Genomic DNA, 54,320 nt, shown 5'->3' with positions numbered 1-54,320 from the left:
CGTACTCGGCGCCGGCATGCCCGAGGGCCAGCAGCTCTTCGAGGAGGATGGTGACCTTGACGCCATTGGGCGTGGCCAGGGAGTACAGTTGCAGCGGCTGCTTGCCCAGCGGCAGGGCCTTGTCGTGGGTCGGGCCGGCCACCGGGCGGTTGATGTTGGCGAACTCGCCGCCCGACGGCGCGTCGTGCTGCCAGACCCGAGGCGGGACGTAGGGTGCCTTGCTCATGCGATGAACCTCCTGGTGTGCTCGAGGGGCTCATGTTCGGGCTTGGCGCAAACGCTTGTCAAACCCGGCGGCGGTTCATGCCGGCATGTTCTTGCTGATGCAATGTATGCCGCCGCCGCCCGCAGCGATCGGGTCGATGTTGACCTGCTCGATGGTCCGCCCCGGGTACAACTTGGCCAGCAGCTGCTTGCAGTACTGGTCAGCTTTCGGGTCGCCAAACTGCGGGGCAATCACCGCGCCATTGATCGGCAGGTAGTTGATGTAGCCGGCGGCAAACTCCGGGTTGTCGCGGGTAAAGCGGTTGCTGCGCAATTTGCCCGGTGGCGGCAGCAGGTGCACGGTCAAGCGGCGGCCATCGGCGTCGGTGGCCTGCTTGAGGATTTCCAGGTGCTTGCGGGTGACCCGGTAATCGTAGGAGTCCGGGTCGTTGTCGAGGTTGGCGATCACCACCCCCGGCTCGACGAAGCGCGCGTAGAAGTCAACGTGGGCATCGGTGATGTCCTGGTCCTTGATGCCCGGCAGCCAGATGATCTTGCGCAGGCCAAGGTTGGCTTTAAGCTCGGCCTCGACATCGCTGCGGCTCCAGTCGGGGTTGCGGTTGGCATTGACCCAGCAGCTTTCGGTGATGATCGCCGTGCCGTGGCCGTCCACTTCGATGCCGCCGCCTTCGCCAGTCAGCTCGCTTTGCAGGTAGGGCACGTTCAGGGTTTCGCTCAGCGTTGCCGCCACGCGGCTGTCGTTGCGGTGGCGTTGCTTGTTGCCCCAGCCGTTGAAGTTGAAGTCCATCAGCGCGCTGTTGCCGTCGTCGTCGATGACGAAGCAGCCGCCGTAATCGCGGATCCAGATGTCGTCCAGCGCCATGGGCAGGAACTCGATGTTGTCGCTGCCACATTGCTCGCGTGCATCGGCCAGGTCTTCGGGGCGGCAGAGTACGCTGACCGGCTGGTAGCGGGCGATGGTCCGGGCCAGTTGTGCGATGCAGCTGTTGACCGCGTCCGCCTGGTCTTCCCAGACATTTTCGGCGGCGGCAAACGCCAGGAAGATCCGCCGCTGGGCCTGGTCTTCTTCGGGCATGAACCAGCGCTGGTCAGCGGCCATGGCCAGGCGCAACGGGCCCAGGCCCAGGCCGGCAATGCCGGCGGCGACTGACAGATGCTTGAGAAAGGTACGACGGGGTGTCATCGGTGTGGCTCTCGTAGTGACGGCTCAATGGGCCGAGGAAGTCTTGAGGGTGGTCCAGGTACGCATGCGCGCGCGCATGTCTTTCTGGGTAATGTCCTTGCCCGGGATCAGCCGCGCGTAGGTTTCGTCGCTGACGTAAATGTCCGGGTTGTCACGCATCTGCGGCTCGACCAGCGGCCGTGCCTTGGCGCTGGAGGTGGGGTAGCCGGTGAACGAACTGATGGCGGCCATCTGCTGCGGCTGCATGACGAAGTTGATAAAAGCGTAGGCGTATTCCGGGTGGGCGGCATCGGCGGGAATGGCCATGCTGTCCATCCAGATGGTCGTGCCTTCCACCGGGATGTGGTAGCGGAACTCGACCTTTTTACCGGCGGCATCGGCGGTGCGCTGGGCCTGGATCATGTCGCCGCTGTAACCGAGGGAAATGCAGGTGTCACCATTGACCAGCTGGGTCACCGGCTGCGACTGGAACTTGCGGATGTACGGCTTGATCGCCCCGAGCATCTGCCGGGCGGCGAGCAAATCATCGGCCTTGCCGCTGCGTGGGTCCTTGCCCAGGTAGTGCAGCACCACCGCTAGCACTTCGTCGGGCGAGTCGATCATCGAGATGCCGCAGTCGGCCAGCAGCGCGGCGTTTTCTGGCTTGAACAGCAGGTCGAGGCTGTTGACCGGGGCATTGGCGATGCGCTGCTCGATGGCCGCGCGGTTGTAGGTCAGGCCGATGCTGCCCCAGGTGTAGGGCACGGTGCTCTCGCGCGAGTTGGGGTAGCGCTGGTGCAGGCGCTGCAGGCCGGGCTCGATGTCTGCCAGGTGTTCGAGTTTGGCCGGGTCGAGCTTTTGCAGGGCGCCGGCGCGGGCCAGGCGTTCGGCCACGGTGTCGCCGGGGAAAATCAGGTCGTAGCCGCTGTTGCCCGAGAGCAGCTTGGCCTCCAGGGTTTCGCTGCTGTCCATGACGTCATAAATGACCTTGATGCCGGTCTGGGCGGTGAAATCCTTGAGGGTGTCTTCGGCAAAGTAATCGGCCCAGTTGTACAGGCGCAGCACTTTGTCTTCGGCGTTGGCCAGGCTGCAGCCCAGGGCCAGGGAAAGGGCGATCAGGGTTTTCAGGCTGTTCATGCGCCATGCCTCCAGGTGCTGTGTGGGTGACGGCCGTCCAGGCTCAACAGGGTGGCGTACATTTCCGGGCGGCGGTCGCGGTAGATGCCCCAGGTCAGGCGCTCTTCGCGCATGTGCGCCAGGTCCAGCTCGGCCAGCAGCATGCAAGGGCTGTCGCGATCGGCTTCGGCCAGCAGGCGGCCCTTGTGGTCGGTGATGAACGACGATCCATAAAAACGCATGTGCAGCTCGGCATCGCTGCGCGCCACTTCAACGCCGGTGCGGTTGGCGGTGATCACCGGGAGGATGTTGGCGGCGGCGTGGCCGCGCTGGGTCAGTTGCCAATGGTCGCGCGAATCCAGCGCCGCAGCGCCGGGCTCGGAGCCGATGGCGGTGGGGAACAAGAGGATTTCTGCACCTTGCAAGGCCAGGCAGCGGGCGGTCTCGGGGAACCACTGGTCCCAGCAGATGCCCACGCCCAGGCGCCCGACGGCGGTGTCCCAGACCTTGAAACCGGTATCGCCGGGGCTGAAGTATTCCTTTTCCTGGTAGCCGATGGCGTTGGGGATGTGGGTCTTGCGGTAGACGCCGAGCAAGCGCCCGTCGGCATCGGCGACGGTCAGCGAATTGAAGTAGGCATTGCCGGCCTGCTCGAACCAGCTCAGCGGCAATACCACGTTCAGTTCCGCCGCCAGGGCGGCAAAGCGCTGCAACAGCGGGCTGTTTTCATAGGGTTGCGCCAGAGCCAGGTGCTCGTGGCATTGCTCGATGCAGAAGTAGGGCGTGGCGAACAGCTCGGGCAGCAGGATCAGCCTGGCCCCGGCCGCCGCCGCCTCGCGCACCAGCCGCTCGGCGTTATCGAGGTTGTCTTCAAGGTTCCAGCTGCAGGCCAGCTGCAGGCTGGCGACGCTCAGCGCGCTCATGGCTTGGCTCCTTTCAGGGGCCAGGCCGGTTGCTGCTGGGTGATGCAATGCACGCCGCCACCGCCATGGGCCAGCTGGTTGATTTGCACCGGTACCACGCTGCGGCCGGGGAAGGCCTGCTGCAGGGTGGCGGCGGCCTGCTGGTCGGCGTCGATACCGTAGGCGGGCATGATCACCGCGTCGTTGCACAGGTAGAAGTTGGTGTAGGAGGCGCAGAACACTTCGGCATCGGTGTCGACCGCAGCGGAAGCTTCGTACAGGTCGATCAGCTCGAAACTGCGGCCACGGGCGTCGGTCGCCAGTTCCAGGGCGCGGCGGTTCTCCTTCGCCACCTGGGCGTAGACCGAGGTTTGATCTTCGGTGGCATCGACCAGCAGCACGCCCGGCCGGGCAAACGCGCAGACGCCGTCGACGTGGCCATCGGTCATGTCGCCAGTGACGTAGTCCGGGTCGCCCGGCAGCCAGATGACCTTGTTCACCCCCAGCAGGCGGACGAAGATTTCTTCCATGTCTTGCTTGCCCAGGCCCGGGTTGCGGTTGGGGTTGAGCAGGACCGATTCGGTGGTGATCAGCGTGCCGTCGCCATCGACATGAATGGCGCCGCCTTCGTTGGCCAGAAAACTGCCGAAGCACGGCAGGCCCAGGCCATTGAGCACGCGCCGGGCCAGGCCTTCATCGAGGTCGTGGGCCGACTTGCCGCCCCAGGCGTTGAAGCGCCAGCTGACTCCGGCCAGGCCTTGCTGCGGGTGGCAGATGAAGCTTGGGCCGGAGTCGCGGCACCAGCTGTCGTTGACGGCGATTTCGATCAGCTCGATGTTGGCCCCGCACAGCGCCCGGGCCTGGCTGACGGCGCTGGGGTCGACGACCATTTTCACCGGCTCGAAGCGGGCGATGGCGTTGGCGACCCGGGCGAAATCCACCTGCACAGCCGCCAGGGTGACGCCCCAGGTCGACTCCCACAGGGCCTGGTTGTGCGGCCAGACCATCCAGGTGGCAGCGTGGCGAGCCCATTCGGCGGGCATGAACCAGCCGTTGTTGTTGGCGCTGTCGTTGTGCATTGCAATACCCTTCAGTTAAGTAATTGTTTTCAGCAAGGTTGCCGGGATGTCCATGCTATAACTGGGGTCTGCACCTGAACAAACGATGGATTTTGCCGATATATGATTAGCTGGGCTTATCAATCATGCTGAAACACTGGCCACCTCTGAACACCCTGCGCGGTTTTGAAGCGGCGGCGCGCCTGGGCAGTTTTCACAAGGCTGCCGAAGAGCTGCACCTGACCCAATCGGCGATCAGCCAGCAGATCCGCAGCCTGGAAAACTACCTGGAGCAACCGCTGTTCTTTCGCGAAGGGCGCAGCGTGTCGCTTACCGATGCCGGCCACGACCTGCTCAGCACCACCCAGGTGATGCTGCAGCAACTGACCGTTGGCATCCGTCGCCTGGAGCAGTACCGCAAGCCCAACCAACTGGTGGTCAACACCACGCCGGCGTTTGCCCGGCACTGGCTGGTGCCGCACCTGGGCGACTTTCATCGGCTGCACCCGGAGGTGGACCTGTGGCTCTTCACCAGCGATGAAATCCCCGACATGACCACCCAGACCATCGACATTGCCGTGCGCGACGACATCAGTGCCCAGGCCGATTGCAGCTTTCACGTGTTGTTGCAGGATCGGCTGTACCCGGCCTGTCACCCGCGCCTGCTGGAGCTCGACGTGGCGCAGCGGACCACCCTGCATGGCGAGCGGGAAATGGACTGGAGCTACTGGCACACCCAGGGTGGCGAGGCTGTGGGGCAGAAGCTGCAGGGTCTGAATTTTTCCGACCCCGGGCAGTTGCTTGACGCTGCCAGCCAGGGCTTGGGCATTGCCCTGGTGAGTGGCTTGCTGGCCGGGCAGGCGCGTGCGCAAGGCAACCTGGTGGCGCTGACCGAGCAGACCGTGCGCGGGCCCAAGTGGGCGTGGCTGGTGCACCGTAACAGTGAAGGGGAGGCCTTGACTGTGAGCTTTTGCCAGTGGCTTGAGCAGTGCCTGGCAGAGGGCTCAGGGCTTAATGGTGACCCAGCGCCAGCGCGCTGATGATGCAGACCGAGCCGTCGCTGGCCGGCGTGTTGTCGCTGTAATCAACCTGGTTGTAGACGCCGCCGTGGAAGTTGAAGGTGCGGCTGTTCCAGCTGGCATCCATCTGCAATGGTCCGCTGCTGGCGGTGCTGCCCTTGCAGGTGGCAGCGAGGGTCACCACGCCCTTGGCGGTGACATCGAGAATGATCTCGAACGCGGTGCCCAGCGGCACATTGGCCAGCAGGGTGACGCTGGCCGGGGCGCTCTGGTTGTAGCTTCGGCGAAAGCCGTAAGTGAGCTTGCCCTTGTTCCAGAACACCTTGACCACCGGGCTGTCGTCGTCTTTGACGTGCAGCTGCGAGATCACCACCTTCTGCGCCGCGTTGACCTTGCTCAGGGTCATGCTCTGGTGGTTGTGGTGTTTGCTGGCGCTGGCGAGCGACCAGTAGGTTGGTTCTTTCCATTCGCAGCGGGTGCGGTGGGTGCTCTTGCTTGAAGCGCCCTTGGTTGGGGCGGTGAAGCGGACCGAGCCGTCGTCGAGCCTGGCGATGATTTTCGGCAGTTGCGCCAGGGCCTGGGCGCCGGTCAGTTCCAGGGCGGTGGGGTCGCTGGTGGACTTGGGTACCGGGGTGGTGATTGTTAGGCGGTCAATGTTGACGCTCATGGGTTTCTCCTTCGGTTTTCGGTGTGGGCCCTCTCTTAAATAATTGTGGGCTTCAGCTAATAATTAGCTGCAAGCTAAAATTTCGTCAATAGCTAAACTGCGCTCGGCTTCGAGCCCTATCGCGGATCAAGTCGAGACCCGCGATGAGGCCGGCGCAGTCTAGAGAAACCAGCGATACTCCCGCGCATTTACTTCATGCATGAACGCCAGGTGGTCCTGCCTCTTGTTCTCGCAATAGACCATGACGAACTCACTGCCCAACCGCTCATTGACCACCGGGTGATGACGCATGGCCGCCACCGCCGCGAGCATGTCCTTGGGAAAGTCGATGCCGCTGCTGCGGTCTTCGTTGAGCGGCGCTATCGGCTCTTTGCCAGCCTCCAAACCGTGTTCCATGCCACTTAAAATCGCTGCCAGCACCAGGTATGGGTTGGCGTCGGCGCCGGCCAGACGGTGTTCGATGCGCAGGTTGCGTGGGTCCGATTCGGGGATGCGGATGCACGCGTCGCGGTCTTCAAAGCCCCAGCTGGCGCGGCTGGCAGCGTTGACCATGGCGCCGTAGCGGCGCATCGCGTTGTGGTTGGCGGCAAAGATCGGCATGCACTGCGCCAGCAACTCCAGGCAGCCAGCCACGGCATGGCGCAGCGGGCGCTGGTTGTCGGCAGCCAGCAGGTTGTTGCCCTGCTGGTCGTAGAGGCTGACATGCACGTGCATGCCGCTGCCCGGCGCGTCGAGGTAGGGCTTGCTCATGAAGCTGGCGCGCATGCCGTGCTTGAGCGCCACGCCACGGGTGCTGCGGGCGAACAGGGCGGCCCAGTCGGCGGCGCGCAGGCCGTCGTCGCAGTGGCCGAAGTTGATCTCGAACTGTCCGGGGCCCAGTTCTGCGGTAATGACGTTGGCGTCCACGCCTTGCTCGTTGGCGGTCTCGACCATGTCCCGCAGCACGTCGGAGTAGCGCGACAGGCGCTCGATGTGCATGTTCGGCTGGTCATCGGCATCGCCGCTGAACGGGTCGCGGGGGAACTGCGGCAGGCCGTCTTTGAGCGCGCTGTCGAACAGATAGAACTCAAGCTCAAAGGCCACCACCGGGCGAATGCCGCGCCGTTCCAGGCGTTGCAGCACCCGCGCCAGCACTTCTCGGGGCTCGAACTCAATGGGCGCGGCGGTGCCGTCAGAGCTGATCAGCATCTGCCCCAGCGGCTGGTTCTCCCAGCGCACCGGCTTGAGGGTGCCGGGGATCAGCCGCCGTGGCGCGTCCGGGTCGCCGTCGTTGAAGCAGTAGTCGCCGATCGGGTGCAGGCCGCCCTGAACACCGAGCAGCACGCAGTTCTGCGGCAGTTTCAGGGCGCTGCCGGCGGCGACTTTTTCGAGCATGTCGATCGGGTAGCGCTTGCCATAAAAGTGCCCGGGGATGTCCAGGCTGATCAGGTCGACATAACGCACCTGAGGATGCTCGGCGCGAAATGCGCGTACTTCACTAAGCAGATCAGGGCAGTCTTTTATTGTTGTCATCACGTGCGATCCTGCGCTTGGTTTCAACGGAATACCCAGAGCACCCGGGTACTGTGTTCGGTCAGGTTGGCGTAGCGGAACTGGCTGTGCGCCGGCAACTGGAAGCTGTCGTTGGCCTGCAGGGTGACCGGCTCTGGGGCGTCATCGAGCCACAGGCTCAACTCGCCTTCGAGGACAAACCCGCCTTGCTCGGAGCTGTCGTCCAGGTGCCCGTCACCGCTGCTGGCGCCGGGCGCCAAGTGGCTTTCAAGCATCGAGAAACCGCCGTTGAGCTTGGGCGAGACCAGCACGTCGGTGACCCCGGCGGCGTAATACAGGGTGCGCCGTTCGCCGGGGCGGGTGACCCAGTCGACTTGCCGAGGCTTGCTCAGGTTGTAGAAGTAGGTGGTCGGCACGCACAGGGTTTCGCTGATGGCGGTGAGGTCGGCCACGGTCGGGCGCGACAGGCCGCGCTCGACCTGGGACAGAAAGCCCACCGAGCGGTCGATGCGTTCGGCCAGCTCGCCGAGGGTCAGGTTGCGGTGCTTGCGCAGGTCGCGAATAAGGATCGCCAGGCTTTCGATTTCTTCCTGCATGTCCATAAAGGGGCTCTCTCAAATAGTGTCGCGCAGGCGGTACCAGGCTTTGCCGGCAGCTTCCAGCGGCGCGGCGAGCAGGTCGCCACCGGGGAAACGGCCGTTGTCGATGGCCTGGTACAACGCCAGCAAATCGTGGTTGCCAAGGATCGCATCACTCACCGCGCGGGCGCCGGCCAGGGTCGGCAGCACGCCATGCCCGGAGAAACCCTGCAGCCAGTAGCGCTGGCCCTGGCGGCCGATGTCCGGGGTGCGGCGCAGGCTGCAATCGATATGCCCGCCCCAGGCGTAGTCGATCGCCACGCCCTGTAGCTGCGGGAAGGCCCGTTCCAGCACCGGGCGGGTGGCGGCGGCAACGTCCTTGGGGATACCGCCCAGGTAGGTACAGCCGCCGCCGAACAGCAGGCGCTGGTCCGGGGTCAGGCGGAAGTAGTCGGGGACGAACTGGTTGTCGATCACGCAGCTGTTGCGCGGCAGCAGCGAACGGGCCAGGGCCGGGTCCAGGGGCGCGGTGGCCACCTGATAGGAGCCCACCGGCAGCAGGCGCTGCGACAGCGGTCGGTCGAGCTGGTCGATGTAGGCGTTGCAGGCCAGCACCAGCACGTCGCTGCGGATTTCGCCTTTTTCAGTGCGGGCGACAAAGCCTGCCGGGGTATCGCGGTAGCTGAGCACCCGGCTTTGCTCGAAGATCCGCCCGCCGGCCGCTTCGATGGCGCTGGCCAGGCCCTGGGCCAGTTTCAGCGGGTTGAGGTGGGCGCCTTCGGCATCGTACAGCGCGGCCTGGTAGCGCGGGCTGCCGATCCATTCGGGCAATTCGTCGCGCTCGATCACCCGCAACTGGTCATAGCCCCATTTAGTTTCGGCTTCGTGCCTGGCCTCGTGGAGCATGGCCACCCGTCGCGGTAGCACCGCCGCCCACAGGCTGCCACGCTGGTAATCGACGGTAAAACCGTGGCGCTCGGGCAATTCACGCAGCTCGCCGGCGGCCCAGCGCATGCTGTCCCACAGGCGCCGTGCGCGTTCCTGGCCAAGGGCCTTTTCCAGCGGCGGCATGTCGCACGACCACCCCAGCAACGCCTGCCCGCCGTTGCGCCCGGACGCCGCCCAGGCCACCCGGCTGGCTTCCACCAGGGTCACCCGCTTGCCGGCGAGCGCAAGGCGCAGGGCGGTGTGCAGGCCGCTGAAGCCGGCGCCAATGATCAGCACCTCGGTGTCCAGGCGTTCCTGCAGGGTAGGGCGCAGAGGGATGGCGGTGGGGTAGGTCTGGGCGTAATAGCTGGCGACATGCTGGGCAGATTGCTTGAACACGACGGACCTCATGAATTTTTATTGGTATTTTTTCATGAAAAACTACCAGATAAATTTCACGAGGCCAAGCGAGGCTCAGCGTTCAATGGCGCGCAGGCTCTAGACCGCAGGTTTGTGATGGTGCCGGTGGCTTGCGATCTCGTCAGCCAGGCGCGGGCTGTAGCTGCGCGTGGGGATACCGGTGAGGCGTTCGAACATCAGCGCGAACTTGACGTCCAGCGCCCGCTTGCCGGTCATATAGGCATTCAGGGTGGTGACGCTGACGCCCATCTCGGCGGCCATGCGCCGCTGCGACACCCGCTCTGCCTGGGGTTGCCCGGCCTTGAGTGCGGCAAATGCCCTGCGCATTGCCAGCAGCTCTTCTTCTTCCCACACCCACAGATTACCGCTCATGATTCGATCTCAGTCACACGGATTCGGTCGAGCAATCCGTTGCTGGAATCGCTACATCCTACTGCTGTTGTCTAGTGTCCATTAACCGACCAGGGCGGTCGGTTGTTTTGCCATCATACTCTTCGCGCGTTCCAAACTAGTAGCACCCGGCCATGAATGTGCAGTTTTTCCAGCGCCGCGCCTTCGATCAATACCGGCGGGTACAGCGGATTGTCGGCAATCATCCGCAAGGCGCCATCGGTCAGGCGTTGCAGGCGTTTGACGAACAAGTCGCCGTCGAGGCTGAACACGTAGATGGCGTCGCTGCGCACCTCGTGAATGCCACGGTCGACCAGCAGCGGGTCGCCGTCGTTGAAGGTGCCGGCCATGCTGTCGCCATCGCCGCTGATGATTGCCAGGTTGTGCGCGGCAGAAAAACTGATGCCCTGGCCGCGCAGCCAGTCCAGGTGCACGGTCAGGTCGCGGATTACTTCGACATGGGCCGGCGGCGTGTTGCCGTTGCCCATCGAGCCGCGGATGTCGAAGTGGGCGATGCTGACGAACTCGCCGCTGGCCGGTACACCAGCCTCGCCCTGTAGCACATCCATCCAGCCGGCAGGCAGGCGCTCGGCCTGCTCGATGCGCCGGGCCACTTCATCGCCGAGGTTTTTTTCTGTGCGCAGCGACAGGATCTGGCTCAGGTGCGCCGGGCTCATGCCCCAGCGCTCGGCACAGCTGGCCTTGCGCTGGGTGCCGAGCAACTGCAGCAGGTTGTGCTTGCGAATCGCGTAGATATCCATGGGGTGCAGAATGCCACTATTTAGCTCGATGCTAAAGAGGGGCCCGGCGTTACTCACGCGATTATTGCACCCGCACTACGCTTGCCGGTGCGCTCAGCAGGCGCTGGCGCAGCAGGTCATAGCCCCAGTTGTAGGCCATGGTGTAAGGCAGCATGAAGGCGAAGAAACCGATCTCCAGCAAGAACGCCTGCACCAGCGACACGTCGAGCATCAGCGCCGCGATCGGCACGCCGATCAGCACAAAGCCGGTTTCAAAGCCGCCGGCGTGCAGGGCACGGAGCTTGACCGTACGCGCGACCCGGCTGACCGGCCAGAGGCGGTCGAACGCCGCGTTGTAGAGCATGTTCCAGATCATCGCCACGGTCGACAGCATCACCGCCAGCGCGCCCATTTCCAGCATCGAGCGGTTCAGCAGCCAGGCGCCGATCGGCGCGCAGATCAGCACGGCGATCAGTTCGAAGCCGACGGCGTGGACGATGCGTTCAGCAAAGGATTTCTGGGAGGCTTGCAGTTTCATGACGTCACCTGAAGGTGTGTTTCGGTGAGGCCATTCTCATCGGTTTTTTGCTTAATTAAAAAATAGGTTCCATCGCTAAAAGCGATGGATTGATGGGGTTGCCTGGCTCAAGTGCTGATATCAGTACAATTGATATCAGATTTAAGTTTTGACGGATTGCTCGATATCAACGCCCAGAGGAGCATGCACACACCATCCATCACCCAAGAATAACGACCCATGACCCTCTCTACTGTGGCAGCACTGCAACTGGGTTCGCACCCCGACGGCAAACAACCAACCCTGGAGGCGATTCTTGCCTACGAGGCTGAAATAAAGGCCGCTGGCGCCCAGCTGGTGGTCATGCCCGAAGCCCTGTTGGGCGGCTATCCGAAAGGCGAAATCTTCGGCACCTACATGGGCTATCGCCTGCCGGAAGGCCGCCAGGCCTTTGAGCGCTATTTCGCCAATGCCATCGATGTGCCGGGCGCCGAAACCGCCGAACTCGCAGCCCTGGCGCAACGTACCGGCGCGCACCTGGTGGTCGGTGTCATCGAGCGCAGTGGCAGCTCGTTGTTCTGTTCGGCGCTGTTCTTCTCGCCGGAGCAGGGCCTGGTGGCCAACCACCGCAAACTCATGCCGACCGGCAGCGAACGGCTGATCTGGGGCCAGGGCGACGGCTCGACCTTGCCGGTGATCGATACCCCGGTGGGCAAGATCGGTGCGGCAATCTGCTGGGAAAACCACATGCCGCTGCTGCGCACGGCGATGTACGCCAAAGGCATCGAGGTGTGGTGCGCGCCGACGGTGGACGAGCGCGACAACTGGCAAATCTCCATGCGCCATATCGCCCACGAAGGGCGCTGTTTTCTGGTCAGCGCCTGCCAGTACCAGCCGTCGCCACGCGACCTGGGCACCAGCCTGCCGCACTGGGATGACGACCGACCGCTGATGCAGGGCAACAGCGTGATCATCGGCCCCATGGGCGAGGTGATTGCCGGGCCATTGAAGCACGGCCCCGGTTTGCTGGTGGCGCAGATCGACTCGGCCGAGCTGGTCAAGGCGCGGTATGACTTTGATGTGGTCGGCCACTATTCGCGCCCGGATGTCTTCACCTTGCTGGTTGATGAACGGGCGAAAAGCTCGGTGAAGTTCCAGCGCTAACGAGTGCCCTGTATGCCCGGCCTCAGGACAGGCAGAAGGTGTTGTCCACCAGTTGAATGATCAGCGACTTGACCGTTTGCAGCGTGCTGTCGTGCTTGCTGCCCACCCGCGTGCCGATTTCCAGGTCGTAGGAGGGCAGCGGCACCGGGCAGGGAAAGGTCTGCAGGGTGCTGACCCGTTCCATGGCCCGGGCGGCGTGGGTGGGCACCGTGGTGATCAGCTTCGAGCCCACCAGCAGAAACGGCACTGCGGCAAAGTGCGAGGTCGAGGCGCGGATGCTGCGCTTGTAGCCGGCCGCATTCAGCCCCTCGTCGACGATGCCGACGAAACCGCCCGACGACACCAGCAGGTGCGGTCGCTGGGCGTAGTCCTCGGCGCTGCTGGGAATGCTGTTGTTAGCGTCGGCGATGCACAGGTAGTTGCCGCGGCCCAGGCGGTGGCGGGCAATCAGCGGCGACGACAGCCCGCCGGCAGACACGGCGATATCGATCTGATGATGCATGAGCATGTCCTGCACCAGGCCGCTGTGGGTCTGGCGGAACAGAATGCGCAAGCCATGCAGTTGCTCATCGATCAGCGCCACCAGGCTTTGCCCCAGGGCGATTTCGCTGTCGTCGGAGAGGCCGATGGTGATGGTCCGGCCCTTGATGTCTTTGCCGGCGACCGACAACGCAAAGGCTTGCCGGCAGCGATTAAGGGCCTCGCCAATCAGCGGCGCCAGCTCGTTGGCGCGCAGGGTCGGGCGCAGGCCACGGCCGGTGCGTTCGAACAACGGGTCGGCGTAAATTTCCCGCAGCCGCGCAAGGGCCGCACTGACCGCAGGCTGGGTCACCCCCAGGCGCAGCGCAGCGCGGCTGGCACCGCCTTCTTCGATCAGGGCGACAAACACTCGCAGTAAGTTCAAGTCGACAGAGTCGATATCAATGCTATGCATATCAGATATCTTGATAGTTGATTGATTTATAGTATAGGCGTACGCACAATCCGCGGACAAATACTTCATCAGCGTATTTGCAGTGGCTGATGAGTTGGGCAGTCGAGTTTGGGAGCGTATGAAAGGTTCAGCAGTAGTTAAGGGGTTGTTGTGTGTATTACTTGCACCGTGGTTAGTGGCCAGTGGGTCTTTTACGGTAAGTGCTGCAGACCTTGTCGCGGCACCGGGCGTCGCCGCCGAATCGTGGATGTTGATGGACTATGAAAGTGGCGAAGTCCTGGCCCAGGGCAATGCCGATGCGCGCATCGACCCTGCCAGCCTGGTGAAGATCATGAGCAGTTATGTGATCGGCGAGGCTCTGCAGTCCGGCGCACTCAGCGCCAGTGACCGGGTGACCATCGAGCACGATGCCTGGGCCGCAGGCAATCCGCACTTGCAGGGTTCTTCGTTGATGTTTCTCAAGCCCGGCGACCGGGTCTCGGTACAAGACCTCAATGCCGGGGTTGTGGTGCAGTCTGGCAATGACGCCTGCATTGCCCTGGCCACTTACATTGCCGGCAGCGAAAACGCCTTTATCGACCTGATGAATGAACAGGCCGGCAAACTTGGCCTGACCAATACCCAGTTCAAGACCGTCCATGGCCTGGCCGCCGAAGGGCAATACAGCAGTGCCCGCGACATGGCGATACTCAGCCGTGCGCTGATTGCCGAGTTGCCGGCGGAGTACGCCTTGTACAAACAAAGGGCCTTCGCCTTCAACAACGTTCAGCAATACAACCGCAACCGCCTGTTGTGGAGTACCAGCCTGGATGTCGACGGTTTAAAGACCGGCAACTCCAGCGCAGGCGGCTACAGCCTGGTCACCTCGGCGCAACGTGACGGGCGCCGCCTGATTGCCGTGGTGATGGGCGCCAAGTCCGATCGGCTGCGCTTTCAGGAGTCGGAAAAACTGCTCAAGTGGGGCTTTCGCGCATTTGAGACGGTGACGCCGATCCAGGCCGACGAAGTGTTCATGAGCAAGCGGGTGTGGTTTGGCCAGACCCGCAACGTCAAGCTCAATGCCGGCGCGCAAGCGACCATCAGCGTGCCCTACGGGCACTCGGCCGAGGTGCAGGCCAGCGCCATCGTCGACACCGCCGAACTTCACGCGCCGTTGCAGGCGGGGCAGGTGGTGGGGGTGGTCAACTTCCAGGTGGGCTCAAAACACGTCGCCAGCAAGCCGCTGGTGGTGATGGAAAGCGTGGAAGAGGGCGGCTGGTTCAGTCGGGCCTGGGACTACCTGTTGCTCAAGGTGTACCAATGGCTGGGCGTGTGCCTGTTGTGCGCGGGCTAGTTGCGATCCTGTAGACGAGAAGAGGGGCCTATGAACCGTTATCTGCGCTGCTTCCTGCCCGTGCTGTTGGTATTGACGGCGACAGGCTGCAGCAACCCTGCAAGCACCAGCGAACACTCGCTGTTCGTCTCGGCGGCCGAGGCCGATGCCAACAACCAGCGCGCCCTGCAAGCGCTGTCGGATGAGCCCGATGTGGCCGGCGGCCTGGTGGTGTATTTCGACACCGACAGCTCGGCGATCGAGCCGCCTTATCAGGCCAGGCTTGCCTATGTGGCCAACTACCTGGTGAGCCATCCCGAGGCCGAAGTCTTTGTCGAGGGCCATACCGATGACATCGGCTCGCCCGAGCAGAACTTCGTCCTGGCCCAGGCGCGTGCCGCGATGATTGCCTATTACCTGGTCAAGTACGGCGCCTTGTACGAGCAGGTGAATGTTCACGCCTATGGCGAGCATTCACCGGTGCGCGAGGGCAGTGGCAAGGACGACTTGAAGCTCAACCGCCGGGGCGTGGTGGAGTGGGTCAGCCATGGCCACAGCCTGGGCTATGAGTTTGAGCAACAGTGAGCAGGGTTTGAGTTCAAAGCGCCTTCTTGTTTCTCACGCTCCAGGCCTCGAGGAAACCGTTGGTTGGAAACACCACGGGGTGTTTATCCATCCTGACCTTCACCGGGACATCCTTGGCGAAGGCGTTGTAGATATAGTGCTGCGCGGCATCGGAGACCGGCAGGAAGATCGACACCTTGGTGCCTGGTTTTTCCTCGCGGCACTCATGCAGCACCTTGATCGGCTGATCGTTGACTTCAATAAAGCCCTCATTGGTCTGCAGCTTCCCGCAGTCGACAAACTGCGTGAAGATCATTTTTGCGCCCTGTTCCGTGGCATTGATGACAGCGTTGTAAACGACAACGCCGTCCTTGAAACCCTCCGAGTTGCTCAGCGCAATCGCACTGTACGGCGCGTCCTTGCTGAACTCGTTGAACAAGGCGTAGCGGTACTTATCGGTGCCGATGGTTTTCGCCAGCTTGCGACCTTCATCGGTTTGCATGTCAATGACGAAGTGCCCGGCGACAGCCTGGGAGGAAACTGCCGCCAGCAGCAGGATGCCAGGCAGGCAGAGGATTTTTTTTGCGCGTGAGATCATGGAGCAGTTCCTTGCTTCGACTGACAGCCATGATATCAAATTGACGCCATTGCCTTAAGGCTGGGTTTGACTGTCGGCTTTAATCACCGACGTGTCTGCGCGGAACTCCGCTGCAAAACGGGGCCGCTGCTCTTAATCCATTTAATAATGCTTCTCAGTTAATGTAGTATTCGCCGCTCTCCGGCGGGGCCGGTTCACCGAAATAGGGCTGAGCATGTCACGCATTGGCACCTCTGATTTGCTAACCAACTTCCATGAGCACTACGCAGAACTGTTGGCGTTCCTGGCTCGGCGGTTGGGTAACGTTGAGCAAGCTGCCGATGTGGCCCAGGATACCTATCTGCGTTTGGTTAACCTGCCGGCGGGCGAACCGATACAGGAGCCTCGCGCGTTTCTGTTCCGCATAGCTGGCAACCTGGCCATTGATCGTATGCGTCGGGAGGGGCGACTCAATGCTTTGCATGCCGATGAATCACAGGCCCTGGAGGTATGCGATCCACGCCCTTCACCAGAGACTGCTCTGATCACAGATGAGGCTTTGGCACAGCTCGATATCGCCATGGACAAGTTGCCAACCAACGCAAGGTTGGCGCTACTGCTCAACCGTCTCGAGGGGCTGACCCATGCGCAGATCGCCATAAGACTCGGCGTTTCCGAAAGCACCGTGGGGAAGTACATTGTTCAAGCTGTACGTCATTGTCGCGACTCGCTGAGCCGGACGCAGTGGAGATGAACCGCTTGCCTTATACGAACGTGCCCCCCCAGACTCTGACGCCTCTTCACACTTCCAAGCTTGAAGAACCCATGACCGACAGTGTTGATCCTTCCGATCTGGAAGACCAGGCCATCGAGATGCTGGTGCATCTGCACTCAGGTCGGGCTACTACAGCCGATCACCTGGCCTATGACAACTGGTGCCAGCGCTCTGCGTTCCATGCTCACGCCGCAAGCAGGGCCGAGGCATTGTGGGGCGCGTTCCCCCTCACACAAAAAGCCCGACAATTCGTTGCTCCGCCCCCCGAGAAGCGTCGTAAACCTGCACGCGCCTTATGGGCAGCCGGCATGGCTGCTTGTGTTGCAATAGTGGTGTTCAGTGCAGCGCTGCAACGCCCCTGGTCAGCGCTCTATGCCGATCATGTGACAGACCCTGGCGAGCGACGGGAATTGCGCCTTGAAGACGGCAGTCGGCTGTGGATGAATGGTGACACCGTGCTGTCGGTGAATTACAGCCATAACCAACGTGGCATCACGCTGTATCAAGGGGAAGCACTCTTCGAAGTTGCCAAGGATTCATCACGGCCTTTCATTGTTCACGCCGCTCAAGGTGATGTACAGGCGATCGGCACACGTTTCGATGTGGATCAGCGCGGCGACACGGTCACCGTCCAGGTGAGCGAAGGGATAGTCCAGCTCAGTTCGGGCGGGGAGACCCTGCGTCTGCCCGCAGGGCAATCCACGGCCTATCGCCAGGGTCTGGCGCCGCAGATGGCGGTGGAAGTCGATGTGCAGGATGTCGCCACCTGGCAGCGAGGCAAATTGATTTTCAATGCGCGGCCGCTGGGTGAGGTGCTCGCCGAACTCGACCGGTACATCCCAGGCGTCCTCTACCTGACGGATGAAACGCTGGCGGCACGGCGTATCAGCGGCACATTCGAAGTGGATGATCCACACGCTGCGCTCAATGCGCTTGAGCAGACGCAGCCACTTCGCATCACTCGGTTGCCGTTACTCACGCTGGTGCGGCCCAAGCGCTGATACAGGGCCAGCATCCCTTCCCGGAGAGCACCTTGCAAAAAAATGAAAATTCTTTGGCAAGGTCCTTCACGTCGTTTCGTCGTAGATACGAAGCGCGAATCATTCACATTAAAGTCGCGCAGCCAACTCTAGGGAAAGGTTGCTTTCATGTTTCATGTCTCCTTACGTACTCGTGCGCATTCGTTGCGCCAGGCAATGGCACTGGCTGCCTTGCTCGGACTGCTGGCACCGGTCGATGCTCATGCCAGGGGCTCCGAAGCCTTCGCTTTCACTCAGCTCTTCAATATCGCTGCCCAGCCATTGGACAGCGCACTAACCCGATTCGCCGATCAAGCCGGCCTGCGCATCATTTTCAATTCCGACGAGGTAAGTGGAATGAACAGCGCTGGGTTGAGCGGGCCCTACAAGGTCAATGAGGCGCTCGATCATCTGCTCAGCGGCAGTGGTTTCGGTTATGAGTTCGTCAATGACAAGACGCTGACCTTGCGCAAGCTATCGACTGGTTCGGCAGTGCTGGAGCTGGGCGCTACCGATGTGAATGCACTCAGGCTGGCTTCGACAACTGAGGGGACCGGCGCCTACACCACTGGCCTTACCAACACGGCGACAAGGTTGGGGCTTTCGCCGCGTGAAACGCCTCAGTCCATCAGTGTGGTCACTCGGCAACAGATGGATGACCAGAACATGCAGTCGTTGGAAGACGTTGCAAGGGCAGCGACAGGCATCAGCACGGTTAAAGGGTTCGGCACAGAGCGTGCGCTTTACTACTCGCGAGGGTTCCAGGTCGACGACTTGCAGTTCGATGGCCTGCCGAGCAGCGTCACGGAAAGTTTCTCGATGGACGTCATGTCAGTGAACAACATGGCCATGTATGACCGGGTGGAAATTGTCCGAGGTGCGACAGGCCTGATGCAAGGGGCAGGTAACCCGTCTGCGGCGATAAATATGGTGCGCAAGCGACCGACGCGTGAATACCAACTCAAGGCGGAGCTCGGTGCTGGCTCGTGGGACAACTACCGCACGCAACTCGATGTTGGCGGCCCCCTGAACGCAGAGGGCACCCTGCGTGGCCGTACGGTCCTGATGTACAACAGTCGAAATAGCTACCAGGACTACGCTGACAAGGACAATCAGCTGTTCTACACCATTGGCGAAGCCGACTTGAGTGACTCGACCACGATCGCGGTGGGGGCATCTTTCCAGCAGGACAATAACGGCGGCTACGACTGGGGTGGTTTGCCCACCCACCTGGATGGCAGTTCTTACAACTTCTCGCGTTCGAAGTCGTTCGCCGGTAAGTGGGCCCACCTGGACAAGATCAACCGCAACGTTTTTGCCGATATCAAGCACAGCTTCAATGAGGACTGGAACCTCACCGTCGCCACCAATCTGATCTGGTCCAATGCAGATTTTCTCGCTCAGGTTGGGTATCACAGCAAAGACTCCGATTCGACGATGCAGTACTGGCCGAACAGCGCTCGTTACGATGACGAACAGATCAATCTCGACGCGGCGCTCAACGGCGCATTCACCCTGCTGGGGGGCAAGCATGAGGTGGTGATAGGGACCAACATGAGGCGCGACAGGCTGCAGTACGTGACAGGCTCATCAAGCGTGAACCCTATCGTCGACATTCTGGACTTCGACACCTCGCAGTTCCCTGAACCGCACATAGTCGGCAGCCTGACGCCCAGCCGCCATGTGCGTAAGGACAAGGGCATATATGCCGCCACCCGCCTCAATCCGCTCGATGATCTGCACGTCATTCTCGGCAGCCGTTTGAGCTGGGTCGATTACGACACCCAAGGCCCATGGGAGACGGACCGCTTCAAGGAAAATCGCAAGGTCATCCCTTACGGCGGCATCGTCTACGACGTCAATGACAACACCTCGGTGTACGCCAGCTATACCGAGATCTATAAGATGCAGGGCAACTACAGCGTCGACAACACATTGCTGGAACCCACGACGGGCAGTAACTACGAAGTCGGCGTGAAAAACGAGCTGTTCGATGGCAGGTTGAATACCGCCCTGGCGCTCTTCCAGGTGGATCAGTCAGGCCTTGCGCAGGTCGTTCCCGATGCTGGACGTGTCTGCGGGCCAACGCGTGATTCGCGGTGCTACACCGAGGGTGCGAAAGTGCGAAACCGCGGGTTCGAGGCAGAGGTTTCAGGCGAGTTGATGCCCGGCTGGAATGCCTTGATGGGCTACACCTACAGTCATCCAAAATACATCGCCGGTACCCACAAGGGTGACGCTTATGGCACAGAAAATTCGCCACAGCGACTGTTCAAGGCCGCCACCACCTATCAGCTGCCAGGAAAGCTGGATCAATGGCGAGTGGGGACCAGCGTCTACCATCAGAGCAAGCTGTACCTGAACGAGATTTCGCAGAGTGCCTACAGCCTTGTGGACCTGAACGCCAACTTGCGAATCGACCAGAACCTGAGCGTTCAATTGAACCTCAACAATGTTTTCGACGAGAAGTACTACACCGCGATTTTTAGTCAAGACACCGGAAACTATTACGGCGAACCCCGCAACTTTGCCATCACCCTACGCTACGAGAACTAGTTGCGAGCCGGACGTTGCAGAGGGCTTTGTGTGTATCACATCGGCTGCCACTTCAACGGCCTGGTCTTGCGATGAAGGCCGCCTTGCCGCCCACGATCGTGAGCACCGGTCAATAAACCGATTTCCAAGCGGCTGTAGCAGCCGCTTGGAAGAAAGTCACGCTCAGTCGCAACGGATTGCTGTGCTTCGTCAGGGGCGGCTTTTTGCCGATTACTGCCCGTTGCCACCGTCCGCTTTGGGCCGCCCAGCAGGAATTTGAGCCACCAGTTGTCGTACACTGCCCAACGCCTTGGGCTACCTGAACATAAGGAACAGTGAATTTCATGACAACGCTTCTTGAATGCTCAAATGAGGTTTTCAGTCGCGGAACCATATTCAGAGCCAGGGGCTCATACCCGTATGAAGAGGTTGTGGATTTCATGGTTTTCGAAACACTGGACGAGGATCGTCGCTTTGGGCTGATGGTTACCACTGGGTACAAAGCCGGCCTACCGCTGGTTTGGCTGCCTGGGGAAAGCAATGGAGGATGCCTGGGCCTCAGTAGGGATTGGGTTTTGGCCAACTGGGGCAAGTGGATCTATCCGGACTGTGAAATCTCGCAGGTCCTTGTTATTGATGGCTATAAACCTGGCTCGCACGCGGAGTTGTTTGAGTAACCCTCCGAGCCGCCGAGCGGTTGGTGTCGCACCAGTCATGCTTGACTGCAACCGAAGTACGTACAGAGGTGTCAGGGCAACTGCTGCACCAGGTCGTGGGCGACACCAGTGCCAGGCCTGCTGCTGAGCGCTGTGGGTCGGCAGCTGCCGGTCGCAGAGTGACCGCTATCGACCCAAAGCGGCCGGTCGGAGAAGGCAGCAACCCGCCAAAACCGGACATTTAGTCTCACGTCTCAATCATTCATAATGCTGCTCCGGAAAGTGCGAAAGTTAATGAATTCATGTTTGATCAATACTTGAAACGATGGGAACTGACCATCGACGGTGATGCTTTCGCCTCGCTGAATGGACATCTACTGCCCGTTCGCCACCACGGCCTACCAGCCATGCTCAAAATTTCGCAAGAGCTGGAAGAGCGGGCAGGCAATCTGCTCATGGCTTGGTGGGACGGTGAAGGAGCAGCTCCAGTGCTGGCACATGACGGTGAGGCCTTACTCATGGAGCGTGCGAACGGCTCGGTCTCCCTGGCGCACATGGTGAGCTGCGGCCAGGACGACGAGGCTACTCGTATTATCTGTGCGGTGGTCCGCCGCCTCCACATACCAAGTACAAAACCGCTGCCTGCTTTGGTCCCCCTGGTTAACCGGTTCGAAGCCTTATGGAGCGCAGCGGCAACGCACAGAGGAGTCTTTGAACACTGTGCAGAAACCGCCCGCCAACTTTTAGGTGCACCTCGCGAAGTCACGGTACTGCATGGCGACATCCATCACGGAAATGTCTTGGACTTTGGCGCCAAGGGATGGCTCGCTATCGATCCTAAGGGACTGTACGGTGAGCGCGGCTTCGATTACGCGAATATTTTCTGCAATCCGGATAGCAAAAGCGCTTTGGCTCCAGGGTGTTTCGAGCGCCGTATAGGGGTCGTGGCACACGCCTCCGAAATTGATCGCCACAGGTTGTTGCAGTGGGTGCTCGCATGGGCGGGGTTGTCAGCAGCCTGGATGCTCGAGGACGACATTGAGCCGGATGCCCCCCTTGAGGTGGCGAAGCTTGCAGCGTTGGCGCTCGGTTTGTGAGTTGGCCAGTGGCTAAGGTCCATGTGATGGATTGGACGCACTAAGCACAAACCGCACTAAAACACTGGCTTGTAGACTCAGCTCAATTTCCTCGTACCATTTCTGTACCACCACACCCTTCGCAAGTGACGTTCCGCAATGTAGAAAGTCCGTCTACATTCGGGGCAGCTGACGGCCCAAAGCGGTCAGTTGTCAGCTCCGATAACTGCCTCAAGTAGCTGGCCTTCGAAGTATTCCGTGTCATCGCGGGGCTCTGTATCCAACCGCCGCCTGGCCTCAGCCAACATTTGAGGAACTGCGATTCGCTGATTCAGAAAAGTAGCGACCATGAGATCTGAAAGCTCTTTAAAGGGCGTGTCCCAGGCATCTCGACAGCGTTGTAGTAACGTTGTCGGCGCCTCTCCTTTCCAAGGGCCAATGATGCTGGTTAGTGTCGTCGGTTGGGCCATTGGCATCTGTTCGTGCTGGTTGGGAAAAGGGATCTTACCGACAGTTCATACGCAGTGCGAAGGGCAGCTTCGGGTCGTTAGCTGCCGTTCCCGGATGACCCCTTTCGACCCATAGCGGCCACTCACCCAAGCATGGCACCAATAGCTGATCAAATTTCTGCTGCCCTTGTCGTACCCTGGTGGAATGCCATCTGCCAATCGTCTCCCAGCCGACGCCAGATGGAGCTTCTCAAAGAATCACGGGTGCCGCTCGGGCTATCGACAGTGCACCGATAGGTGGCCAGCACCACCTTTTCGGAGAGGATACGAATCTGAAAATCGGTGATCTGACGCTGGACAAAATCCTGCACCAGCAAAGCGTCGATGGTTTGTGACCGGTTCCAGGCGATACCCTCCGCGCCAAACTCGACGAAGTCCTGAGCCAGCAGGCGGGTCAGCATGTCGCGATCAAGGCGAGTCTTGCGTTCAAGCAGGCTCGCCTCCAGTGCGTGAATAACAGGCTCCAGACATGCCTTCGAAATTTTCATGTAATTGACCTCCGTCTGCGATTCACCATGCCTGCGCGCCACGGCGTGGCGGTAGCGACAGCCTGACTTCGACCGTCGATATACATAGCCAAACCCCGCAGCGGACCAGGTCAATGGAGCGCATCATCTGGTATCGGTTAGAATCCGCAGCTTATTTCAACAATGCTTGCTACACATAAGGAAGTTCCATGACAAGGATGGCTGCTGTTTTCACTTTACTGAGTTGCATGGCGTCGGCCTCGGCATTGGCGGCGTCTGATTGTCCGTTTCCGCAGGGGATGCAGGCATCCATCGGTGCGTCGAAGGAAGTCATTGCGGCCAGGCAAGCGGGCGTCGCCAAGGATGATCTGCTCACGAGGATTTCCCCCGCGGCCGACGGGCAGATGTCAAAGATGCTAAAGAGTATCGTCGACGAGGTTTACGATTATCCGGCACTGCTACCCGAGGTGTATGCCGCCTTCCGGTTCGAGCACTGCTTTGTTTCGCAGCAGCACGCTGAACAAGTGGCGGCCATGAAGTTTGCCGATGCCTATCCGCTGCTGAAGAAATGCGAACAGATCGACCCGCAAGGGGCTCGACCGCCTTGTGCAATGCGGGTAGTGCATACGTTGACCGGCATTCCCGAGTAATACCACTGATATCTCTGCCAAAGGAGTCACTCCATGTCAAAGCTATATCCCAGTATTGATCCTGAGGGGCTGGTCGAGTACTCGGTGGTCTACACCGACCGTTCGCTCAACCACATGTCGCAGTCATTTCAAGGCGTGATGAACAACATTTCCATGACCCTTAAACAGGTCTACAACGCCCAGGCTGTTGCGGTGGTCCCGGGCAGCGGCACGTTCGGCATGGAAGCGGTTGCGCGACAGTTTGCCAGCGCCCAGCAATGCCTGGTGATACGCAACGGCTGGTTCAGTTTTCGCTGGAGCCAGATCCTTGAGATGGGCAATATCCCGGCGGCCACCACGGTGCTCAAAGCCCGGCCGCTCGACGCGGGTCGCCAGGCGGCCTACGCGCCACCCCCTCTGGACGAAGTGCTGGCAGCCATTGCGACGCACAAGCCACAGGTTGTCTTCGCCCCTCACGTTGAAACCTCCTCAGGGATTATCCTGCCCGATGATTACCTACGAGCCGTTGGTGATGCCGTGCATGCGGTGGGTGGCCTGTTCGTGCTGGACTGCATCGCCTCAGGCACGATTTGGGTGGATATGCACAAATGCGCAGTCGACCTGCTGATCAGCGCACCGCAAAAAGGCTGGAGCGCTTCCCCTTGCTGCGCCCTGGTGATGTTCAGCGCTTTGGCCCTCGAGCGGATCGAGCAGACGCAAAGCAGCAGCTTTGCCTGCGACCTGAAAAAGTGGCTGCAGATCATGCAGGCTTATGAGCAGGGCGGGCATGCCTACCATGCGACCATGCCCAGCGATTCCCTTGCGCGATTCAACGAGGTGATGAAAGAGATGCAAGCCTACGGGTTCGACAAGCTGCGCGGCGAGCAACAGGCTCTGGGCGATCGGGTGCGTGCAATGTTGACCGGCAAAGGCATCAAAAGCGTGGCCGCAGCCGGCTTTCAGGCCCCTGGCGTGGTGGTGAGCTACACCGATGATGGCGATATCAAGAACGGCAAGAAATTTGCCGTCCAGGGCCTGCAGATCGCCGCCGGCGTGCCGCTGCAATGCGACGAGCCGGCCGACTTCCAGACCTTCCGCATCGGCCTGTTCGGGCTCGAAAAGCTGCACAATATCGAGCGCACGGTCAGCACCCTTGAGCAGGCACTGGACGAGGTGATGGTGAACTAAGCCCGCTCACCCAGCCACCAGCACCCCGAGCGCTCAAACCTGCGCCAGCGCCTGGGCCAGGTCAGCGCGCAGGTCGTCGACATCCTCGACCCCCACCGACAAGCGCACCAGGGCATCACCGATGCCCAGTTGCGCGCGGTTCTCTGCCGGAATGCTGGCGTGGGTCATGATCGCCGGGTGTTCGATCAGGCTTTCGACCCCGCCCAGGCTCTCGGCCAGGGCGAAGATCTGCACCGCTTCAAGAAAGCGCTTGGCGCCGGCCAGGTCGCTGTTCAGGTCAAGGGAGATCATCCCGCCAAAGCCACGCATCTGCTGGCGCGCCAGCGCGTGCTGCGGGTGCGAGGCCAGGCCCGGGTAGTAGACCCGCGCCACCTGCGGCTGACGCTCAAGCCATTGCGCAAGCTCCAGGGCATTGCTGCAGTGGCGCTCCATGCGCAGCGCCAGGGTCTTCACCCCGCGCAGGGTGAGGAAGGCGTCGAACGGCCCGGCAATGGCGCCCACCGAGTTCTGCAAAAAGCCCAGGCGCTCGGCCAGCTGCGGGTTGTTGCCGACCACGGCGATGCCGCCGATCACATCGGAGTGGCCGTTGAGGTACTTGGTGGTCGAGTGCAGGACGATATCGAAGCCCAGCTCCAGGGGGCGCTGCACCCACGGGCTGGCGAAGGTGTTGTCGGCCACGCAGATGATGCCGCGCTGACGGCAGATGCGCGCGACGGCGGCAAGGTCGGTCAGGCGCAGCAAGGGGTTGCTCGGGGTCTCGACCCAGACCATCCGCGTGTCGGCCTCAAGCGCCGCTTCGAATGCCGAAAGGTCGGCCAGGTCGACGAAGCTGAAGCGGTGCCCGGCGCTGCGCCGGCGCACCCGCTCGAACAGGCGGAAAGTACCTCCGTACAGGTCATTGCCCGAGACCACGTGGGCGCCGGCATCGAGCAGCTCGAGCACGTTGGCGATCGCCGCCAGCCCGGAGGCGAAGGCGAACGCCTGGGTGCCGCCCTCAAGGTCCGCCACGCAGCGCTCCAGGGCCCAGCGCGTGGGGTTGTGCGAGCGGCCGTAGTCCAGGCCCTTGTGCACCCCGGGGCTTTGCTGCAAGTAGGTAGAGTTGGCGTAGATCGGCGGCATCAATGCCCCGGTGGACGGGTCTGGGGCCTGCCCGGCATGGATCACGCGGGTGGCGAAGGCGCGTGGCGCGCCGCTTTCATCGTGCTGGCTCATGGTAAGGACCTGCGTAGGTGATTGAGCAAATCGACACGGGTAATCACGCCGTAAAAGCCGGCAGCGTCTTCAATGATCGCCACCAGCCCACGGTCGAGCTCGGCCTGCAGCTGTGCCAGGCTGGCGCTGGGGCCCAGGGTTTCCAGCTTGAGCTTGGCGGTCATCGCGCTGGCCACGCTCAAGTGAAAGTGCGAAGCGTCCTGGTGCACGCCGAGGAGGATGTCGGACTCATCGATCACCCCGACCAGCTTCTGGCCGTTGACCAGCACCGGCAGTTGCGAGACATCGGCCAGGCGCATGCGCTGGAAGGCGGTGAGCAGGGTGTCGTCGGGGCCGACGCTGATCACCCGGCCATCCTCGAAACGCCGCGCGATCAGGTCGCGCAAGTCGCCATAGTGTTTGCGCGCCAGCAGGCCCTGGTCGGTCATCCACTGGTCGTTGTAGACCTTGGACAGGTAGCGGGTGCCGGTGTCGCAAACAAAACTGACCACCCGCTTCGGTTCGGTTTGCTCGCGGCAGTAGCGCAGCGCTGCCGCCAGCAAGGTGCCGGTTGAAGAGCCGCCGAGAATGCCTTCGGCGCGCAGCAGTTGGCGGGCGTGATCGAAGCTTTCTTCATCGCTGATGGAGTAGGCCTGGCGCACGCTGGAAAGGTCGGCAATCGACGGGATGAAGTCCTCGCCGATGCCCTCGACCGCCCAGGAACCGGGAGTGCCGAGGGTGGCGCTGCGGCTGTATTCGGCGACCACCGAACCGACCGGGTCGGCCAGTATCATCGCCAGGTTCGGCTGCAGGCGGCGAAAGAAGCGGGTCAGCCCGGTCAGGGTGCCGGCCGAGCCAACACCGACGACGATGGCATCGACATCATGCTGGGTTTGCGCCCAGATCTCCGGCGCGGTGCTGCACTCATGGGCCAGCGGGTTGGCCGGGTTGTTGAACTGGTCGGCGAAGAACGCATCGGGAATTTCCTGCGCCAGCCGCGCAGCGACATCCTGGTAATAGTCGGGATGGCCCTTGCCGACGTCGGAGCGGGTGATGTGCACCTCGGCGCCCATGGCCTTGAGGTGCAGGACCTTCTCGGTAGACATCTTGTCGGGCACCACCAGCACCACCCGGTAGCCCTTGGCGCGGCCGACCAGGGCCAGGCCCAGGCCGGTATTGCCGGCGGTGGCTTCGACGATGGTGCCGCCGGGGCGCAGGCGGCCATCGCGCTCGGCGGCGTCGATCATCGCCAGGCCGATGCGGTCTTTGATCGAGCCGCCGGGGTTCTGTGATTCGAGCTTGAGAAACAGCGTGCACAGGCCGGTATCGAAGCGGCTGACACGCACCAGCGGCGTATTGCCGATCAGTTCGAGCACGGCCGGGCGGGAGTCGTTCGCCATGGGGTCACCTCGCAGCGCAGGTAAAGCCTCGCATGGAACATAGGCCCGGATGGCAACCGCCGCAACCGTGTGCAGCCAGCCGGTACATCAGCCGGTGCCCGGATGGCGAGCGCTTAGCGCTCGATCGCGGGTCTAGCCCGCTCCCACAGGCTCAAAGCAGGCTTGGCAGCACTTCTTGGTGGCAAGTGGTCTGCTTGGCAAGCAGAAACTGGATGGTTTAACCAAGCCATTGTCGCGCTATAAATCGCTGCAGTTTCTACCGTCACTAAGGATTGACCATGACCGCAGCACATCCCGTTGTATCGATTCGCCCCGTCACGCAACACGACTTCAAGCAATGGTGCGCGCACTGGGCCCAGTATCAGGCGTTCTACAAGGTCGACATCGGCATGCCGACCACCCAGACCACCTGGGCGCGCTTCTTCGACAGCCGCGAACCCGTGCATTGCGCGGTGGCCGCTGACGGCGAACAGGTCCACGGCTTCGTTCATTTCGTCTTCCATCGCTCGACCTGGGGCCGCAATGACTTCTGCTACCTCGAAGACCTGTACGTCTGCCCCGGCGTGCGCGGCCAGCTGCTCGGCAAGCAGCTGATCGAGTACGTGCAAGGGCAAGCGCGGGAGCACCACTGCGACCGGCTGTACTGGCACACCCAGGAGTCCAATCACACCGCCCAACGGCTCTATGACTGGATTGCCGAAAAGCCTGGGGTTATCGAGTACCGAATGGCGTTGTAAGCACCTCGATTTCAGAAGCTGTACTTGGTAGAGAGCATCACATTGCGCGGTTCGCCGTAGTAGCCGCTGAAGAAGGTGGTGTCCAGGGCGCTGATGTACTTCTTGTCGAACAGGTTGTTGACGTTGAGGGTGGCGCTAAGCTGCTCGCTCAGTTGGTAGCGGGCCATCAGGTTGACCACGGTGAACTGCTGTTGCTTGGCCTTAACCGTGCCCATCGCGGTGCTCGGGGTCACGGTGATGTGGGTGCCACTCTGCCAGTTGGCGCCGCCACCGACGGTCAGGCGGTTGAAGTCGCCGGGCAGGCGGTAGGTGCTCCACAGCTTGAGCATGTTCGCCGGCGCTTCAGTGTTGATGCGCTGGTCGTCGGCGTCTTCGGTGATGCTGTGGTTGTAGCTGGCGGCAAGGTTCCAGTCCGGCAGCAGCTCGCCGTTGGCTTCGATCTCGAAGCCGCGGGTGGTGGCGCCGCTGACGGCCTTGTAGGCCGCCGAGGTGGTGCCGGGGATGACCTGGCCGGGGTCGATCACCGCCAGGTTGTCCTGCTTGATTTCATACGCCGCGATGCTGGTGTTCAGGCGACCCCCGAAGAACTCGCTCTTCAGGCCGATTTCATAGTTGTCGCCTTCGCGCGGCTCGAGGGTCGCCCCGCTGGCGTCGCGCACGCTTTGTGGCTTGTAGATGCTGGTGTAGCTGGCATACACCGAGTGAATGTCGTTGAGGTCGTAGACCACACCGGCGTAGGGCGTGACCACGCCGCTCTCGCGGTACTGGGTGTTGCGGTTGCTGTTGGGGGTCAGCACGTATTCCATGTCGTAGTTGTACTTGTAGTCGCTGGCGCGGGCGCCAAGGATGATCGACAGCGCGTCGGTCGGGCGCAGGCGCGTGGCGATGTAGGTGCCGTTCTGGTAGATGCTGGTGTCGCCGTCATACAGCTTGCCGTTGCTGGTGTTCGGCTGTTTGGTGTAGTTGTCCCAGTCGTAGAAATTGACCGAGGTGCCTTCGATGGCGGTGCCGCGCAGGGGCGAGTGGCGGTTTTCGTAGCGGGAGAAGTTGTAGCCGACGATCAGCTCATGCTGGCGGCCGAACAACTGGAAAGGCCCCTGGGCCTGAACATCGACGCCGGTTTGCTTCTGCCAGGTACTGCCGGCGCCACCGTACAGGCGCACCCCGGCGCCGGTGTTGATGTCGGGGAAGCCCCAACTGGCGGTGGCCAGCTTGTAGTCATCGCGGTTGATGTACATCTGGTTGACGGCCACCTTCAGGCTCCAGTCGTAACCCAGCTTGTGTTCGAGGCTGGCGAAGGTGTTGAGGACATCCTGGGGGTTGCTGCTCCAGCGCGCGGCGCTGTTGGTCGAGCGCGAAAAATCGGTTTGCTGGCCGTTGCTGTAGAACAGCGGGAAGGCCACCGAGGACGAACCTTGAGGGTTGTTTTTCTGGTAGTCGGCGCCGACCGTGAGCAGGGTGCTGTCGCTCAGGTCCGCTTCGAGAATCCCGTAGAAAATCTGCTTTTCCTGGGAGTAGTGGTCGACGTAGCTGTTGTTCTGCTGATAGGCCGCGACCATGCGCCCGCGCAGGTTGCCGGTCGGGGTCAGCGGGCCGGACAGGTCGAGCTCGGTGCGGTACTTGTCCCACGAGCCCAGGCCTGCCGTGAAGTGGCCCTTGAAGTCGGCGGTGGGGCGCTTGCGCACCATGTTGATGGTCGCCGATGGGTCGCCGGCACCGGTCATCAGGCCGGTGGCGCCACGCAGCACTTCGACGCGGTCGTAGATCGCCATGTCGGCAAGGCTTTGCGCCGAGACCTGGCTGACAATGTCGAGTGTGGTGGGAATGCCGTCGAACTGGTAATTGTCGACGCTGTAGCCACGCGCGTAGATGTTGAAGCGTTCGCTGCCCAGGCTCTGCACCGACAGGCCTGGGGTCTGCTTGAGCACCTCGGTAAGATCGTTGAGGCCCTGATCGTCCATGCGTTGACGGGTGACCACGCTGATCGATTGCGGTGTTTCACGTAGCGACAGCGGCAGTTTGGTGGCGGTACTGGTGATGCCGGTGGTGTACGAGCCGCTGCCTTCAGTGGTGGCGCCCAGGCCGGCGGCGTTGATGCTGGTGGCGCCGAGTTCCACGGCGGCGCTGCTGTCAGCCTTGGCCAGCACGTAGCGCTTGTCGCCGGCCTGCACCACGCGCAAGCCACTGCCTTGCAGCAGCCTGGCAAAGCCCTGGTCCAGTTCAAAATCGCCCTGCAAACCCGGCGATGACAGCCCGGCCGTGTCTTCGGAGCTGAAGGTGATCATCACACCGTTGGCTGCGGCGAACTGGCTCAGCGCCAGCGACAGGCTGCCGGCGGGGATGTCGTAGGCCTGCGCTTTGGCCCAGGCCGGCGTCAGCGCCAGCAGCGAGCCGGACAAGCCCAGGGCAAGCGCCGCGCGGTGGATGCTGCGGCCGAGAAAAGACGGTTGGAAGGACATGCAAAGGTTCCTGTTCGGGTTGGCAGGGGCTGCGTCTGATGCGCACGTGCAGGAAGAGCCGAAACAGGAATGAAAATCTGTTACCCAAACGTTGAAAATATTTTTCACCCTCAGGCCGTGCGGCTTTCCACCCGCACCCAGTAGCGCGTTACCCGGCGCAGTTGCACTGGCAGGGAGGCCTCAAGGTTGGCCAGCACCGCCTCGCTGTCATCCAGCAAAAAGGTGCCGGAAAGGCGCAAATCGGCCACATCGGCGGCGCAGCCCAGGTAGCCATGGCGATAGCGCGAGAGCTCGGCGAGCAGGTCCTGCAGCCGCCAGTCGATCGCTACCAGCAGGCCGCGGGTCCAGGCCGAGGCCTGTGCCGGCGCGCGCTGCACGGGGCCAACACGGTCGGCGGCGAAGCTCAATGTGTGCCCGGCATCAACGCGCACGGCTTGCGCGGTTGCCAGGCGCGGACGCACCTCGACGGCGTGCGCCTCGACGCTCACCCGGGTGACGCCATCACCTTGGCGCACGGTAAAGCGCGTGCCCAGGGCGAGGATGAGGCCTTGGTCACTCTGCACGCTCAGGGGGCGGGCGTCCTTGGCGGTTTCGACGAGGATTTCGCCCTGGCGCAGGATGATCAACCGTTGCTGCTGATCGAAGCGCACATCGACCCGGGTATCGGTGTCGAGCACCAGCCGGCTGCCATCGGCGAGGCTCAGGCTACGCCGTTGCCCCACCCGCGTGGCGTAGTCCGCGCGCCAGGGCGAAGCCTGGTAACCCTGCCAGCCGAGCACACCGGCACCGAGCAACAGGGCGAAGGTTTTCAGCGTCGCCCGTCGCCCTTGGCGGGCCCGTTCGAGGGTGCTGGAGGCGAGGGCGCTCGGCGCCTGGGTCAGGCGTTGCTGCAGCTGTTCGATACGCTTCCAGGCCGCGGCGTGTTGCGGGTCGGCGGCCAGCCAGGCCTGCCATTGGCTGCGGGTCGCTTCGCTGACGGTGCTCTCGTGCAGGCGCACATACCAGTCCACCGCCTGGGCAAGAATGCTGTTCATGCTTCATCCAGCAGCAGGCAGTGCATCAGCGCACTGGCCAGATGTTTGCGTACCGTCGTCACCGAGACCCCGAGCCGTTCGGCGGTTTTCTCGTAGGTGAGCCCGTCCAGTTGCACGGCAAGGAAGATCTGCCGGGTGCGCGCACCGAGCCCGTCGAGCATGCGGTCGATGGCCATCAGGCTGTCGAAGATCAAGGCCCGCGCCTCGGCCGATGGCGCGTGCACCTCGGGGCGCAGCGCCAGGGCTTCAAGGTAGGCTTGTTCGAGGCTGCGGCGCCGGTAGAGGTCAATCACCAGGCCACGGGCAATGGTCGCCAGGTAGCGCCGAGGCTCGAGCAAGGTGCCGGATGTGCGCGCCAGCAGGACGCGCACGAAGGTGTCCTGGGCCAGGTCCGCCGCATCGGCCGAGTTGTTCAGACGCTTGCGCAACCAGCCACGCAGCCAGCCGTTGTAATCCTGGTAAAGCGTCTGCAGGTGCTCATGGCGCTCTGTATCACAGCCTGGTGTGGACATCCCGCTCTCTCAACGACAACCAATGCGAATAGGAATTTGTCGCGATTGTAAGAGAGACAGCGGCCGCAGGGAAGCGCCGCGGTTTTCAGCGGCCTGCCGGTTGGTACTGTTGCAACCACTGCGGGTAAGTGATGCAGCTGATGTGTTCGGTCCGATAGTCCTGCAGGAACGGGTTGTATTTGTTCTCTTCGGTGTGGTGATGGCGAAAGCCACATTTCGATTGGGCAGCAAACGACTGGCTGTTGTTGGCAAAGTAGCCGCACCACAACGCCTTGAGCTTGAGGGTTTCGAAGCCGTGGCGCATTACTTCGCGCACCGCCTCCGGAACCAGGCCCTGGCCCCAGTACGGCACCCCGATCCAGTAGGCGATTTCGCCTTCCTGTTCACTGATGTCGAAGTTGCTGTTGGCGCCGATGAGAATGCCGACGCAACCCACCGCCCGCTGGTTGTCCTTGAGTTGCAGCGCATACACCTCGGGGTGATTGAACACGCTGCGAATGATCTCGGCGCTGTGCTCGACACTGGTGTGCGGGGGCCAGCCGGCGATGGGGCCGACGCGCTCGTCGCTGGCGTATTCGTACAAGTCGGCGGCATCGTCGGCGTGCCAGGGGCGCAGCAGCAGCCGTGGTGTTTCCAGTCTCATGTGCTGTTCTCGGGTTGGCTTGATTCAGGTGAGACACGGTAGTGGCAAGCGGCTGATCGGCAAACAGCAGTACCTTGGCATTTTCGGTACTTTTCGCAATTAACAGGTTTGGTGATGATAGGCTCAGCAGTCTTGAATGGGGTCGCCTTGAACGCTATGCAGCACATTCCCAAACTTTATGCGCCTGACGACTTGCTCCGCCTGGGTGACACCACGTAGGCCGAAGGGGTAGGGGTACCGCTTGCTTTCGGGCATGCCTACATGGTGCTGCTGGTGTGCCTGTCGGGACGTGCCTGCTTCACTCTCAACTTCAAGGAGCATGCAGTTCGCCGTGGCGATGTGCTGGTGCTGGCCGAGGATACTATTGCCTTGCTCACGCGTCGTTCACGCGGCTTCAAGGTGTTTTACTGCCTGATGCCCAAAGCCTTTGCGTCGGAAGTTGCCTACCCGTTGCCCAACCCCTTGTTCGTGTTTCTGCATGACCATCCCCACTGCATACCGGCCAGGGCAGAGCGGCCGCTGCTGGACGGCTGGCTGATGCACATGCGCGATATTGCCCGCAGCTGTCCCGGCTACCGGCACATCATGCTGCGCAACCAGCTGCAGACCTTCTTTTTGAAGATTGCCGAACAACTGCCCAGCCTGGAAAAAGGCCGCAGGGAATTCAGCCGCAAGGAGATGCTCAGTTGGCGCTTCTGGGAACTGATCGGCAAAAACTGCCTGCGCCACCGTGACGTGAAGTTCTATGCCGACGCGCTCAGCATCACGCCGTTCTACCTGTCACAACTCACCAGGGCTTTTTTCAACGACAGCCCCAAAGGCCTGATCGACCGGCAAGTGACCCTGGAGATCAAGGCGCTGCTTTCGTACAGCGACCTTGCGATCGGGCAGATCGCAGACAGGCTCAACTTTGCTGACGCGTCCTACCTGTGCCGCTACTTCAAGCGCCAAACCGGAGTGTCGCTGACGGGCTATCGTAGGCATGAGCAGCAAGCGGGTGGCGAGGGCTAATGCCAGCCCCACAGATTGGTGCATGCAGATCCACTGTGGGAGCAACTGTCTTGATCAGGCTGTTTGCACTCGCCAAGGGGTATTGTCCCGCAGCATTGCATTCAGCCTGACGATCAGCACCCGCATACAGGCCACGAGGGCTACCTTGGCACACTTGCCACGCTCCCGAAGTGCTTCGTAGCGTGCTTTAAATTCCGTATTGTGGCGGATGATGATCCAGCTCGACATGTACAGGACTCGCCTTACATGCGCCCGGCCACCCCATATCTGGCGGTGCCCTTGATGGCTACCGCTATCGTTGTTGTAAGGCGCTACGCCCACTAGCGCGGCGATCTGACGGCGGTCCAATTGCCCCAGCTCTGGCAGTGAGGCGAGCAGATTTGCGGCGGTTACCCGACCAATTCCGCTCACCGCCAACAACTGACGCGCCCTGGTGTCGTCCAGTTGCACCATCGCCTGGTCAATTTCTTCGTCGAGGCGTTTGATCAGCACTTTCAGCTGCTCGATGTGCTCATCAAAGTGGGCCATCACCATTGCCGAGCGGCATTGCAGGCGACGCCGTTTGTAGTCATCACGGCTCTGCACAAATTGGGCGCGCTGCTTCACCAACTCGCGCAGTTCTTCGCGTTCCGGGCTGATCGGTTGGCCTTGAGGAGCGCTGAGGTGTGCTGCGAAGTCCGCAAGGACCTCGGCGTCGATCTTGTCGGTTTTGGCTTTTTTACCCATCGCCTCGGCGAATTTCCGCGCACGGGCTGGGTTGATGCAGATGGTTTCGAAACCCGCCGAGCGCAATGCAATCAGCACTTCTTTCTCGTAGCCGCCGGTCGCTTCAATCAACACTCTGCTGATCTTGAAGTCCTTCAGTCGCCCGATCAGCACATCAAAGCCCGGGCGCTCATTGATTACTTCGAAGCGGATTTTCTGAGGTTTGATGCAGATTTCCAACGTGGCTTTGGCAGTGTCGATTCCAACAGAAGACAACATGGCTGAACCCTCTTACACTCAGTTGTGAGAGCGCTCTGGCTTGGCCCACGCTTGTGATTCGAGAGGCGCTCAATCAACTGTTCGGGCTCGGGCCAGAGTGGAGAGGTGAATGGCAGCTTTGCTCCCACACGTGCTTTAAGCACTACCGGCGTACAGCTTGCCATTCACCGCTCTCACTTCTGATTCTATTCCAACCTCAAGACACAAGCGGCGGTGCGACGCCTCGACTTGACCCGCGATGAGGCCGGTGCAGCCAGCACATCAGGTGCTGACTGGATCACGACCGCTGCGCGCCCGATCGCCGGCAAGTCCGGCTCCCACCGGTCCGGTGTACGCAGGTCCACTGTGGATGCCGGCCTGCAACCTACAACGAAACCAACACATCACACTGCGATTCATTCAGCACATGCTTGGTAACGCTGCCGATCAACAGCTCTTCCAGCGCGCTGTCGCCCTGCTTGCCGATCACGATCAGATCGCAGTCCAGCTCCTGCTCTTTCTCGACAATCCGCCAGGCCGGGTCGCCGTGCACCACGACCTGGCGGGCATCGCCGACCCCTGCAGCTTCGCTCAAGGCCGCCAGTTGCTCCACGGCATCTTTCTTGATGACGTTGCGGTAGTGGGTGAGGGTGTCCTGGTCGATGTGGGCAAAGCGCATGCTGCCTTCAAAGGGCGCTTCGTACACATGCAACAGAATGATCTCGGCCTGCGGTGCCAGCTTTTTCGCAAGTTCGATGGCGCGCAGCGACGAGGGTGAAAAATCCACCGGCACCAGCACGCTGCGGTAAGCGTCGCGCGGCGCCTGCTTGACCACCAGCATCGGGCAGAGCATGCGGTTGAGCATGCGCTGCACGGTCGAGCCCAGCAGGCGCCGGGCCAGGCTCTGGCCCTTAGCCCCACACACCAGCAGGTTGCTGCGTTTATCCTGCACCACCCGGGTAATTTCAGTCACCACCGAGCCGGGCGCCACCTGCACGCCCGCGCTGATCTCATAGCGCTCGAACAGCATCGTGGCCAGGGCGTGAACATTTTCGCCGGCGGTTTCCAGCACCCGGTTCAGTAAATCTTCATCGGGCACCAGCACCTGCTTCAAACGCTCGTAGGGTGCAGGGTTGGCCACATACAGCAGGTCCAGCGCCGCAGGCTGCGCCTTGCACAGCAGTGCAGCGCGCTCTGCCGCGTTGCGGGCGGAAGAAGACAGGTCGGTGGCGACCAGAACGTGGTTCAGCGGGCTCATGGGGGGCTCCTTATGCAATGCCGCGCACAGGGATCGATGGCGGAGGCCGGTGTCGATCCATTCCTTGCTTGCAGCCATCGTCTCGCGAACCAGGCCCGGCGGCTTGATTTGGGTCAAAGGAGTAGGGAAGGTAACGCTATAGCTCGGGATAAGCGGGCCGCATCGGTGGCCCAAAGCAACCCGCGCACCTCGGCATCGACCCGTTCACAGGCGTGAGCGTTGGTCTGGTAGGCACTTTTGAGCAGGATGGAGGTGTGGATCAGCGCGTCTTCGGACGAGACGCCGGCACGCACAGCGAACAGCGGATCGTGGCTGCCATTGCAGGAGCCGAAGGTGGTGCTGGTTTGGGTGCTGAGGGGTGGATCGGGGACGGGTTTGGTCATGGTGGTGCTCCTTCGTAGAAAGGATCCGCCACCGCCTGCCGCCAAGCAGGGAAGGGTGACGGACTACGCAAGGTTGGCGGACCGGTACGAAGGAACCCGGCACTTCCGAAGAAGTCCATGCGCAGCCCGCCATAAAGCATCATCGCGGGCACAAAAAAAGCGCCTGCGAGGGTGATTGTGGGGCGCTTTGCGCCTTCGTCCCGGACCGCCAAGCCCGAGTCGCTGAATTTGCAGCGACTGGGGGAGGGTAACGGGGTTGGGGTGGGGATTCAAGCTGGGATTCTGAATGAGGGCATTTGGCCCTTTACAATTTCTACAGTTCGCCACCGGCCGCTTTGGGGCGTCAGCGATTAGTCGTGATCGGCTGCTTTCGACCCATAGCGGCCCTTCGTGCAGGGCAGCAATCGGCCAGAAGCGGCCCTTCGTGACAGGCAAAAATCAGCCAAAAGTGTGCTTCGTCTGATCACGAATGAAGCAAAGTGGCGTGTTGTTGCCCACGATGCCCCAGATGCCTCGTCGAGGGGTTTGTCTGCCAACGGACTGAAACAGCCTGGCGCTGGTGTACTTCCTCTACCGCTCGACTCGGAGTTATGGCCGCGCCCGAAGCGTGATTGCTATGGCGAATTTAGCCAGTTTGCCGAAAGGTGCTCTAAGCAGGCTAGGTAGGCTCCAGCGCCCCTGGACGAATACTCCCTTGGCATGGCTCATGGAGCGAAAACCCTCGATACCGTGGTAGGCCCCCATACCGCTCGGCCCTACGCCGCCGAATGGTAGATCATCCACAGCAACGTGCAGCAGAGTGTTGTTGATGCCGACATTCCCGGATGTGGTGCGCTTGAGCACAGCCTCGCTGTCGGCATCCATATTGCCGAAATAGTAAAGCGCTAGTGGACGCGGCCTGGCGTTGATGTAGTCAATTACTTCGTCGAGAGAGCGGTAGGTGCGAACCGGTAGCAGTGGGCCGAAGATTTCTTCCTGCATGACCAATGCATCGTCTTCGGCTCCCACGATCAACACCGGAGCCAATGTCCGCGGTCGCTCTGTCGCACGCTCTGGGGTCACTCCTACCTCGATCACGTCTGCTCCCTTTGCGCGCGCGTCTTTGATGAGAGTATGCAACCGCATGTAATGCCTGTCGCTGATGATCGAGGTGTAATCGGGACTGGCTGGGCCTTGCGGATAAGTACGGGCAACAGCGTCGCGGTATTGGGTGATGAACTCGCCCAGGTCGTCTTCATGAACCAGGGCGTAGTCCGGTGCAACGCAGGTCTGACCAGCATTGGATAATTTGCCGAAGACGATGCTTTCCAATGCGCTACGCCCTGCATGGCCTGGCGCCAAGACCACGGGGCTCTTGCCGCCCAGTTCAAGGGTCAGCGGTACCAGATTGTCACTGGCGGCGCGCATTACCATTCGACCTACCTGAGTGCTGCCGGTGAACAGCAGGTGATCGAACGGAAGTCTGCTGAAATAGGCGCCTGTCTCAGGGCCGCCCAGTACCACTGCTACCTCATCGGCAGAAAAGCAGCTCGCCAGCATGCGCTGAATCAATTCGCTGGTGCGTGGCGTAAGCTCGGAGGGTTTGATCATCACCCGGTTGCCAGCCGCGAGCGCAGTTGCCAATGGGATGAAGGTTAGGGAGAACGGGTAGTTCCAAGGCGCCATGACTCCAATCACACCTTTAGGCTGGTACTCCACATAGGCGCGGCCGGCGCGATGAAACGCCGCGACATGACGACGTTCGGGCTTCATGAAACGGCGCAGGTGTCGCAACAAGTAGTCAATGGACTGAACCACGCCAAGCAGTTCCATGATGTCGGTTTCATGCCTGGAGCGATTGCCGAAATCAGTACTGATCGCATCCTCTACTTCACGCCTGTGAGCGAGAACCACCGCGCGCAATTTGATCAGGTTGGTCCTGCGTCGTTTGAGGCCGGGTGGCCCGTCGTTAAGAAATGCCCTTCTTTGTTGGTCGAGCGTATTGGCGATGTCGATAACTGGGGAGTCTTCTACAGCGACGGTCATCTTGCGTCTCCCAGGCCGTTGTAATGCGCAGACGTTTCAATCCATTTCCGATACTGGCGAGTGCGAAAGGCCATGAAGAGCTGTTGCAGGATCAGCGCGCGCAACGGTGAAACGCTCGGATCGGGCTTTTTAGCCCGGCTGAGTTTGCGTAATTGAAACTTCACTACTGCCATGTTCGCCAAGGATGCGATGGCTTTGTTTTTCCAGGTGATCGGCGGCAATTGAGGGGCATTCTCTTTGCCCTGCAACCAATCACGAGGCAAGTGCGGATCGATGGCTAACGCCGTTCCGATGCCCACCATGTCCACACCACTCTGCACGACGCTTTCGGCCACCGGGCGGCGACGTATACCGCCGGTAACCATCACCGGCATTTGGGCGACCGTTTGGAGATCACGGGCGAACTCAAGGAAATAAGCTTCGCGAGCGAGGGTGCGACCATCGCGCGCGTCACCCTGCATGGCGGGTACTTCGTAGCTGCCTCCCGACAACTCCACCATGTCCACGCCCAGGTCGTTGAGCAACTCAACTACCTTTTTCGCGTCATCGGCGGTGAATCCTCCGCGCTGGAAATCGGCGGAGTTGAGTTTGACCGCCACTGCAAAATCCGCAGAAACCACAGCCCTGACCGCCTTGACGATTTCGAGCAACAGGCGTGCTCGGTTTTCTAGAGAGCCACCCCACTCGTCCGTCCTTTGATTGGTCAACGGCGAAAGGAACTGGCTCAACAAATAGCCATGGGCAGCGTGGATTTCCACGCCGGTGAATCCGGCTTGTTCGCCCAGGCGTGCGGTGTTCGCAAAGCGCTGAATGACTTCTTCGATCACGCCAGCGGTCATCGCGTGAGGCGTGGCAAAACGCTTGGACATTTTACCCAGCTCCAGCGGCACGGCTGACGGTGCCCAGGTTTTTTGCCCAAGATTGGACTGCATCTGCCGACCTGGGTGATTGATCTGCAACCAGAACTGCGCACCGCTAGATCGCCCAATACGCGCCCAGCGCTTGAACTTGTCCAGTTGCTGATCGTCCTGCAACACCACGCCACCCGGCCCGGTCATGGCGCGGCCGTCGACCATCACGTTGCCGGTGATAATTAGGCCTGCACCACCGTCGGCCCATGCTTGATAGAGACGCATGAGTTCTTCGGAGGGTGCCTGGTCAGCATCCGCCATGTTCTCTTCCATGGCGGCTTTGGCGATTCGGTTCTTGATGGTCGAACCGTTGGGAAGCATCAGGGTGTTGAACACATTCATCGAGCAGTCCTCAACTGGAGATGAGGCCACCTTAAGCTTGAAGTAAACTTTAAGGTCAATACCTTTTTCAAGGTCAGTCGATGTTCAACGCGCCAGACCCTGGCAAGCGCGTCACCATATGGGCGCCCAACAACCGAGCGGGTGTGTAGGAGCCGCCAGCTGGGCGCATCTGTAGCAGGTAGTCGACCACAGCCAAGGCTGCGTCGACCGTCAGACTGTAGACGTTTGCGGTGTGCACGCGTGCGACTCTGCATTCGCCGCGAGCGTTTCTAGCCTCACCCCATACATAGGTGCCTTGATCGGCACGCTTTTCCTGATCCGGGCCGACTACTGTCTTGCCGATGCGCGCCTTCAGCAGGCTCTGCACGAAGGACAAACCCAACAGTGGACGAATGAAATTGGCGAATCTGGCGCCGCGAATCATCCCCGCAGAGCCTGGAATAAACACTTCGATATTGGCAATACCAGTGGTATGCCAAGCTGTGGAAACGTCGCCCCAAGGAATGGTCATGGCCAATTTCTCTCCGGCGCCAAAGTCGATACGCCGTACCCGATACGCCAGCGGTACTGAGACGATTTTGCCGTCACGACGAACCTTGCCGCCCTGCGCCATACCTTCAATCGAAGTTTTGGCAGTGCCGGGTGAAAAGCTCGAGCGCGAATCAAACCCCAGCGCCAGATGCGTTGCATCCGGCAGTGCGTTTTTCAATGCGGCGGCGACACAGTCAGTCGGCACCACATCAAAGCCGACGCCGGGGCAAATGACCACACCCGCCGCGCGCGCCCGTTCACTCAAGGACTGGGCGTGCTCGAATACGGCAATTTCGCCGGTGATGTCCAGGTAGTGCGCATTGGCGCGCAAGCAGGCTTCCATCATAGGGGTGGCGGTCGCTGAAAACGGCCCTGCGCAATGCAGAACCAAGCCATGGCCTTTGATCTGAGCAAGCAACCGCACTTCATCGTCCAGTCCGAACACTCGGGTTTCAAGGCCCAGCTCCCGACCCAGGGCTTCGACCTTGTCACGGTTGCGTCCCGCCAGCACAGGTTTAAGTCCACGCTTTACAGCATCACGAGCGATCAACTCGCCGGTGTAGCCATTGGCGCCATAGATCATCCATTTGAACTGCATATCCAGGTTGTCTTGCTGACTCATGCATTGCTCCTGACGGTATTGATGACGTGCGTTATTGCCTTGCCCAATCAGTGCCAGACGCTAGCGTTAAAGTCAGGTTGAGGGTCAAGCGGAAGTGAGCAACTGCCGGCGGAAATTATTTGCAGCAGTGGGGATTGACCTTAAAGCGAGGTTTAAGGTGAGCATGCGCTGACCTGCTTGATTGATGGAACCCGGATGATGCTCAAGACCTTTGTTTCTTATGCGTTGGTATTGATAGGTAGCGCTTTCATGACATTTGCAAATGCTGACACCGCCCCTTCCACAATGACTGCCAAGAATCGCCAAATTCTGGTGATTCTGACCAATCACGCCAGCTATCCATCACGAACCGATACCACGGGGTTGTGGCTGACTGAGCTGACGCATTTCACCGATGTAGTGGAGGCGGCTGGCTACAGCACAGTTTTTGCCAGTCCCAAAGGCGGTGCGGTGCCACTGGACGAGCGCAGCCTCGGTTGGCTGTACATGGACAAAGCCGCCCGTGAGCATTTGCAGTCCCCGGCCTTTCGCGCTCGCCTGCAAAGCACGCTGCCGATCGCCGATATTGATCCGTCCCAGTTCGGCGTCATCTACTTCACCGGGGGCCATGGAGTGATGTGGGACTTCCCCAATAATCCCGACCTGCGGCGTGTCGCCGAAACCATCTACAACCAAGGTGGCATCGTCTCGGCCGTCTGCCATGGCGTAGCGGGTCTGTTGGATCTGAAGGATGAACAAGGCCAGTTGATCATCAAGGGCAAGAACATCACCGGCTTCTCTGATCGCGAAGAACTCTTCTCCGGCATGAAAAGCCAGGTTCCCTTCTTCCTTGAGGACAAGTTGGTGAGCCAGGGTGCGCGGTACCGCAAGGGCTGGCTGCCATTCAAGTCATTTGCCATCACGGATGGAAGGCTTGTCACCGGCCAAAACCCTCAATCGCCCAAAGCCGTAGCTGAAGCCGTGATGGCGGTGCTCTCTGGCGAAAACGTAACTCGCTGAACCCTGAAGTAGTTCCCACCACCCGGAGAAAGACCGATTGAAACTCGCAAGCGCCGTATTAACAGGATTGCTGTTCAGCTCAATTGCCAACCATGTGTTGGCGGGGACGCCTGAAATGCTCAGCCCGACTGAAACCAACACAATCGATATCGCAGGCCACACAGTGCCGGTCGTCAAGGGCGGCCTGTACGACCGTTATCGCTCGAACCCGCCCCTGTCGGTGATTGCAGCAGAACTGCCGGATGTTGATTTGAGCTGGTTCAAAGGACTGGAAAAGCACAAGGTCGACATTGGCTTCGAGTCATACTCCCCGAACTTTTATTACCAGAACAGTCGCGTTACGGCGGTCTATACGGCCGATCTGGACGCACTGCGGGCCCTGATGCCTCCGGAAGTAATGGCCACCGTGCAACCCCTACAAGTCTGGCCGGGCCGGGGTTTGATCGCATTCACCGCGTACACCTATGAACATTGCGATAACGACGCCTATAACGAAGTGGCCGTGTCGATCATCACCAACAAGCCCGGCAAATCGAATCTGGGGCCGTTCACGCTGATTGGCCAGTCGATGTCTGGCGATTTCTGGGGCTATGTGCTCAAGCTGCCGGTCAATACAGAGCTTGCGCGGGTTCGTGGTGTCGTCGGCTATAACCTGCCGAAATGGCTGACCGGGATTGACCGCAAAGAAGGTGCGCAATCGGTGGTCTATGACATCACCGACAGCCAGACCGGCAAGGTCGATGTGTCCTTCAAAGCGAAGAAGCTCAATGGCCTCTCGAATGATGTCGATATCGTCACCAGCAGCTTCACCAACCTCGATCATCAGGGCCGACTGGCCTATGGGTACGCTGTTTCCCGCCAGCTCAGCCACGGCTCCAGCCGCGATGCGGATTCGGCCACCCTCACCTTGGGTGACGGCAGCCTGTCGAATTACCTCCGTGCCCTGAAACTCGGGAAAATGATGAAGTACGAATACGTGCCTGAGTTCCAGAGTGCGCTCTACGCGCCTAAACCGCTTGCCACTCTGGTTGGCGAGCGCTGAAACCTGTTACGCCTGTCAGGCTCCGGAAGCCTGGCGGGCGTTTTTTCTCGTGGAAGACGTTACCGCACGCTTGCCGGAAGCTTGGCCACCCCCTTCTTCACGCAAACGATTTATCAGCATTTGCGCATTGTCCGCACACGCCATGCCTTCGGGCTTACCCTCGATGCCCTTGATGACGAGCAGAAGTTGCGCTTTGTTTTGGGCTAAACGTTCCTGTAGAACACCGATTTCCTCAACCTTTTGCTTGAGCCCACTGAGCAACTCTTCGTGCTGCCAGCCGCTGGCATTCATCGGCATCAATTGCCGGATTTCTTCCAATGAAAACCCCGCCGCCTGCGCTCCGGTGATGATCTCCAGAACCCACTCGGTATCAGGCGCATAGTCCCTGTAGCCATTGGACTTGCGCTCAACGGATTTGATCAAGCCGCTTGCCTCGTAAAACCGGATGCGTGACGGCGCCAATCCGCTGATTTTCGCCAGTTCGCCTATTCTCATAACCCACCCTGAAAAATCTATTGACCTTAAAGTTGACTTTAAACCTAAAGTCATCGGGCGGCCAAGCAGCGCAAATACAACGTGTTGCTCAACCGCTATGGAAGTCATGGGGCAGGCGCAAAAATCCACAATCGCGCCTTCTGAACCGCCTATCGGATGGGCTGCACTTTGTTCATTCAAGGCCATGCTCCGAACGCGATTCGGTCTAGGCCTTCACTTTATCCTGGAGATACGAACATGGGGTATGTCACTACGCAGGACGGTGTTGAAATCTTTTACAAAGACTGGGGGCCACGCGATGCCCAGGTAGTCTTTTTCCACCACGGATGGCCGCTTAGCGCGGACGATTGGGACACGCAAATGCTCTTTTTCCTGGCCAACGGTTTCCGGGTTGTAGCACACGACCGACGTGGTCACGGGCGATCCAGCCAGGTCTGGGATGGACACGACATGGATCACTATGCCGATGACGTCGCGGCAGTGGTTAATCATCTCGGCGTGCAAGGCGCTGTCCATGTCGGTCATTCCACCGGCGGAGGTGAAGTCATCCATTACATCGCGCGCCACGGCGAAGACCGAGTGTCGAAAGCAGCCATCATCAGCGCTGTGCCACCGCTAATGGTTCAGACCCCGAGCAATCCTGGTGGCCTGCCGAAATCAGTTTTCGACGACTTGCAGGCACAACTACAAGCGAATCGTGCACAGTTCTACTACGACGTTCCAGCAGGGCCTTTTTACGGCTATAACCGCCCGGGTTCAAAACCGTCCGAGGGAACCATCTGGAACTGGTGGCGACAAGGCATGATGGGCTGTGCAAAGGCACACTATGACGGGATCGTGGCGTTTTCTCAGACCGACTTCACCGAAGATTTGAAGAGCATCAAGATTCCTGTCCTGGTGATGCATGGTGATGATGACCAGATAGTTCCTTATGAGAATGCCGGTGTTCTGTCAGCCAAACTTCTGCAAAACAGTACGCTGAAAATCTACCCGGGCTTCCCGCACGGAATGCCTACAACCAATGCCGATACGATTAACGCCGATCTGCTCGCATTCGTGAGGAGCTAATCAATTATAGGGCGGTGGGTAACCCCGCCCTATATTTTTCAACGCCACCAAATTGGCGCTTTTAAATTCAGCGAGATGCCGTCAAAACTGTGCAATATGGATAACTGCTTTTTTAGCCGAAAGCGGTGGTTGGCGAGCGTCTCCTTTGGGTCGATTACAGCCCTTCACGATAGGTGGCTTCTCGGCCACTCTAACCAAGAGGGCAGCAGCTATCCGCCGGTTCCCAGGCCAGCGATCAAGAAACCCTGCACGCATGACGGCGCCCCACGCCCAGCCGCCACTACAAGAAGTGCCGCAGAGTCAGCCCCCCTGCCAACAACCTTGATTCCTACCCAACAGCCACTAGCCTTCACACACCTTCGCATCAACCCAGGCAATCCCCCATGAACAAGCCAGCCAACACCCTGATGCTGCGCTTTAATCCAGCATCTGCCTCATTGCGCGATGGCCTTTCGGTTGCCTTGCAGATCGGCAACACGCTGTGGCTGGCCAACGACGAAACCACCAGCCTCGAACGCCTGACCATCCAGCCCGCAGTACCCGGTGGGGCGGTGACGTGCGATGAGCACCACTCCTTCCCGCTGATGAAGTATCTGCGCCTGCCCATACCCGATGCAGATGCCGAGATCGATATCGAGGGCCTGGCCTATGCCGCTGACGCGGGTTATCTCTGGGTCGTCGGCTCCCATAGCCTCAAACGCAAGAAGGCGGATGCCGACAAATCTGCGCAGAAGAACATCAAGCGCCTGTCGACGGTAGAGGCGGATGGCAATCGCTTTCTGTTGGCGCGTCTCCCGGTGGTGCAGCAGAACGACAGTTATGTGCTTGCCGACAAGCTGGATGGCGATGGGCGTACGGCGGCGCAGTTACATGGCAATGCGCTCGGCAACGACCTCACGGCGGAAATTGCCAGGGACGATCAGCTACGCGACTTTTTGCGCATCCCGGGCAAAGACAACGGTTTCGATATCGAGGGCCTGGCCGTCATCGGCTCGCGCCTGCTGTTGGGGCTGCGGGGGCCGGTGCTGCGCGGCTGGAGCGTGCTGCTGGAGATCGAGCCTGAAGCCGATGGCGACTCCACCGACACCCTGGTGCTGAAGAAGATCGGCCCGGACGGGCGCCGCTATCGCAAGCACTTCTTCGCGCTCAACGGCCTGGGGGTGCGCGACCTGTGCAGCCGCGGCGACGAGCTGCTGATTCTGGCAGGGCCGTCCATGGACCTGGATGGCCCGGTCACGGTGTTCCGTTGGCGCGGCGGCTTTGCGGCCGATGAAGAGCAGGTGGTGTTTGCCGATCAATTGCAGAGGGTGCTGGAGGTACCGTTCGGCAACGGCGACGATCATGCAGAGGGCATGTGTTTGTTCCAGTCGGCTGAGAAGCAGAGCGAGCTTTTGCTGATCGTCTACGACGCCGCAGCGCAGCGTCGTAAACACGCTGACCGCAGTGTGGAAGGCGACCTGTTTACCCTAAGCTAACGGCGGCTGCGCGGCATTGAGATCGCTTTTGCCGCTACACTGCGGCTACCAGCATCGAAAAAACCGATACCCCCAATGCGCTACTCCCCAGAAGCCCTGCAAGCCTTCGTCGAAGCCGCCGCCCTCGGCTCGTTCTCCGCCGCCGCGCGCAAGCTGCGCAAAAGCCAATCCACCGTCAGCGCCGCCATCGCCAACCTCGAAGCCGACCTGGGCGTTACCCTGTTCGACCGCCAGGCCCGGCAACCGCTGCTCACCGAAGCCGGGCGCAAGGTGCTCGGCCATGTGCAGGAGATCCTCGCCGCCAGCGAGCGCCTCGACCAGTTGAGCATTCGCCTGGCGGACAAGGTCGAGCCGCGGCTGACAATCGTGTTTTCCGACATGCATCAGCTCAACCCGGACAACCGGGTGATGCAGCTGTTCGAGCAGCGCTATCAGGACATCGAGCTGGAATGCATGATCGCCGAGGCGGGCGACGTGCTGAACCTGCTGCAGAGTGGCCGCGCACATCTGGGCATGCTCGCGGCGCAACCCGGCTACCCGGCGGATGTGGCCGCGACGCGGCTGGCGGCGCAGGCGCAGATGGGCATTTTTGTCGCCAGCAGCCACCCCTTGGCGCAGCTTGCGCAGCCGACCCAGGCGCACCTGGCCGGGCATCGGCAGTTGTATTTGAATACCTACACCGACAGTGTCAACAAACCCCAGGGGCGGGTGTGGTCGGCGCCGGATTATCTGATGCTGCTGGAGATGACCGGGGAGGGCTTTGGCTGGGCCGAGTTGCCCCACGGCCTGGTCCGCCAGTACGGCCATGGCCAGCTCACCGAGCTCAAGCTGCGCGGCTGGCCGCGGCCGATTGCAGTGGATGTGGCCTGGTCGAAGCTGACCCCGCCGGGGCCGGCGGGGTTGTGGTTGCTCGATCGCTTGCTGGAGAGCAGTTAAGCGCGGGCGCCGGCTTGTTCCAATAGAGTCTGCATTTCTTTGTAGCCCCGCTGCCGCGCATGTTGCAGCGGGGTTACGCCTTTGCCGTCGGCAAGGTTGACATCCGCCCCGGCCTTGATCAGTTCACGCACGATCTCGACATGCCGCTGGCCGCCGTCGCCGAGGATGATGGCTTCGAGCAGGGCGGTCCAGTGCAGTTTGTTGACCTGGTCAACCGCGACACCTGCGGCAATCAGCAGGCGTACTGTTTCGACGTGGCCGCGTTCGGCTGCCGGTATCAGCGCGGTGCCGCCGTAGCGGTTGGTGCTTTTCAGGTCGGCGCCGTGGGCCAGGGTCAGTTTGAGAATGTCGTTGTGGCCACGGGCGCCGGCATACAGGTAGGGGCTGTCTTCTATGGAGTCCTTGGCGTTGACGTCGGCGCCGGCGTCGATCAGCACCTTGGCGGCGTCGATCTGGTTGTTGTGGGTGGCCAGCAGCAGCGGCGTGCGGCCCATTTTGTCGCGGGCTTCCAGCACAGCGCCCTGGTCGAGCAGGCTGCGTACCTGGGCGGCCTGGCCGTTTTCGGCGGCGCTGCGCAGCTGGTTTTCGAGGGTGCCGCCGTCGGCACTGGCAGTCAGCGATGTGAGCATGGCGAACACCATTGCAAGGTGGGTGGACAGGCGTTCAAGGAGCATGGCAGTACCTCCTGGTGGGCGATTGCTCGCGGGGTCGAGCCATGTTAAAAGTCGGGCTCCTTATTTAGAAGTTAAATAAAAGCATGTCTGTCAGTGAAAAATCGAATAGGCCGCTGTTTGATCTTGACCTGTTGCGCGCGGTGGTGATGGTCAGCGACTGCGGCAGCTTCACCACGGCGGCGGCGCGCCTGCATTCAACCCAGTCGACGGTCAGCCAGAAAGTCAGGCGGCTGGAGGAGATGGTCGGGCACAAGCTGCTCGAGCGCGGCAACCGCGACGTGCTGGCCACCGACGCCGGGCAGACGCTGCTCGGTTACGCCCGGCAGATGCTTGCCTACAACGACGAGATGCTTGAGGCGATGTCGGGCGCCACGGTGGCGGTGACCGTGCGCCTGGGCGTGCCGGAAGACTTTGCCGCCGGGCGCACCACCCATCTGCTCTCGACCTTCAACCGCAAACATCCGCAGGTCAAGCTGGAGGTCACCAGCGGCCTGTGCCGCGACCTCAGCGCCAGCTACGACAACGGCGAGCTCGACCTGATTTTGCTCAAGCAGCGGCGTAACAGCCGTGAGGCGGTGGCCTGCTGGCCCGAGAAGCTGCAATGGATCGACAGCGCCAAGAACCCGGCCTTCGACCAGGACCCGGTGCCGCTGGTGACTTTTCCGCCGCGCGGCCTATACCGCGACGACATGATCGGCGCCATCGAGCGCATGGGCCGCCGTTGGCGCATCAGTTTCACCAGCTCCAGCCTCAGCGGCCTGCAGGCGGCGGTGGCCAACGGCATGGGCATCAGCCTGCTGCCGCTGCGGGCGGTTACCGCCGAACATTTAAAGCTGACTTCGGAACACGGCTTGCCGTCGATCGATGCCATGGAAGTGGCGATCATTCATCGGCCAACCGCCGATGCCATGGTCAAGGAACTGGCTGCGGAACTGGCGCGCACCCTGGCTAGCGAGTAGGGCGGTTTCGCCAGGCTCACAGCGTATCGGCAGGCTGCGCGGCAGGGCGGTACAGCTGGACGCGGTTGCGGCCCTGGCGCTTGGCCGCGTACAGGGCGTTGTCGGCCATCGACAGCAGGCGCGACAGGTCGTGCTCGCCCGGGCGGCTGGCGCCGACGATGCCGATGCTGACGCTGAGCAGCCCGGGCTCAAGCAGCGGCAATTCATAAAAGCTGCTGCAGATGCGCCGGGCCACGCGCAGCGCCGAGTGCTCGTCAGTGTTGGCCAGCAGGCAGGCGAACTCTTCGCCGCCGATACGGGCGAAGACATCTTCCTCGCGCACGCTCAGGCGGGTCACCTGGCTGAAGGCGATCAACGCCTGGTCGCCGGTCTGGTGGCCGTAGACATCATTGAGGCGCTTGAAATGATCGAGGTCGCACAGCAGCAGGCTCACCGGCTCGCCACGCCGGGCGCAGTCGGCCAGCAGTTCGGCACCGCGCGACATGAAGGCGCGGCGGTTGCCGATATCGGTCAGCGGGTCGGTGTAGGCGGCGGCCTTGAACTTGAGCTCGGTGCGTTCGCGGACCATGGCCAGGGTCACGTAGGCGATGCCGATGGCGTAGAGCATCGACTCGAACAGCATGAACGAGAAAAACCCGGTGCCGTGGCCGTCGCTGGCGATCGCCTGTTCCAGCGATACGCCATGGTCGGCGAAGCTGCGCACGCAGTAGAAGCCGCTGTGGCCCAGCAGCAGGAGCAGGGTTGGCAGGTAGGCGACTTCCAGGCGCTTGCGGTCGCGCCATAGCTCAAGCACCGCCAGGCAGCCGTAGCAGGCAGTGAGCATGGAATAGACCGTCACGCGCAGGCCCAGGTCATCGGTAAAGCCTGGCGTCAGCGACCAGGTAAACCAGAACAGGGCGCCAGCGAAAATCCCCGGCAGGTGCGCCGGGCGTCCGCTGAACGCGCGCATGCTGGCCCAGTTCAACGCGGCGCTGAGCAGCAGCACCATGTTGCCCAGCACCAGGGCGATGAAGTCCGGGGCGTTGCCGCGCAGGCTGATCAACGCCGTGCCGCCAGCGGCGAGCAACAGCATGCTGCCCAAATAGCCCAGGGTTCGCTCGCGCACGCCGCGGCTCCAGGCGTGCAGGGTCAGCAGGCCCATCAGGGCAAAGATGAAAATGGCCACCAGCAACAGGGTCGGGATGCTCAGCAGCAAGGGTATCGCTCTCCGCTCATGGCCGGGTGGCCAACCGGCCAGCGCCGGTTTTCAGCGGCATGCTAGCCGAGCCGGTGTTGCATTGTCAGCATCCGGCTGCCTTGAACTGCGGCTTGGGCTATGCTGATGGCCGATCTGCAGCCCATTCGGAATCTTCGCTCCATGATGCTGACCCAGCAATTTCCCGATATTTCCCTGGCCGACACCCTGTTCGTCTTCGCCCTTGAGGCGGAGGCCGGCGAGCTGTTTACCGAGATGAACACGCTGTTCACCGGCATCGGCAAGGTCAACGCCGCCATTGCCCTGACCAAGGCCATCCAGCAACGCAAGCCCAAACTGATCGTCAACCTCGGTTCGGCCGGCAGCGCCGGCCATGGCAAGGGCGCACTGGTGTGCTGCACGGGCTTCGTGCAGCGCGACATGGACGTCACGCCGCTGGGTTTTGCCCGCTACGAGACGCCGCTCTCCGACATCCCGGTGCTGCTTGAGCATGGCCAGCGCGTTGCGGGCTTGCCGCTGGGCATTTGCGGCAGCGGTGACAGCTTCGAAATCAGTCACGGCGCTGCCCCGTACGACATCGTCGACATGGAGGCCTACGTGCTGGCGCTGATCGCCCGCAACGAAGACATTCCCTTCCTGTGCCTTAAGTACATTTCCGATGACGCTGGCAGCGACGCCGCAGACGACTGGTCGGTGCAGGTGCACCTGGCCGCCGAAGCCTTCAAGCGGGTGCTGTTCAGCCCCCAGGGTTGAGCCTGTGGTGGCGGCCTGAAACCGGCCAAGATGCGCGGGTGCGCCACATTGTTGCGCCTGCGCGTCGCGGCGATTGTGGCGCCTGCCTGCGTGCGGTATGAGTAGCCGACTCCCGCCGCCCAAGAGCGGGAGATCACAAGGAACGCCCCGAATGCCTCAGCTCAAGAACGCGATCTCTCTGGCCTTGCTGTTGCTGGCCACCCCTCTGGTTCACGCGCAAGCCACCACCCCCGAAACCACCGTACGCTCCAACCTGCTGGTCGATGCAGTGGCCTGGCGGCAGACCGCGGCCGAGTTCCGCGCCCTGTACTACCAGGGTTTCAACGTCGCCAAGGCGCGCCTGGACCAGGCCCTGGCCCAGCAGAAGCCGGGCGACAAGAAGCCTGCGATCATCAGCGATATCGACGACACCATCCTCAGCAGCAACACCTACTGGGGCTTTCTGATCGGCCAGGACAAGGAGTTCTTCGATGACGCGGTGTGGGACCGCTGGGTCGCCGCCAATGGCCCGACCCTGACCCCGGGGGCGCTGGAGTTTCTTGAGTATGCCAAGTCGCGCGGCGTGGAGATCTTCTACGTCTCCAGCCGCGACCAGGGCGACAAGACCTACGAGTACGCGCTCAACAACCTGCGCGCGCTCAAGGTGCCGTATGCCGACGAAGCCCACGTGACCATCCTGCGTGAAAGCTCGAACAAGGAGCCGGCCCAGCACAAGATCGCCGAGCAGTACAACGTGCTGCTGATGCTCGGTGACAACCTCAACGACTTCGAGCGCAGCTTCTACGTCGACAAGGTCGAGCAGCGTGCGCAGCTGGTGGACGCCAGCCGCAGCAAGTTTGGCGGCCAGTACATCATCTTCCCCAACCCCACCGACGGCCATTGGCTCAAGGCTATTTTCGGCGAGTCGGAACCGGCCGACACCCCGGCCAACCGGGCCAAATTCCGCGACGCCGCGCAGCAGGGCGCCTGGAAGCCGGCCAACTGATTGAGCCAGGCCCTGAAACAAAAAATCCCGCAGGCCGAGAGGCCTGCGGGATTTTCAATGCAACCGTGAAACTTAGCGCTGCGGGTTGAGCACCAGGTTCATGTGACGGTTTACATCCTTGTACAGCAGGTAGCGGAACGGGCCCGGGCCGCCGGAGTAGCAAGCCTGCGGGCAGAAGGCGCGCAGCCACATGAAGTCACCGGCCTCGACCTCGACCCAGTCCTGGTTCAGGCGGTAAACGGCTTTACCTTCGAGCACGTACAGACCGTGCTCCATGACGTGGGTCTCGGCGAACGGAATCACGCCGCCTGGCTGGAAGGTGACAATGTTGACGTGCATGTCGTGACGCATGTCGGCCATGTCGACGAAGCGGGTGGTGACCCAGGCGCCGTCGGTACCCGGCATCGGGATCGGCGCGATGTCTTTTTCGTTGGTGACGAACGCTTCCGGCAGGGCCAGGCCTTCAACCACCTGGTAGTGCTTGCGGATCCAGTGGAAGGTGACGTTCTTGCCACTGTTGTTGCGCAGGCTCCACTCGGCGGCCGGTGGAATGAAGGCGTAGCCGCCTTCCTTGAGGGTGTACGGCTTGCCTTGCAGGGTGATGTCGATTTCGCCTTCGACCACGAACAATACCGCTTCGGCGTTCTTGTCCAGCTCAGGACGCTCGCTGCCGCCTTCTGGCGCCACTTCGACGATGTACTGCGAGAAGGTCTCGGAGAAGCCGGTCAGCGGGCGGGCGATGACCCACATGCGCATCTTGTCCCAGAACGGCAGGTGGCTGGTGACGATGTCACGCATCACGCCTTTGGGGATGACCGCATAGGCCTCGGTGAACATGGCACGGTCGGTCAGCAGTTCGGTCTGCGCCGGATGGCCGCCGTGGGGAGCGTAGTAATTGGACTTCGACATGGAACACCTTCTGTCGTTGTTGTTCTGGGGTTTTGTGTTGCATCGCCCGTGGGCGATTGTCTTTCTCTGCGGCGCAAGCCGGCAGAAACATGTTTGTTAGCGGGCGCGGACCTCGAACTGCAGGGCCGGCGCTGCCGGCACCAACTGGCCGCGGCGCACCAGGCGGCGCTCGGACGGTGCCGCGGCGACTGCGGCGGCGCCGTTGTCAGCCTTGAGCACGATAAAGGTCGCTTCATTGCCGACCTTCAGACCGTAGTCGCTTTTGCCCAGCACTGCCGCACCGGCGGTGGTGGCCATGGCCAGTGCCACGTTCAAATCTTCATCACTGTAGAAGCCCGAGCGGTAGCCGATCAGCATGGCGCGCTGGAGCATGTCGGCGTTGCCGTAGGGCCACCAGGCATCGCGAATATTGTCGTTGCCGGCGAACACGTTCACCCCGGCGGCGCGCAGGCGCAAGATCGGCGGGAAGCCATGATCGCCCGGAGCGTTGGTCATGATCGCTACCCCGGCCTCGGCGAGGGTGGTGGCGGTACGCGCCACTACCTCGTCGTCGACCTGGCCCAGGGCATAGGCGTGGCTGACCGCAACGCGGCCATTGAGGCCGGCGGCGCGGGTGCGGGCGGCGATCGTTTGCAGTTGTTCGATGCCTTGCAGGCCGGGCTCGTGCAGGTGGATGTCGATCTTCACCGCATGGCGCTCGGCAATGCCGAAGACTACATCGAGCTGACCGTCGGCGTCGCCGTCGAGGGTGGTCGGGTCGATGCCGCCGATCACCTCGGCGCCTTCACGAATTGCCGCTTCCAGCACCTGCGCAGTGCCAGGGCAGGACATCACCCCGGCTTGCGGGAAGGCCACCAGCTCGATATCGACGATGCCGCGCCATTTCTCCCGCGCCTCCAGCACCGCCTGCAGGTTGCGCAGGCCGGTGGTGGCATCGACGTCGACATGGCTGCGCATGGCCACGGTACCGAACGCTACTGCCTGGCGGATCAGCGCCTCGGCACGTTCGAGCATCGGTGGGGCAGCGGCCAGTTCGCGTTTTTCGATGGCCAGGCGTTCACGCAGGCTGCCCACCGCTTGATGCGGGTGCCAGCGATCGCCGACAAAACTCTTGTCCAGGTGAATGTGGCCGTCGATCAGGCCGGGCAGCACCAGGTGGCCGGCCAGGTCGACGACCTCGGCACCTGCGCTGGGCGCACGTTCGCTGCCCAGGCTGACAATGCGCCCGTCGGCAACCGCAAGGTTGAGCGGGCTGCCATCGGCAGCAACAGCGTTGACGAATACTCGATCGATCATTTTCCAGCCCTTTGCCTGCTACTGATTCACACCCTATAGAAAGACCGCACCTATCCACAAATTAAATATTGGAATCGGTTGCAGTGGTTTTCTGAATGCGAACCCCGGGCTTGAGGCGGGCTCAGCCCAGCAGGTGCTTGAGCGGGTGATAGTCGGCCTTGAGCGTTTGCGTGGCTTTGAGAATCGCCTCTTCGATGCCGCGCAGGTGGGTGCACACCAGCTCGATGGCGGCGGCTTGGTCACCGGCTTCGATAAAGCCCAGCAGGCGCAGGTGCTCGTTGCCGCGACAGGCTTCGTGGCGCTCGTCATCCAGGGTCGAGGCGTACAGCGAGCCGCGCTCGATCAGCTTGCGGAACCAGTCGAGCAATACCGGGTTGTCGAGCACCTCGGCCAGGCGCAGGTGGAATTCGCCCAGCAGGTGGACGTAGCGGCCATGGTCGCCGGCGTCGGCGGCGGCTTCTTCGGCGGCCACATGCTGGTGCAGCGGGGCGAGGATGGCGGGATCGGCGCGGCGGCACAGCTCGGTGACGATACCGATTTCGATCAGCCGGCGGGTTTCGAACACCGAGCGGATGTCATCGTCGCTGGGCAGCGAGACCCAGGCGCCCTTGTTCAGCTCGGTGGACACCAGACCGTCGGCTTCCAGTTGCTTGAGGGCGGCGCGCACCGAGGTGCGGCTGACCTTGAACAGCTCGGCCAACGACGACTCGCCCAGCTTCATGCCGGGGCGCAGGGTGCGTTTTCTGATGGCCTCGTGAACCCCTTGGTAGACGCGCTCTACCGTCGATGCGGGGTGTTTTTCCGTCATTACCAGCTCCGATATGCCTTGACCTTATAAGCATGCCGTAAATGAGGGCTGCTGTGCACCACTGATGACCCGCGACAGTTCCTGAAT

55 protein-coding genes (1 of these 55 only partly in view) are annotated in these 54,320 nt (G+C 61.3%); 21 read left to right on the top strand and 34 right to left on the bottom strand.

From position 1 onward, the window contains the following. The 5 genes from yghU to JYG36_RS17240 all read right to left on the bottom strand — a co-directional run. Positions 1 to 226, bottom strand: partial view of a glutathione-dependent disulfide-bond oxidoreductase gene (gene yghU, locus JYG36_RS17260; protein ID WP_093384701.1) — the 5' end (the start) only. Its footprint begins 614 nt before the window's first position; 226 of the gene's 840 nt are visible here — the first part of the coding sequence; it begins with the start codon at positions 224 to 226; its stop codon lies off the left edge, out of view. Between the two features lie 75 nt (positions 227 to 301). Next, positions 302 to 1,408, bottom strand: a complete 1,107-nt coding sequence (locus JYG36_RS17255) for an agmatine deiminase family protein (RefSeq protein WP_213601804.1) — start codon at positions 1,406 to 1,408, stop codon at positions 302 to 304. Positions 1,409 to 1,432: 24 nt separating this feature from the next. Then, positions 1,433 to 2,524, bottom strand: a complete 1,092-nt coding sequence (locus JYG36_RS17250) for an extracellular solute-binding protein (protein ID WP_195883637.1) — start codon at positions 2,522 to 2,524, stop codon at positions 1,433 to 1,435. Continuing rightward, complete coding sequence (gene aguB, locus JYG36_RS17245; protein ID WP_213601802.1) at positions 2,521 to 3,426, bottom strand: N-carbamoylputrescine amidase; 906 nt, start codon at positions 3,424 to 3,426, stop codon at positions 2,521 to 2,523. Before aguB ends, JYG36_RS17250 begins: the two co-directional genes overlap by 4 nt. Continuing rightward, the gene (locus JYG36_RS17240) at positions 3,423 to 4,484 is read right to left on the bottom strand and encodes an agmatine deiminase family protein (protein WP_093384665.1); all 1,062 of its coding nucleotides are present in this window, start codon (positions 4,482 to 4,484) and stop codon (positions 3,423 to 3,425) included. Before JYG36_RS17240 ends, aguB begins: the two co-directional genes overlap by 4 nt. A 125-nt stretch (positions 4,485 to 4,609) precedes the next feature. Between JYG36_RS17240 and JYG36_RS17235 the strand changes: the two genes are divergently transcribed. Next, positions 4,610 to 5,503 carry a LysR substrate-binding domain-containing protein gene (locus JYG36_RS17235; RefSeq protein ID WP_213601800.1) on the top strand — a complete coding sequence of 298 codons (894 nt, stop codon included), beginning with the start codon at positions 4,610 to 4,612 and terminating at the stop codon, positions 5,501 to 5,503. Here JYG36_RS17235 and JYG36_RS17230 read toward each other — a convergent pair. The 7 genes from JYG36_RS17230 to JYG36_RS17200 form a co-directional block, all read right to left on the bottom strand. Beyond that, complete coding sequence (locus tag JYG36_RS17230; protein WP_213601798.1) at positions 5,475 to 6,149, bottom strand: polysaccharide lyase family 7 protein; 675 nt, start codon at positions 6,147 to 6,149, stop codon at positions 5,475 to 5,477. The genes JYG36_RS17235 and JYG36_RS17230 overlap by 29 nt on opposite strands. A gap of 159 nt (positions 6,150 to 6,308) precedes the next feature. Next, complete coding sequence (locus JYG36_RS17225) at positions 6,309 to 7,661, bottom strand: glutamine synthetase family protein (RefSeq protein ID WP_213601796.1); 1,353 nt, start codon at positions 7,659 to 7,661, stop codon at positions 6,309 to 6,311. A 23-nt stretch (positions 7,662 to 7,684) separates the two neighbouring features. Further along, positions 7,685 to 8,242: a helix-turn-helix domain-containing protein gene (locus tag JYG36_RS17220; RefSeq protein ID WP_045201551.1), complete on the bottom strand. Its 558-nt coding sequence runs from the start codon at positions 8,240 to 8,242 to the stop codon at positions 7,685 to 7,687. 12 nt (positions 8,243 to 8,254) lie between these two features. Continuing rightward, a complete protein-coding gene (locus JYG36_RS17215) occupies positions 8,255 to 9,544 on the bottom strand; it encodes an NAD(P)/FAD-dependent oxidoreductase (protein ID WP_213601795.1) in 1,290 nt (429 codons plus the stop codon). 99 nt (positions 9,545 to 9,643) lie between these two features. Next, positions 9,644 to 9,937 (bottom strand): helix-turn-helix domain-containing protein, encoded by a 294-nt coding sequence (locus JYG36_RS17210; RefSeq protein ID WP_045201548.1) that lies wholly within the window; start codon positions 9,935 to 9,937, stop codon positions 9,644 to 9,646. A 113-nt stretch (positions 9,938 to 10,050) separates the two neighbouring features. Continuing rightward, positions 10,051 to 10,716 (bottom strand): S24 family peptidase, encoded by a 666-nt coding sequence (locus JYG36_RS17205; RefSeq protein WP_045201546.1) that lies wholly within the window; start codon positions 10,714 to 10,716, stop codon positions 10,051 to 10,053. A 61-nt stretch (positions 10,717 to 10,777) separates the two neighbouring features. Then, positions 10,778 to 11,233: a multidrug/biocide efflux PACE transporter gene (locus JYG36_RS17200; RefSeq protein WP_213601793.1), complete on the bottom strand. Its 456-nt coding sequence runs from the start codon at positions 11,231 to 11,233 to the stop codon at positions 10,778 to 10,780. Positions 11,234 to 11,452: 219 nt separating this feature from the next. Between JYG36_RS17200 and JYG36_RS17195 the strand changes: the two genes are divergently transcribed. Beyond that, positions 11,453 to 12,376, top strand: a complete 924-nt coding sequence (locus tag JYG36_RS17195; protein ID WP_213601791.1) for a carbon-nitrogen hydrolase family protein — start codon at positions 11,453 to 11,455, stop codon at positions 12,374 to 12,376. 22 nt (positions 12,377 to 12,398) lie between these two features. Here the strand turns inward: JYG36_RS17195 and JYG36_RS17190 are convergent, their stop codons facing one another. Further along, positions 12,399 to 13,310 (bottom strand): LysR family transcriptional regulator, encoded by a 912-nt coding sequence (locus JYG36_RS17190; RefSeq protein WP_213601789.1) that lies wholly within the window; start codon positions 13,308 to 13,310, stop codon positions 12,399 to 12,401. Between the two features lie 253 nt (positions 13,311 to 13,563). On the opposite strand from JYG36_RS17190, the gene JYG36_RS17185 reads away from it, so the two are divergent. After that, positions 13,564 to 14,643 (top strand): serine hydrolase, encoded by a 1,080-nt coding sequence (locus JYG36_RS17185; RefSeq protein ID WP_249744361.1) that lies wholly within the window; start codon positions 13,564 to 13,566, stop codon positions 14,641 to 14,643. A 30-nt stretch (positions 14,644 to 14,673) separates the two neighbouring features. After that, a complete protein-coding gene (locus tag JYG36_RS17180) occupies positions 14,674 to 15,207 on the top strand; it encodes an OmpA family protein (protein WP_052676571.1) in 534 nt (177 codons plus the stop codon). Between the two features lie 13 nt (positions 15,208 to 15,220). Here JYG36_RS17180 and JYG36_RS17175 read toward each other — a convergent pair whose 3' ends face one another. Next, the gene (locus JYG36_RS17175) at positions 15,221 to 15,784 is read right to left on the bottom strand and encodes a hypothetical protein (protein ID WP_093384588.1); all 564 of its coding nucleotides are present in this window, start codon (positions 15,782 to 15,784) and stop codon (positions 15,221 to 15,223) included. A gap of 214 nt (positions 15,785 to 15,998) precedes the next feature. On the opposite strand from JYG36_RS17175, the gene JYG36_RS17170 reads away from it, so the two are divergent. The 3 genes from JYG36_RS17170 to JYG36_RS17160 all read left to right on the top strand — a co-directional run bounded on the left by JYG36_RS17170 (position 15,999) and on the right by JYG36_RS17160 (position 20,113). Beyond that, positions 15,999 to 16,517 (top strand): sigma-70 family RNA polymerase sigma factor, encoded by a 519-nt coding sequence (locus tag JYG36_RS17170; protein WP_045201532.1) that lies wholly within the window; start codon positions 15,999 to 16,001, stop codon positions 16,515 to 16,517. Between the two features lie 71 nt (positions 16,518 to 16,588). Next, positions 16,589 to 17,539 carry a FecR family protein gene (locus tag JYG36_RS17165; protein WP_213601785.1) on the top strand — a complete coding sequence of 317 codons (951 nt, stop codon included), beginning with the start codon at positions 16,589 to 16,591 and terminating at the stop codon, positions 17,537 to 17,539. A 147-nt stretch (positions 17,540 to 17,686) separates the two neighbouring features. Next, the gene (locus tag JYG36_RS17160; RefSeq protein WP_213601783.1) at positions 17,687 to 20,113 is read left to right on the top strand and encodes a TonB-dependent siderophore receptor; all 2,427 of its coding nucleotides are present in this window, start codon (positions 17,687 to 17,689) and stop codon (positions 20,111 to 20,113) included. A gap of 35 nt (positions 20,114 to 20,148) precedes the next feature. On the opposite strand, the gene JYG36_RS17155 is transcribed toward JYG36_RS17160, so the two are convergent. Then, positions 20,149 to 20,391 (bottom strand): hypothetical protein, encoded by a 243-nt coding sequence (locus tag JYG36_RS17155; RefSeq protein ID WP_213601781.1) that lies wholly within the window; start codon positions 20,389 to 20,391, stop codon positions 20,149 to 20,151. A gap of 45 nt (positions 20,392 to 20,436) precedes the next feature. Between JYG36_RS17155 and imm45 the strand changes: the two genes are divergently transcribed. Both imm45 and JYG36_RS17145 read left to right on the top strand, forming a co-directional pair. Beyond that, complete coding sequence (imm45, locus tag JYG36_RS17150) at positions 20,437 to 20,769, top strand: Imm45 family immunity protein (protein WP_093384579.1); 333 nt, start codon at positions 20,437 to 20,439, stop codon at positions 20,767 to 20,769. Positions 20,770 to 21,050: 281 nt separating this feature from the next. After that, complete coding sequence (locus JYG36_RS17145; RefSeq protein ID WP_093384575.1) at positions 21,051 to 21,845, top strand: aminoglycoside phosphotransferase family protein; 795 nt, start codon at positions 21,051 to 21,053, stop codon at positions 21,843 to 21,845. 598 nt (positions 21,846 to 22,443) lie between these two features. Here the strand turns inward: JYG36_RS17145 and JYG36_RS17135 are convergent. Next, complete coding sequence (locus JYG36_RS17135) at positions 22,444 to 22,821, bottom strand: nuclear transport factor 2 family protein (RefSeq protein WP_213601779.1); 378 nt, start codon at positions 22,819 to 22,821, stop codon at positions 22,444 to 22,446. Between the two features lie 188 nt (positions 22,822 to 23,009). Between JYG36_RS17135 and JYG36_RS17130 the strand changes: the two genes are divergently transcribed. After that, a complete protein-coding gene (locus tag JYG36_RS17130) occupies positions 23,010 to 23,450 on the top strand; it encodes a hypothetical protein (protein WP_093384562.1) in 441 nt (146 codons plus the stop codon). Positions 23,451 to 23,483: 33 nt separating this feature from the next. After that, complete coding sequence (locus JYG36_RS17125; RefSeq protein ID WP_213601777.1) at positions 23,484 to 24,617, top strand: aminotransferase class V-fold PLP-dependent enzyme; 1,134 nt, start codon at positions 23,484 to 23,486, stop codon at positions 24,615 to 24,617. A gap of 33 nt (positions 24,618 to 24,650) precedes the next feature. On the opposite strand, the gene JYG36_RS17120 is transcribed toward JYG36_RS17125, so the two are convergent. Continuing rightward, complete coding sequence (locus JYG36_RS17120; RefSeq protein WP_045201209.1) at positions 24,651 to 25,829, bottom strand: trans-sulfuration enzyme family protein; 1,179 nt, start codon at positions 25,827 to 25,829, stop codon at positions 24,651 to 24,653. After that, positions 25,826 to 27,208: a pyridoxal-phosphate dependent enzyme gene (locus JYG36_RS17115; RefSeq protein WP_213601775.1), complete on the bottom strand. Its 1,383-nt coding sequence runs from the start codon at positions 27,206 to 27,208 to the stop codon at positions 25,826 to 25,828. Before JYG36_RS17115 ends, JYG36_RS17120 begins: the two co-directional genes overlap by 4 nt. Positions 27,209 to 27,486: 278 nt before the next feature. On the opposite strand from JYG36_RS17115, the gene JYG36_RS17110 reads away from it, so the two are divergent. After that, the gene (locus JYG36_RS17110; RefSeq protein ID WP_213601773.1) at positions 27,487 to 27,945 is read left to right on the top strand and encodes a GNAT family N-acetyltransferase; all 459 of its coding nucleotides are present in this window, start codon (positions 27,487 to 27,489) and stop codon (positions 27,943 to 27,945) included. 11 nt (positions 27,946 to 27,956) lie between these two features. Here JYG36_RS17110 and JYG36_RS17105 read toward each other — a convergent pair whose 3' ends face one another. The 4 genes from JYG36_RS17105 to JYG36_RS17090 form a co-directional block, all read right to left on the bottom strand. Continuing rightward, a complete protein-coding gene (locus JYG36_RS17105) occupies positions 27,957 to 30,404 on the bottom strand; it encodes a TonB-dependent siderophore receptor (RefSeq protein WP_213601771.1) in 2,448 nt (815 codons plus the stop codon). 110 nt (positions 30,405 to 30,514) lie between these two features. Beyond that, a complete protein-coding gene (locus JYG36_RS17100; protein ID WP_093384541.1) occupies positions 30,515 to 31,438 on the bottom strand; it encodes a FecR domain-containing protein in 924 nt (307 codons plus the stop codon). Further along, the gene (locus tag JYG36_RS17095; RefSeq protein WP_045201214.1) at positions 31,435 to 31,950 is read right to left on the bottom strand and encodes a sigma-70 family RNA polymerase sigma factor; all 516 of its coding nucleotides are present in this window, start codon (positions 31,948 to 31,950) and stop codon (positions 31,435 to 31,437) included. Before JYG36_RS17095 ends, JYG36_RS17100 begins: the two co-directional genes overlap by 4 nt. Positions 31,951 to 32,035: 85 nt before the next feature. Next, positions 32,036 to 32,593 carry a GNAT family N-acetyltransferase gene (locus tag JYG36_RS17090; RefSeq protein ID WP_093384538.1) on the bottom strand — a complete coding sequence of 186 codons (558 nt, stop codon included), beginning with the start codon at positions 32,591 to 32,593 and terminating at the stop codon, positions 32,036 to 32,038. A gap of 261 nt (positions 32,594 to 32,854) precedes the next feature. Here JYG36_RS17090 and JYG36_RS17085 point away from each other — a divergent pair, with 261 nt between their 5' ends. Then, the gene (locus JYG36_RS17085; protein ID WP_249744360.1) at positions 32,855 to 33,604 is read left to right on the top strand and encodes a helix-turn-helix domain-containing protein; all 750 of its coding nucleotides are present in this window, start codon (positions 32,855 to 32,857) and stop codon (positions 33,602 to 33,604) included. Between the two features lie 54 nt (positions 33,605 to 33,658). Here the strand turns inward: JYG36_RS17085 and JYG36_RS17080 are convergent, their stop codons facing one another. The 6 genes from JYG36_RS17080 to JYG36_RS17055 form a co-directional block, all read right to left on the bottom strand. Continuing rightward, positions 33,659 to 34,588, bottom strand: coding sequence for an IS110 family transposase (locus JYG36_RS17080; RefSeq protein ID WP_213601769.1), 930 nt, complete (start codon positions 34,586 to 34,588; stop codon positions 33,659 to 33,661). A gap of 364 nt (positions 34,589 to 34,952) precedes the next feature. After that, positions 34,953 to 35,825: a universal stress protein gene (locus JYG36_RS17075; protein ID WP_213601766.1), complete on the bottom strand. Its 873-nt coding sequence runs from the start codon at positions 35,823 to 35,825 to the stop codon at positions 34,953 to 34,955. A 113-nt stretch (positions 35,826 to 35,938) separates the two neighbouring features. Then, positions 35,939 to 36,208, bottom strand: coding sequence for a DUF3077 domain-containing protein (locus JYG36_RS17070; RefSeq protein ID WP_213601764.1), 270 nt, complete (start codon positions 36,206 to 36,208; stop codon positions 35,939 to 35,941). A gap of 588 nt (positions 36,209 to 36,796) precedes the next feature. Then, complete coding sequence (locus JYG36_RS17065) at positions 36,797 to 38,233, bottom strand: coniferyl aldehyde dehydrogenase (protein WP_213601762.1); 1,437 nt, start codon at positions 38,231 to 38,233, stop codon at positions 36,797 to 36,799. Beyond that, on the bottom strand, positions 38,230 to 39,486 hold the full coding sequence (locus JYG36_RS17060; protein WP_213601760.1) for an NADH:flavin oxidoreductase/NADH oxidase family protein: 1,257 nt from the start codon (positions 39,484 to 39,486) through the stop codon (positions 38,230 to 38,232). Before JYG36_RS17060 ends, JYG36_RS17065 begins: the two co-directional genes overlap by 4 nt. A 73-nt stretch (positions 39,487 to 39,559) precedes the next feature. Next, positions 39,560 to 40,639: a saccharopine dehydrogenase family protein gene (locus JYG36_RS17055; protein ID WP_213601758.1), complete on the bottom strand. Its 1,080-nt coding sequence runs from the start codon at positions 40,637 to 40,639 to the stop codon at positions 39,560 to 39,562. Positions 40,640 to 40,834: 195 nt separating this feature from the next. On the opposite strand from JYG36_RS17055, the gene JYG36_RS17050 reads away from it, so the two are divergent. Together JYG36_RS17050 and JYG36_RS17045 are read left to right on the top strand one after the other, a co-directional pair. Further along, positions 40,835 to 41,638 carry a type 1 glutamine amidotransferase domain-containing protein gene (locus JYG36_RS17050; protein ID WP_213601756.1) on the top strand — a complete coding sequence of 268 codons (804 nt, stop codon included), beginning with the start codon at positions 40,835 to 40,837 and terminating at the stop codon, positions 41,636 to 41,638. A gap of 115 nt (positions 41,639 to 41,753) precedes the next feature. Continuing rightward, a complete protein-coding gene (locus JYG36_RS17045; protein ID WP_213604445.1) occupies positions 41,754 to 42,680 on the top strand; it encodes an acetoacetate decarboxylase (ADC) in 927 nt (308 codons plus the stop codon). Between the two features lie 15 nt (positions 42,681 to 42,695). On the opposite strand, the gene JYG36_RS17040 is transcribed toward JYG36_RS17045, so the two are convergent. Next, positions 42,696 to 43,175: a MerR family transcriptional regulator gene (locus JYG36_RS17040; protein WP_213604443.1), complete on the bottom strand. Its 480-nt coding sequence runs from the start codon at positions 43,173 to 43,175 to the stop codon at positions 42,696 to 42,698. 237 nt (positions 43,176 to 43,412) lie between these two features. On the opposite strand from JYG36_RS17040, the gene JYG36_RS17035 reads away from it, so the two are divergent. From JYG36_RS17035 to JYG36_RS17025, 3 genes are all read left to right on the top strand, one after another. Further along, positions 43,413 to 44,243: an alpha/beta fold hydrolase gene (locus JYG36_RS17035; RefSeq protein ID WP_213601755.1), complete on the top strand. Its 831-nt coding sequence runs from the start codon at positions 43,413 to 43,415 to the stop codon at positions 44,241 to 44,243. A gap of 383 nt (positions 44,244 to 44,626) precedes the next feature. Then, positions 44,627 to 45,718: a DUF3616 domain-containing protein gene (locus tag JYG36_RS17030; protein ID WP_213601754.1), complete on the top strand. Its 1,092-nt coding sequence runs from the start codon at positions 44,627 to 44,629 to the stop codon at positions 45,716 to 45,718. A 75-nt stretch (positions 45,719 to 45,793) separates the two neighbouring features. Continuing rightward, a complete protein-coding gene (locus JYG36_RS17025) occupies positions 45,794 to 46,654 on the top strand; it encodes a LysR family transcriptional regulator (RefSeq protein ID WP_213601753.1) in 861 nt (286 codons plus the stop codon). Here JYG36_RS17025 and JYG36_RS17020 read toward each other — a convergent pair. Then, on the bottom strand, positions 46,651 to 47,283 hold the full coding sequence (locus JYG36_RS17020) for an ankyrin repeat domain-containing protein (RefSeq protein WP_502937520.1): 633 nt from the start codon (positions 47,281 to 47,283) through the stop codon (positions 46,651 to 46,653). The two genes, JYG36_RS17025 and JYG36_RS17020, sit on opposite strands and share 4 nt — an antisense overlap. A 128-nt stretch (positions 47,284 to 47,411) precedes the next feature. Here JYG36_RS17020 and JYG36_RS17015 point away from each other — a divergent pair, with 128 nt between their 5' ends. Next, the gene (locus tag JYG36_RS17015) at positions 47,412 to 48,287 is read left to right on the top strand and encodes a LysR substrate-binding domain-containing protein (RefSeq protein ID WP_045201224.1); all 876 of its coding nucleotides are present in this window, start codon (positions 47,412 to 47,414) and stop codon (positions 48,285 to 48,287) included. A gap of 16 nt (positions 48,288 to 48,303) precedes the next feature. Here JYG36_RS17015 and JYG36_RS17010 read toward each other — a convergent pair whose 3' ends face one another. Further along, positions 48,304 to 49,482 carry a GGDEF domain-containing protein gene (locus JYG36_RS17010; RefSeq protein ID WP_045201225.1) on the bottom strand — a complete coding sequence of 393 codons (1,179 nt, stop codon included), beginning with the start codon at positions 49,480 to 49,482 and terminating at the stop codon, positions 48,304 to 48,306. A 162-nt stretch (positions 49,483 to 49,644) separates the two neighbouring features. Between JYG36_RS17010 and JYG36_RS17005 the strand changes: the two genes are divergently transcribed. Both JYG36_RS17005 and JYG36_RS17000 read left to right on the top strand, forming a co-directional pair. Beyond that, complete coding sequence (locus tag JYG36_RS17005; RefSeq protein ID WP_195883679.1) at positions 49,645 to 50,235, top strand: phosphorylase family protein; 591 nt, start codon at positions 49,645 to 49,647, stop codon at positions 50,233 to 50,235. A gap of 151 nt (positions 50,236 to 50,386) precedes the next feature. After that, a complete protein-coding gene (locus JYG36_RS17000; protein WP_213601751.1) occupies positions 50,387 to 51,220 on the top strand; it encodes a 5'-nucleotidase, lipoprotein e(P4) family in 834 nt (277 codons plus the stop codon). Between the two features lie 72 nt (positions 51,221 to 51,292). Here JYG36_RS17000 and JYG36_RS16995 read toward each other — a convergent pair whose 3' ends face one another. The 3 genes from JYG36_RS16995 to JYG36_RS16985 form a co-directional block, all read right to left on the bottom strand. Then, positions 51,293 to 52,129 (bottom strand): bifunctional allantoicase/(S)-ureidoglycine aminohydrolase, encoded by an 837-nt coding sequence (locus JYG36_RS16995; protein ID WP_045201227.1) that lies wholly within the window; start codon positions 52,127 to 52,129, stop codon positions 51,293 to 51,295. 96 nt (positions 52,130 to 52,225) lie between these two features. Beyond that, entirely contained in the window at positions 52,226 to 53,425 is a 1,200-nt protein-coding gene (locus JYG36_RS16990; protein ID WP_213601750.1) for an amidohydrolase family protein, read from the bottom strand. Positions 53,426 to 53,546: 121 nt separating this feature from the next. Next, positions 53,547 to 54,233, bottom strand: coding sequence for a GntR family transcriptional regulator (locus JYG36_RS16985; RefSeq protein WP_045201229.1), 687 nt, complete (start codon positions 54,231 to 54,233; stop codon positions 53,547 to 53,549). Positions 54,234 to 54,320: the final 87 nt, after the last annotated feature.

It is taken from the genome of Pseudomonas sp. SORT22 (genome assembly GCF_018417635.1).
Lineage (GTDB): Bacteria > Pseudomonadota > Gammaproteobacteria > Pseudomonadales > Pseudomonadaceae > Aquipseudomonas.
The sequence above is the reverse complement of the archived record's forward strand: the minus strand, read 5'-3'. Positions and strand labels throughout refer to the sequence as shown.

Excerpts from the sequence above, each read along its gene's own strand:
- JYG36_RS17255 (WP_213601804.1), bottom strand. The coding sequence starts at position 1,408 with ATGACACCCCGTCGTACCTTTCTCAAGCATCTGTCAGTCGCCGCCGGC.
- JYG36_RS17250 (WP_195883637.1), bottom strand. The coding sequence starts at position 2,524 with ATGAACAGCCTGAAAACCCTGATCGCCCTTTCCCTGGCCCTGGGCTGC.
- aguB (WP_213601802.1), bottom strand. The coding sequence starts at position 3,426 with ATGAGCGCGCTGAGCGTCGCCAGCCTGCAGCTGGCCTGCAGCTGGAAC.
- JYG36_RS17240 (WP_093384665.1), bottom strand. The coding sequence starts at position 4,484 with ATGCACAACGACAGCGCCAACAACAACGGCTGGTTCATGCCCGCCGAA.
- JYG36_RS17235 (WP_213601800.1), top strand. The coding sequence starts at position 4,610 with ATGCTGAAACACTGGCCACCTCTGAACACCCTGCGCGGTTTTGAAGCG.
- JYG36_RS17230 (WP_213601798.1), bottom strand. The coding sequence starts at position 6,149 with ATGAGCGTCAACATTGACCGCCTAACAATCACCACCCCGGTACCCAAG.
- JYG36_RS17225 (WP_213601796.1), bottom strand. The coding sequence starts at position 7,661 with ATGACAACAATAAAAGACTGCCCTGATCTGCTTAGTGAAGTACGCGCA.
- JYG36_RS17220 (WP_045201551.1), bottom strand. The coding sequence starts at position 8,242 with ATGGACATGCAGGAAGAAATCGAAAGCCTGGCGATCCTTATTCGCGAC.
- JYG36_RS17210 (WP_045201548.1), bottom strand. The coding sequence starts at position 9,937 with ATGAGCGGTAATCTGTGGGTGTGGGAAGAAGAAGAGCTGCTGGCAATG.
- JYG36_RS17205 (WP_045201546.1), bottom strand. The coding sequence starts at position 10,716 with ATGGATATCTACGCGATTCGCAAGCACAACCTGCTGCAGTTGCTCGGC.
- JYG36_RS17200 (WP_213601793.1), bottom strand. The coding sequence starts at position 11,233 with ATGAAACTGCAAGCCTCCCAGAAATCCTTTGCTGAACGCATCGTCCAC.
- JYG36_RS17195 (WP_213601791.1), top strand. The coding sequence starts at position 11,453 with ATGACCCTCTCTACTGTGGCAGCACTGCAACTGGGTTCGCACCCCGAC.
- JYG36_RS17190 (WP_213601789.1), bottom strand. The coding sequence starts at position 13,310 with ATGCATAGCATTGATATCGACTCTGTCGACTTGAACTTACTGCGAGTG.
- JYG36_RS17185 (WP_249744361.1), top strand. The coding sequence starts at position 13,564 with ATGGACTATGAAAGTGGCGAAGTCCTGGCCCAGGGCAATGCCGATGCG.
- JYG36_RS17180 (WP_052676571.1), top strand. The coding sequence starts at position 14,674 with ATGAACCGTTATCTGCGCTGCTTCCTGCCCGTGCTGTTGGTATTGACG.
- JYG36_RS17175 (WP_093384588.1), bottom strand. The coding sequence starts at position 15,784 with ATGATCTCACGCGCAAAAAAAATCCTCTGCCTGCCTGGCATCCTGCTG.
- JYG36_RS17170 (WP_045201532.1), top strand. The coding sequence starts at position 15,999 with ATGTCACGCATTGGCACCTCTGATTTGCTAACCAACTTCCATGAGCAC.
- JYG36_RS17165 (WP_213601785.1), top strand. The coding sequence starts at position 16,589 with ATGACCGACAGTGTTGATCCTTCCGATCTGGAAGACCAGGCCATCGAG.
- JYG36_RS17160 (WP_213601783.1), top strand. The coding sequence starts at position 17,687 with ATGTTTCATGTCTCCTTACGTACTCGTGCGCATTCGTTGCGCCAGGCA.
- imm45 (WP_093384579.1), top strand. The coding sequence starts at position 20,437 with ATGACAACGCTTCTTGAATGCTCAAATGAGGTTTTCAGTCGCGGAACC.
- JYG36_RS17145 (WP_093384575.1), top strand. The coding sequence starts at position 21,051 with ATGTTTGATCAATACTTGAAACGATGGGAACTGACCATCGACGGTGAT.
- JYG36_RS17135 (WP_213601779.1), bottom strand. The coding sequence starts at position 22,821 with ATGAAAATTTCGAAGGCATGTCTGGAGCCTGTTATTCACGCACTGGAG.
- JYG36_RS17130 (WP_093384562.1), top strand. The coding sequence starts at position 23,010 with ATGACAAGGATGGCTGCTGTTTTCACTTTACTGAGTTGCATGGCGTCG.
- JYG36_RS17125 (WP_213601777.1), top strand. The coding sequence starts at position 23,484 with ATGTCAAAGCTATATCCCAGTATTGATCCTGAGGGGCTGGTCGAGTAC.
- JYG36_RS17120 (WP_045201209.1), bottom strand. The coding sequence starts at position 25,829 with ATGAGCCAGCACGATGAAAGCGGCGCGCCACGCGCCTTCGCCACCCGC.
- JYG36_RS17115 (WP_213601775.1), bottom strand. The coding sequence starts at position 27,208 with ATGGCGAACGACTCCCGCCCGGCCGTGCTCGAACTGATCGGCAATACG.
- JYG36_RS17110 (WP_213601773.1), top strand. The coding sequence starts at position 27,487 with ATGACCGCAGCACATCCCGTTGTATCGATTCGCCCCGTCACGCAACAC.
- JYG36_RS17105 (WP_213601771.1), bottom strand. The coding sequence starts at position 30,404 with ATGTCCTTCCAACCGTCTTTTCTCGGCCGCAGCATCCACCGCGCGGCG.
- JYG36_RS17100 (WP_093384541.1), bottom strand. The coding sequence starts at position 31,438 with ATGAACAGCATTCTTGCCCAGGCGGTGGACTGGTATGTGCGCCTGCAC.
- JYG36_RS17095 (WP_045201214.1), bottom strand. The coding sequence starts at position 31,950 with ATGTCCACACCAGGCTGTGATACAGAGCGCCATGAGCACCTGCAGACG.
- JYG36_RS17090 (WP_093384538.1), bottom strand. The coding sequence starts at position 32,593 with ATGAGACTGGAAACACCACGGCTGCTGCTGCGCCCCTGGCACGCCGAC.
- JYG36_RS17085 (WP_249744360.1), top strand. The coding sequence starts at position 32,855 with ATGGTGCTGCTGGTGTGCCTGTCGGGACGTGCCTGCTTCACTCTCAAC.
- JYG36_RS17080 (WP_213601769.1), bottom strand. The coding sequence starts at position 34,588 with ATGTTGTCTTCTGTTGGAATCGACACTGCCAAAGCCACGTTGGAAATC.
- JYG36_RS17075 (WP_213601766.1), bottom strand. The coding sequence starts at position 35,825 with ATGAGCCCGCTGAACCACGTTCTGGTCGCCACCGACCTGTCTTCTTCC.
- JYG36_RS17070 (WP_213601764.1), bottom strand. The coding sequence starts at position 36,208 with ATGACCAAACCCGTCCCCGATCCACCCCTCAGCACCCAAACCAGCACC.
- JYG36_RS17065 (WP_213601762.1), bottom strand. The coding sequence starts at position 38,233 with ATGACCGTCGCTGTAGAAGACTCCCCAGTTATCGACATCGCCAATACG.
- JYG36_RS17060 (WP_213601760.1), bottom strand. The coding sequence starts at position 39,486 with ATGAATGTGTTCAACACCCTGATGCTTCCCAACGGTTCGACCATCAAG.
- JYG36_RS17055 (WP_213601758.1), bottom strand. The coding sequence starts at position 40,639 with ATGAGTCAGCAAGACAACCTGGATATGCAGTTCAAATGGATGATCTAT.
- JYG36_RS17050 (WP_213601756.1), top strand. The coding sequence starts at position 40,835 with ATGATGCTCAAGACCTTTGTTTCTTATGCGTTGGTATTGATAGGTAGC.
- JYG36_RS17045 (WP_213604445.1), top strand. The coding sequence starts at position 41,754 with ATGCTCAGCCCGACTGAAACCAACACAATCGATATCGCAGGCCACACA.
- JYG36_RS17040 (WP_213604443.1), bottom strand. The coding sequence starts at position 43,175 with ATGAGAATAGGCGAACTGGCGAAAATCAGCGGATTGGCGCCGTCACGC.
- JYG36_RS17035 (WP_213601755.1), top strand. The coding sequence starts at position 43,413 with ATGGGGTATGTCACTACGCAGGACGGTGTTGAAATCTTTTACAAAGAC.
- JYG36_RS17030 (WP_213601754.1), top strand. The coding sequence starts at position 44,627 with ATGAACAAGCCAGCCAACACCCTGATGCTGCGCTTTAATCCAGCATCT.
- JYG36_RS17025 (WP_213601753.1), top strand. The coding sequence starts at position 45,794 with ATGCGCTACTCCCCAGAAGCCCTGCAAGCCTTCGTCGAAGCCGCCGCC.
- JYG36_RS17020 (WP_502937520.1), bottom strand. The coding sequence starts at position 47,283 with ATGCTCACATCGCTGACTGCCAGTGCCGACGGCGGCACCCTCGAAAAC.
- JYG36_RS17015 (WP_045201224.1), top strand. The coding sequence starts at position 47,412 with ATGTCTGTCAGTGAAAAATCGAATAGGCCGCTGTTTGATCTTGACCTG.
- JYG36_RS17005 (WP_195883679.1), top strand. The coding sequence starts at position 49,645 with ATGATGCTGACCCAGCAATTTCCCGATATTTCCCTGGCCGACACCCTG.
- JYG36_RS17000 (WP_213601751.1), top strand. The coding sequence starts at position 50,387 with ATGCCTCAGCTCAAGAACGCGATCTCTCTGGCCTTGCTGTTGCTGGCC.
- JYG36_RS16995 (WP_045201227.1), bottom strand. The coding sequence starts at position 52,129 with ATGTCGAAGTCCAATTACTACGCTCCCCACGGCGGCCATCCGGCGCAG.
- JYG36_RS16990 (WP_213601750.1), bottom strand. The coding sequence starts at position 53,425 with ATGATCGATCGAGTATTCGTCAACGCTGTTGCTGCCGATGGCAGCCCG.
- JYG36_RS16985 (WP_045201229.1), bottom strand. The coding sequence starts at position 54,233 with ATGACGGAAAAACACCCCGCATCGACGGTAGAGCGCGTCTACCAAGGG.